The 53,512-nt window shown below is 65.3% G+C and carries 63 protein-coding genes and 1 tRNA gene (2 of these 64 cut by a window edge); 32 read left to right on the top strand and 32 right to left on the bottom strand.

Annotated features, from left to right (window positions below):
- The 3 genes in view from CFP68_RS11620 to CFP68_RS11610 are tightly spaced (at most 3 nt apart) and all read left to right on the top strand, a layout consistent with a single transcriptional unit that may run on beyond the window.
- Window positions 1-690, top strand: partial view of an MFS transporter gene (locus tag CFP68_RS11620; RefSeq protein WP_099827133.1) — the 3' portion only. It extends 495 nt beyond the left edge of the window; 690 of the gene's 1,185 nt are visible here — the last part of the coding sequence; the start codon falls outside the window, past its left edge; it ends in the stop codon at window positions 688-690.
- 3 nt (window positions 691-693) lie between these two features.
- Window positions 694-1,257 (top strand): DUF3833 family protein, encoded by a 564-nt coding sequence (locus tag CFP68_RS11615; RefSeq protein ID WP_099827082.1) that lies wholly within the window; start codon window positions 694-696, stop codon window positions 1,255-1,257.
- Window positions 1,254-1,985, top strand: a complete 732-nt coding sequence (locus CFP68_RS11610) for an SDR family NAD(P)-dependent oxidoreductase (protein ID WP_099827081.1) — start codon at window positions 1,254-1,256, stop codon at window positions 1,983-1,985. Before CFP68_RS11615 ends, CFP68_RS11610 begins: the two co-directional genes overlap by 4 nt.
- 86 nt (window positions 1,986-2,071) lie before the next feature.
- Here CFP68_RS11610 and CFP68_RS11605 read toward each other — a convergent pair whose 3' ends face one another.
- Window positions 2,072-2,716: a histidine phosphatase family protein gene (locus CFP68_RS11605; RefSeq protein ID WP_099827080.1), complete on the bottom strand. Its 645-nt coding sequence runs from the start codon at window positions 2,714-2,716 to the stop codon at window positions 2,072-2,074.
- Between the two features lie 154 nt (window positions 2,717-2,870).
- Between CFP68_RS11605 and fdhF the strand changes: the two genes are divergently transcribed.
- The gene (gene fdhF, locus CFP68_RS11600) at window positions 2,871-5,651 is read left to right on the top strand and encodes a formate dehydrogenase subunit alpha (protein ID WP_099827079.1); all 2,781 of its coding nucleotides are present in this window, start codon (window positions 2,871-2,873) and stop codon (window positions 5,649-5,651) included.
- Between the two features lie 79 nt (window positions 5,652-5,730).
- Here fdhF and CFP68_RS11595 read toward each other — a convergent pair whose 3' ends face one another.
- Window positions 5,731-6,036, bottom strand: coding sequence for an SHOCT domain-containing protein (locus CFP68_RS11595; RefSeq protein WP_099827078.1), 306 nt, complete (start codon window positions 6,034-6,036; stop codon window positions 5,731-5,733).
- Window positions 6,037-6,292: 256 nt separating this feature from the next.
- Between CFP68_RS11595 and CFP68_RS11590 the strand changes: the two genes are divergently transcribed.
- Window positions 6,293-8,008, top strand: a complete 1,716-nt coding sequence (locus CFP68_RS11590; protein ID WP_158234161.1) for a peptidoglycan-binding domain-containing protein — start codon at window positions 6,293-6,295, stop codon at window positions 8,006-8,008.
- A gap of 86 nt (window positions 8,009-8,094) precedes the next feature.
- On the opposite strand, the gene ykgO is transcribed toward CFP68_RS11590, so the two are convergent.
- Window positions 8,095-8,220 carry a type B 50S ribosomal protein L36 gene (gene ykgO, locus CFP68_RS11585; RefSeq protein WP_068338904.1) on the bottom strand — a complete coding sequence of 42 codons (126 nt, stop codon included), beginning with the start codon at window positions 8,218-8,220 and terminating at the stop codon, window positions 8,095-8,097.
- 69 nt (window positions 8,221-8,289) lie between these two features.
- A tRNA-Val gene (locus tag CFP68_RS11580) sits at window positions 8,290-8,364 on the bottom strand.
- Window positions 8,365-8,512: 148 nt separating this feature from the next.
- On the opposite strand from CFP68_RS11580, the gene CFP68_RS11575 reads away from it, so the two are divergent.
- Complete coding sequence (locus CFP68_RS11575; protein WP_099827076.1) at window positions 8,513-9,373, top strand: N-formylglutamate amidohydrolase; 861 nt, start codon at window positions 8,513-8,515, stop codon at window positions 9,371-9,373.
- A gap of 82 nt (window positions 9,374-9,455) precedes the next feature.
- Here CFP68_RS11575 and CFP68_RS11570 read toward each other — a convergent pair whose 3' ends face one another.
- The gene (locus CFP68_RS11570; protein WP_099827075.1) at window positions 9,456-10,706 is read right to left on the bottom strand and encodes a DNA polymerase IV; all 1,251 of its coding nucleotides are present in this window, start codon (window positions 10,704-10,706) and stop codon (window positions 9,456-9,458) included.
- Between the two features lie 92 nt (window positions 10,707-10,798).
- Here CFP68_RS11570 and CFP68_RS11565 point away from each other — a divergent pair, with 92 nt between their 5' ends.
- From CFP68_RS11565 to CFP68_RS11555, 3 genes are read left to right on the top strand one after another with little or no spacing between them, the layout of a single operon-like run.
- Window positions 10,799-11,227 carry an NUDIX hydrolase gene (locus CFP68_RS11565; RefSeq protein ID WP_241524053.1) on the top strand — a complete coding sequence of 143 codons (429 nt, stop codon included), beginning with the start codon at window positions 10,799-10,801 and terminating at the stop codon, window positions 11,225-11,227.
- Window positions 11,228-11,273: 46 nt separating this feature from the next.
- Window positions 11,274-12,164 (top strand): SPFH domain-containing protein, encoded by an 891-nt coding sequence (locus tag CFP68_RS11560; RefSeq protein ID WP_099827073.1) that lies wholly within the window; start codon window positions 11,274-11,276, stop codon window positions 12,162-12,164.
- Window positions 12,161-12,445 carry an NfeD family protein gene (locus tag CFP68_RS11555; RefSeq protein WP_099827072.1) on the top strand — a complete coding sequence of 95 codons (285 nt, stop codon included), beginning with the start codon at window positions 12,161-12,163 and terminating at the stop codon, window positions 12,443-12,445. The genes CFP68_RS11560 and CFP68_RS11555 overlap by 4 nt, the downstream gene beginning before the upstream one ends.
- A 70-nt stretch (window positions 12,446-12,515) precedes the next feature.
- On the opposite strand, the gene pyrF is transcribed toward CFP68_RS11555, so the two are convergent.
- From pyrF to CFP68_RS11540, 3 genes are all read right to left on the bottom strand, one after another.
- A complete protein-coding gene (gene pyrF / locus CFP68_RS11550; protein WP_099827071.1) occupies window positions 12,516-13,229 on the bottom strand; it encodes an orotidine-5'-phosphate decarboxylase in 714 nt (237 codons plus the stop codon).
- 81 nt (window positions 13,230-13,310) lie between these two features.
- Window positions 13,311-13,559 (bottom strand): hypothetical protein, encoded by a 249-nt coding sequence (locus CFP68_RS11545; protein ID WP_099827070.1) that lies wholly within the window; start codon window positions 13,557-13,559, stop codon window positions 13,311-13,313.
- Between the two features lie 93 nt (window positions 13,560-13,652).
- Window positions 13,653-13,958, bottom strand: a complete 306-nt coding sequence (locus CFP68_RS11540; protein ID WP_099827069.1) for a hypothetical protein — start codon at window positions 13,956-13,958, stop codon at window positions 13,653-13,655.
- 151 nt (window positions 13,959-14,109) lie between these two features.
- Between CFP68_RS11540 and clpB the strand changes: the two genes are divergently transcribed.
- Window positions 14,110-16,725 (top strand): ATP-dependent chaperone ClpB, encoded by a 2,616-nt coding sequence (gene clpB / locus CFP68_RS11535; protein ID WP_099827068.1) that lies wholly within the window; start codon window positions 14,110-14,112, stop codon window positions 16,723-16,725.
- Window positions 16,726-16,865: 140 nt separating this feature from the next.
- Here clpB and CFP68_RS11530 read toward each other — a convergent pair whose 3' ends face one another.
- On the bottom strand, window positions 16,866-17,906 hold the full coding sequence (locus CFP68_RS11530; protein ID WP_099827067.1) for an NAD(P)/FAD-dependent oxidoreductase: 1,041 nt from the start codon (window positions 17,904-17,906) through the stop codon (window positions 16,866-16,868).
- Between the two features lie 71 nt (window positions 17,907-17,977).
- Here CFP68_RS11530 and mnmC2 point away from each other — a divergent pair, with 71 nt between their 5' ends.
- Window positions 17,978-18,667, top strand: coding sequence for a tRNA (5-methylaminomethyl-2-thiouridine)(34)-methyltransferase MnmC2 (gene mnmC2 / locus CFP68_RS11525; RefSeq protein WP_241524052.1), 690 nt, complete (start codon window positions 17,978-17,980; stop codon window positions 18,665-18,667).
- The gene (locus CFP68_RS11520) at window positions 18,664-19,536 is read left to right on the top strand and encodes a DMT family transporter (RefSeq protein ID WP_099827065.1); all 873 of its coding nucleotides are present in this window, start codon (window positions 18,664-18,666) and stop codon (window positions 19,534-19,536) included. The genes mnmC2 and CFP68_RS11520 overlap by 4 nt, the downstream gene beginning before the upstream one ends.
- Here CFP68_RS11520 and CFP68_RS11515 read toward each other — a convergent pair.
- Window positions 19,533-19,829: an HNH endonuclease gene (locus tag CFP68_RS11515; protein ID WP_099827064.1), complete on the bottom strand. Its 297-nt coding sequence runs from the start codon at window positions 19,827-19,829 to the stop codon at window positions 19,533-19,535. The two genes, CFP68_RS11520 and CFP68_RS11515, sit on opposite strands and share 4 nt — an antisense overlap.
- A 38-nt stretch (window positions 19,830-19,867) precedes the next feature.
- On the opposite strand from CFP68_RS11515, the gene CFP68_RS11510 reads away from it, so the two are divergent.
- Together CFP68_RS11510 and zapE are read left to right on the top strand one after the other, a co-directional pair.
- A complete protein-coding gene (locus CFP68_RS11510) occupies window positions 19,868-21,073 on the top strand; it encodes a TIGR03862 family flavoprotein (protein ID WP_099827132.1) in 1,206 nt (401 codons plus the stop codon).
- Between the two features lie 141 nt (window positions 21,074-21,214).
- Window positions 21,215-22,297 carry a cell division protein ZapE gene (gene zapE / locus CFP68_RS11505; RefSeq protein ID WP_099827063.1) on the top strand — a complete coding sequence of 361 codons (1,083 nt, stop codon included), beginning with the start codon at window positions 21,215-21,217 and terminating at the stop codon, window positions 22,295-22,297.
- 310 nt (window positions 22,298-22,607) lie between these two features.
- On the opposite strand, the gene rpmE is transcribed toward zapE, so the two are convergent.
- The 11 genes from rpmE to CFP68_RS11450 all read right to left on the bottom strand — a co-directional run bounded on the left by rpmE (window position 22,608) and on the right by CFP68_RS11450 (window position 29,471).
- On the bottom strand, window positions 22,608-22,829 hold the full coding sequence (rpmE, locus tag CFP68_RS11500) for a 50S ribosomal protein L31 (RefSeq protein WP_099827062.1): 222 nt from the start codon (window positions 22,827-22,829) through the stop codon (window positions 22,608-22,610).
- 11 nt (window positions 22,830-22,840) lie between these two features.
- A complete protein-coding gene (gene rplS, locus CFP68_RS11495; RefSeq protein WP_099827061.1) occupies window positions 22,841-23,224 on the bottom strand; it encodes a 50S ribosomal protein L19 in 384 nt (127 codons plus the stop codon).
- A 49-nt stretch (window positions 23,225-23,273) separates the two neighbouring features.
- Window positions 23,274-24,110: a tRNA (guanosine(37)-N1)-methyltransferase TrmD gene (trmD, locus tag CFP68_RS11490; RefSeq protein ID WP_099827060.1), complete on the bottom strand. Its 837-nt coding sequence runs from the start codon at window positions 24,108-24,110 to the stop codon at window positions 23,274-23,276.
- 89 nt (window positions 24,111-24,199) lie between these two features.
- Window positions 24,200-24,358: a DUF1328 family protein gene (locus CFP68_RS11485; RefSeq protein WP_099827059.1), complete on the bottom strand. Its 159-nt coding sequence runs from the start codon at window positions 24,356-24,358 to the stop codon at window positions 24,200-24,202.
- A gap of 86 nt (window positions 24,359-24,444) precedes the next feature.
- Window positions 24,445-24,957, bottom strand: coding sequence for a ribosome maturation factor RimM (gene rimM / locus CFP68_RS11480; protein ID WP_099827058.1), 513 nt, complete (start codon window positions 24,955-24,957; stop codon window positions 24,445-24,447).
- A 79-nt stretch (window positions 24,958-25,036) separates the two neighbouring features.
- Window positions 25,037-25,411: a 30S ribosomal protein S16 gene (gene rpsP, locus CFP68_RS11475; RefSeq protein WP_099827057.1), complete on the bottom strand. Its 375-nt coding sequence runs from the start codon at window positions 25,409-25,411 to the stop codon at window positions 25,037-25,039.
- 48 nt (window positions 25,412-25,459) lie between these two features.
- Window positions 25,460-25,756: a chorismate mutase gene (locus CFP68_RS11470; RefSeq protein ID WP_099827131.1), complete on the bottom strand. Its 297-nt coding sequence runs from the start codon at window positions 25,754-25,756 to the stop codon at window positions 25,460-25,462.
- A 49-nt stretch (window positions 25,757-25,805) separates the two neighbouring features.
- Window positions 25,806-26,321 (bottom strand): GNAT family N-acetyltransferase, encoded by a 516-nt coding sequence (locus CFP68_RS11465; RefSeq protein WP_099827056.1) that lies wholly within the window; start codon window positions 26,319-26,321, stop codon window positions 25,806-25,808.
- Window positions 26,318-26,833 carry a GNAT family N-acetyltransferase gene (locus tag CFP68_RS11460; RefSeq protein ID WP_099827055.1) on the bottom strand — a complete coding sequence of 172 codons (516 nt, stop codon included), beginning with the start codon at window positions 26,831-26,833 and terminating at the stop codon, window positions 26,318-26,320. Before CFP68_RS11460 ends, CFP68_RS11465 begins: the two co-directional genes overlap by 4 nt.
- 154 nt (window positions 26,834-26,987) lie before the next feature.
- Complete coding sequence (ffh, locus tag CFP68_RS11455; protein WP_099827054.1) at window positions 26,988-28,493, bottom strand: signal recognition particle protein; 1,506 nt, start codon at window positions 28,491-28,493, stop codon at window positions 26,988-26,990.
- A 369-nt stretch (window positions 28,494-28,862) separates the two neighbouring features.
- Entirely contained in the window at window positions 28,863-29,471 is a 609-nt protein-coding gene (locus CFP68_RS11450) for an FMN-dependent NADH-azoreductase (protein ID WP_193825224.1), read from the bottom strand.
- A gap of 205 nt (window positions 29,472-29,676) precedes the next feature.
- Here CFP68_RS11450 and CFP68_RS11445 point away from each other — a divergent pair, with 205 nt between their 5' ends.
- Genes CFP68_RS11445 through CFP68_RS11435 form a run of 3 tightly spaced genes read left to right on the top strand, consistent with a single transcriptional unit; the run spans window position 29,677 to window position 31,985 of the window.
- Window positions 29,677-30,576, top strand: coding sequence for a LysR family transcriptional regulator (locus tag CFP68_RS11445; protein WP_099827053.1), 900 nt, complete (start codon window positions 29,677-29,679; stop codon window positions 30,574-30,576).
- Window positions 30,573-31,466 carry a DMT family transporter gene (locus tag CFP68_RS11440; protein ID WP_099827052.1) on the top strand — a complete coding sequence of 298 codons (894 nt, stop codon included), beginning with the start codon at window positions 30,573-30,575 and terminating at the stop codon, window positions 31,464-31,466. Before CFP68_RS11445 ends, CFP68_RS11440 begins: the two co-directional genes overlap by 4 nt.
- A 48-nt stretch (window positions 31,467-31,514) precedes the next feature.
- Window positions 31,515-31,985, top strand: a complete 471-nt coding sequence (locus CFP68_RS11435) for a hypothetical protein (RefSeq protein WP_145953435.1) — start codon at window positions 31,515-31,517, stop codon at window positions 31,983-31,985.
- 378 nt (window positions 31,986-32,363) lie between these two features.
- On the opposite strand, the gene CFP68_RS11430 is transcribed toward CFP68_RS11435, so the two are convergent.
- The gene (locus CFP68_RS11430; protein ID WP_099827050.1) at window positions 32,364-32,702 is read right to left on the bottom strand and encodes an ArsR/SmtB family transcription factor; all 339 of its coding nucleotides are present in this window, start codon (window positions 32,700-32,702) and stop codon (window positions 32,364-32,366) included.
- Between the two features lie 204 nt (window positions 32,703-32,906).
- Here CFP68_RS11430 and CFP68_RS11425 point away from each other — a divergent pair, with 204 nt between their 5' ends.
- The 5 genes from CFP68_RS11425 to CFP68_RS11405 all read left to right on the top strand — a co-directional run bounded on the left by CFP68_RS11425 (window position 32,907) and on the right by CFP68_RS11405 (window position 35,554).
- Window positions 32,907-33,248 (top strand): AtpZ/AtpI family protein, encoded by a 342-nt coding sequence (locus tag CFP68_RS11425; protein WP_099827049.1) that lies wholly within the window; start codon window positions 32,907-32,909, stop codon window positions 33,246-33,248.
- A 3-nt stretch (window positions 33,249-33,251) separates the two neighbouring features.
- The gene (locus CFP68_RS11420) at window positions 33,252-34,010 is read left to right on the top strand and encodes a F0F1 ATP synthase subunit A (protein WP_099827048.1); all 759 of its coding nucleotides are present in this window, start codon (window positions 33,252-33,254) and stop codon (window positions 34,008-34,010) included.
- Between the two features lie 109 nt (window positions 34,011-34,119).
- A complete protein-coding gene (locus CFP68_RS11415; RefSeq protein WP_099827047.1) occupies window positions 34,120-34,356 on the top strand; it encodes a F0F1 ATP synthase subunit C in 237 nt (78 codons plus the stop codon).
- 74 nt (window positions 34,357-34,430) lie between these two features.
- Window positions 34,431-34,985, top strand: a complete 555-nt coding sequence (locus tag CFP68_RS11410) for a F0F1 ATP synthase subunit B' (protein WP_099827046.1) — start codon at window positions 34,431-34,433, stop codon at window positions 34,983-34,985.
- Between the two features lie 5 nt (window positions 34,986-34,990).
- Window positions 34,991-35,554: a F0F1 ATP synthase subunit B gene (locus CFP68_RS11405; protein ID WP_099827129.1), complete on the top strand. Its 564-nt coding sequence runs from the start codon at window positions 34,991-34,993 to the stop codon at window positions 35,552-35,554.
- Window positions 35,555-35,732: 178 nt separating this feature from the next.
- On the opposite strand, the gene CFP68_RS11400 is transcribed toward CFP68_RS11405, so the two are convergent.
- Both CFP68_RS11400 and CFP68_RS11395 read right to left on the bottom strand, forming a co-directional pair.
- On the bottom strand, window positions 35,733-36,386 hold the full coding sequence (locus tag CFP68_RS11400) for a YiaD family glycine zipper/OmpA-like lipoprotein (protein WP_099827045.1): 654 nt from the start codon (window positions 36,384-36,386) through the stop codon (window positions 35,733-35,735).
- A 115-nt stretch (window positions 36,387-36,501) separates the two neighbouring features.
- Window positions 36,502-37,347, bottom strand: a complete 846-nt coding sequence (locus tag CFP68_RS11395; protein ID WP_099827044.1) for a methylated-DNA--[protein]-cysteine S-methyltransferase — start codon at window positions 37,345-37,347, stop codon at window positions 36,502-36,504.
- A gap of 208 nt (window positions 37,348-37,555) precedes the next feature.
- Between CFP68_RS11395 and mscL the strand changes: the two genes are divergently transcribed.
- Window positions 37,556-37,993, top strand: coding sequence for a large conductance mechanosensitive channel protein MscL (gene mscL, locus CFP68_RS11390; protein ID WP_099827043.1), 438 nt, complete (start codon window positions 37,556-37,558; stop codon window positions 37,991-37,993).
- Window positions 37,994-38,011: 18 nt separating this feature from the next.
- On the opposite strand, the gene CFP68_RS11385 is transcribed toward mscL, so the two are convergent.
- Window positions 38,012-38,461 carry a lytic transglycosylase domain-containing protein gene (locus tag CFP68_RS11385; protein ID WP_099827042.1) on the bottom strand — a complete coding sequence of 150 codons (450 nt, stop codon included), beginning with the start codon at window positions 38,459-38,461 and terminating at the stop codon, window positions 38,012-38,014.
- Window positions 38,462-38,603: 142 nt separating this feature from the next.
- Between CFP68_RS11385 and CFP68_RS11380 the strand changes: the two genes are divergently transcribed.
- Complete coding sequence (locus CFP68_RS11380; RefSeq protein WP_099827041.1) at window positions 38,604-38,957, top strand: DUF4112 domain-containing protein; 354 nt, start codon at window positions 38,604-38,606, stop codon at window positions 38,955-38,957.
- Between the two features lie 105 nt (window positions 38,958-39,062).
- Complete coding sequence (locus tag CFP68_RS11375; RefSeq protein WP_099827040.1) at window positions 39,063-39,569, top strand: DUF992 domain-containing protein; 507 nt, start codon at window positions 39,063-39,065, stop codon at window positions 39,567-39,569.
- Between the two features lie 99 nt (window positions 39,570-39,668).
- On the opposite strand, the gene rpsU is transcribed toward CFP68_RS11375, so the two are convergent.
- A complete protein-coding gene (rpsU, locus tag CFP68_RS11370; protein ID WP_007118112.1) occupies window positions 39,669-39,875 on the bottom strand; it encodes a 30S ribosomal protein S21 in 207 nt (68 codons plus the stop codon).
- Window positions 39,876-39,982: 107 nt separating this feature from the next.
- On the opposite strand from rpsU, the gene CFP68_RS11365 reads away from it, so the two are divergent.
- The 3 genes from CFP68_RS11365 to CFP68_RS11355 all read left to right on the top strand — a co-directional run bounded on the left by CFP68_RS11365 (window position 39,983) and on the right by CFP68_RS11355 (window position 42,742).
- The gene (locus CFP68_RS11365; RefSeq protein ID WP_099827039.1) at window positions 39,983-40,669 is read left to right on the top strand and encodes a COQ9 family protein; all 687 of its coding nucleotides are present in this window, start codon (window positions 39,983-39,985) and stop codon (window positions 40,667-40,669) included.
- A 71-nt stretch (window positions 40,670-40,740) separates the two neighbouring features.
- Complete coding sequence (locus tag CFP68_RS11360) at window positions 40,741-41,727, top strand: NAD(P)H-quinone oxidoreductase (protein ID WP_099827038.1); 987 nt, start codon at window positions 40,741-40,743, stop codon at window positions 41,725-41,727.
- Window positions 41,728-41,758: 31 nt separating this feature from the next.
- Entirely contained in the window at window positions 41,759-42,742 is a 984-nt protein-coding gene (locus CFP68_RS11355) for a DUF808 domain-containing protein (protein WP_099827037.1), read from the top strand.
- On the opposite strand, the gene CFP68_RS11350 is transcribed toward CFP68_RS11355, so the two are convergent.
- The gene (locus tag CFP68_RS11350; RefSeq protein WP_099827036.1) at window positions 42,732-43,361 is read right to left on the bottom strand and encodes a ribonuclease T2 family protein; all 630 of its coding nucleotides are present in this window, start codon (window positions 43,359-43,361) and stop codon (window positions 42,732-42,734) included. The two genes, CFP68_RS11355 and CFP68_RS11350, sit on opposite strands and share 11 nt — an antisense overlap.
- A gap of 155 nt (window positions 43,362-43,516) precedes the next feature.
- On the opposite strand from CFP68_RS11350, the gene CFP68_RS11345 reads away from it, so the two are divergent.
- Both CFP68_RS11345 and CFP68_RS11340 read left to right on the top strand, forming a co-directional pair.
- Complete coding sequence (locus CFP68_RS11345; protein ID WP_099827035.1) at window positions 43,517-44,266, top strand: DUF1013 domain-containing protein; 750 nt, start codon at window positions 43,517-43,519, stop codon at window positions 44,264-44,266.
- Between the two features lie 20 nt (window positions 44,267-44,286).
- A complete protein-coding gene (locus tag CFP68_RS11340) occupies window positions 44,287-45,609 on the top strand; it encodes an MBL fold metallo-hydrolase (RefSeq protein WP_099827034.1) in 1,323 nt (440 codons plus the stop codon).
- A 25-nt stretch (window positions 45,610-45,634) separates the two neighbouring features.
- On the opposite strand, the gene recR is transcribed toward CFP68_RS11340, so the two are convergent.
- The 4 genes from recR to rsgA form a co-directional block, all read right to left on the bottom strand.
- A complete protein-coding gene (gene recR, locus CFP68_RS11335) occupies window positions 45,635-46,234 on the bottom strand; it encodes a recombination mediator RecR (protein ID WP_099827033.1) in 600 nt (199 codons plus the stop codon).
- Window positions 46,235-46,378: 144 nt separating this feature from the next.
- Window positions 46,379-46,723, bottom strand: coding sequence for a YbaB/EbfC family nucleoid-associated protein (locus CFP68_RS11330; protein ID WP_099827032.1), 345 nt, complete (start codon window positions 46,721-46,723; stop codon window positions 46,379-46,381).
- Between the two features lie 145 nt (window positions 46,724-46,868).
- Window positions 46,869-48,602 (bottom strand): DNA polymerase III subunit gamma/tau, encoded by a 1,734-nt coding sequence (locus CFP68_RS11325; protein ID WP_099827031.1) that lies wholly within the window; start codon window positions 48,600-48,602, stop codon window positions 46,869-46,871.
- A 78-nt stretch (window positions 48,603-48,680) separates the two neighbouring features.
- Window positions 48,681-49,676 carry a ribosome small subunit-dependent GTPase A gene (gene rsgA / locus CFP68_RS11320; RefSeq protein WP_099827030.1) on the bottom strand — a complete coding sequence of 332 codons (996 nt, stop codon included), beginning with the start codon at window positions 49,674-49,676 and terminating at the stop codon, window positions 48,681-48,683.
- Window positions 49,677-50,261: 585 nt separating this feature from the next.
- On the opposite strand from rsgA, the gene ade reads away from it, so the two are divergent.
- Window positions 50,262-51,968: an adenine deaminase gene (gene ade, locus CFP68_RS11315; RefSeq protein WP_099827029.1), complete on the top strand. Its 1,707-nt coding sequence runs from the start codon at window positions 50,262-50,264 to the stop codon at window positions 51,966-51,968.
- An 84-nt stretch (window positions 51,969-52,052) separates the two neighbouring features.
- Here the strand turns inward: ade and bhcR are convergent, their stop codons facing one another.
- Complete coding sequence (gene bhcR, locus CFP68_RS11310; RefSeq protein WP_099827128.1) at window positions 52,053-52,883, bottom strand: HTH-type transcriptional regulator BhcR; 831 nt, start codon at window positions 52,881-52,883, stop codon at window positions 52,053-52,055.
- A gap of 158 nt (window positions 52,884-53,041) precedes the next feature.
- Here bhcR and bhcA point away from each other — a divergent pair, with 158 nt between their 5' ends.
- Window positions 53,042-53,512 carry the 5' end (the start) of an L-aspartate--glyoxylate aminotransferase BhcA gene (gene bhcA, locus CFP68_RS11305; RefSeq protein ID WP_099827028.1) on the top strand. The gene runs 711 nt beyond the window's last position, so the window shows 471 of its 1,182 coding nt (coding positions 1-471); it begins with the start codon at window positions 53,042-53,044; the stop codon falls past the right edge of the window.

Genomic DNA, 53,512 nt, shown 5'->3' with positions numbered 1-53,512 from the left:
GCCCTGGTGGGCGTTCTGCTGATGGCGCGCGAATGGCGCGACACGGCCTTGGCCGACGGTCAGTCCGGGCTGCGCGTGGTGTTGCGCGATGGTCTGGCGCGGCGCCTTTTGCTGATCGCGCTGCTGAATGCCACGCCGGTTGCCGTCACATCGACCCTGTTCCTGTTTTTCGTGGAAAGCGTCGTGAAAGCGCCGGGGTGGGAAGGGCCGTTCCTGATGCTGTTCTTCGTGTCGGCCGCGGCTTCGGCGCCGCTCTGGGGGCGGATGGCGGCGCGCACCGGACCGAAGCACGCATTGCTTGCGGGCATGGCGCTGGCCGTCGTGGCCTTCAGCTTTGCCGCGTTCATCGGCGCCGGCCAGATGGCCGCCTTTGCCGCGATCTGTATCGTGTCGGGGGCCGCGCTGGGGGCCGATCTGACGCTGCTGCCGGCAATCTTCGCCACCCGCATGGCGCGGATCGCACCGGGGGCCGAACAGGGCTTCGGGTTGTGGTCCTTCGTGACGAAACTCACGCTGACCCTTGCGGCGATCACATTGTTGCCAGTTCTGGACCATTCGGGCTTCGTGTCCGGAACAAACAACACCGCCGATGCGCTGATGACACTGACGCTTCTCTACGCGGTTGTGCCTTGCGGTCTGAAGCTTCTTGCCATCGCGCTGCTTGCCACGACGCAAATCAGGAGGGATTGAACCATCACTACCGTCTTGCTCCTTGCCTTGGGTGCCGCGATTGTCGCGGCCGTTGTCGCCATTCGTGTGTACCTGTTGTCGTTCCGCGCCCAGCGCATCGATGATTATGTCGGTCTGGCGCCCGAGTTCGATCTGCGTCGCCAACTGAACGGCCCCCTGATCTGCGAAGGCGTGATCTTCGGGCCGGGCGGACGGGTGTCGTCGCGGTTCACCGCGCGGATGGTCGGGGACTGGAGCGGCAATTCCGGTGTGCTGCGTCAGGATTTTCTTTACGACAACGGCGAGACCCAGGAACGGGCGTGGCATCTGGAACTCGGCCCCGACGGCAGCATCGATGCGCGTGCCGACGACGTGCCGGGCACGGCCAAGGGTGGCCAAGGCGGCCCGGCGGTGCACCTGAAATACCCGATCCGTTTGCCGAAGGAGGCGGGCGGCCATGTGCTCGGCGCGACGGACTGGATGTATCTGGTCGAAGACGGCAGCATCATCAATCGCAGCCAGTTCCGCAAGTTCGGCTTCAAGGTCGCGGAACTGATTGCCACCATACGACGTGAGGAGACGACATGAGAGACTGGACCGGCAAGCGCTACTGGATCGTCGGGGCATCCGAAGGATTGGGGCGCGCGGTTGCACAACGGCTGAGCGCGCGGGGCGCCGAGGTCATCCTGAGCGCGCGCAGTACCGACCGGCTGGAGGATCTGGCGGCGTCCCTGCCCGGCAAGGCCAGTGTCGTGGCGATCGATGTGGCGAACGCGGCCAGCGTCGCCGACGCCTTCGCCAAGGTTGGCGATTTCGACGGTCTGGTGTTCCTGGCCGGGGTCTATTGGCCGCAGAGCGCGGTTGATTGGAACGCCGAACAGGTAAACAAGATGTTCGATGTCAACCTGACCGGGGCCGCACGGGTGCTGGGCCACGTCGTGCCGGCTATGGTGGCCAAGGGGTCGGGGCATATCGTTCTGACCGGCTCGATCTCGGGCTACCGCGGTTTGCCCGGGGCCATCGGATACGGCGCCAGCAAGGCCGGCATCATGTATCTGGCCCAGCAGATGCACGGCGAACTTGGCCCCAGAGGCATCGATGTGCAGCTGGTCAACCCCGGCTTCATCAAGACGCGCCTGACGGAAAAGAACGATTTCAAGATGCCGTTCATCATGGAGCCGGAAGAAGCCGCCGCCGAGGTCGTGGACCACATGCAGGGCGAACGCTTCGCGGCGAACTTCCCGCTGGGCTTCTCGCTGGTGTTCCGCCTGTCGCGCCTCCTGCCCGCGTGGCTGTATTACCGCCTGTTTTTCTGAGCGTCGGGGGTTGGTGCGGCGGATCGTGCCGCCGCGTGATCGCCGGCGCAGGGCGGTGCGCGGTCAGCGCCTGCGCCGGACGGCGTTCAATACGTCGTTCTTGCCGCCGCCCTGTCGGCGCGGTCCAGATGCGGGGTGGCGTTGAAGCCGGACAGGATCATCGCGTCGTCACGGATCCACAGCCGATGCACCGACGTGTTGCGGATCGGCAACAGGACATGGGCCAGCCGCGTGGGGTCGAGCTGAAGGATGTGGCGCATGACCATGCCGATCACCCCGCCCGATGTGATGCACAGTACGCGGCGCCCTTCGGTGGCGGCTTCGGTCAGGGCGGCGGTGATACGGGATTCGAACGCGGCGAACGTCTCGTTTCCCATGATCTGGGCGTCGTGCCAGGCGTTCATCACCTGCGGCACATGGGCCGCGAATTCGTCGGGGCCGGGGAAGGGCACGCCGTGCGACGCCTCGAGCGCATGACCGAGGTTGAAATAATCCATCTCGTTCAGGCGGGGATCTTCGTGCCGTTCGCCCGCACCCATGGCGTCCGCCGTCTGGTGATGACGGTTGAGCGAGCCGCAGAACGTGTCGTCGAACACCTCGCCCTGGTCGCGGAACCAGTCGCCCAGCCATTCGGCCTGGCGGTGGCCCAGATCGGACAGACGGTCATAGTCGGCTTCGGTCTTGGCGGCCGAATTGGCCTGACCGTGGCGGACAAGAACGATTTCACCCATGGTGACCCCCTGAATTCGGTCGGATCGGGATAGGGCGGCATGGCGCAAGATGCAACGTGGGGATGTGGCGCAAACGTGTGCCATGGTGTCGTGACGAAGGCGCGCCCCTCGGTCTATCCTGCGCTAGAACGGCTGTGACATCGGGAGACAGGCCATGACGGAAACGGTTCGCTTCACACTGGACGGCAACACGGTCGAGGCCGCGCCGGGCGAGACGATCTGGCAGGTGGCCAAGCGTCACGGCACCACGATCCCGCACCTGTGCCACCGCGACGTGAAGGGATACCGTGCCGACGGCAATTGCCGCGCCTGCATGGTTGAAATCGACGGCGAACGGGTTCTGGCGGCGTCGTGCATCCGGGTGCCGACGGATGGCATGGTGGTGTCGTCGCAGGGCGCACGCGAGGTCAAGGCCCGCCGCATGGTGATGGAAATGCTGGTGGCCGATCAGCCCGCGCCGGACGTGGCCCACGACAGATCCGCGCCGTTCTGGGACATGGCTGCGCAGCAAGGTGTCACCGAATCGCGTTTCCCGAAACTGGAACCGGCGCGCGTGCCGTTGCTGGACGATTCGCACATCGCGATGTCGGTGAACCTGGACGCCTGCATCCAGTGCGGGCTGTGCGTGCGTGCGTGTCGCGAGGTTCAGGTGAACGACGTGATCGGCATGGCGGGTCGCGGACACGATGCTTTTCCGGTGTTCGACATGGCCGATCCCATGGGCGAATCGACCTGTGTGGCCTGCGGCGAATGCGTGCAGGCCTGCCCGACGGGCGCGTTGATGCCCGCGTCGGTGGTGAACGACGCGCAGGTCGGGGACCGCGCGGATTTCGACAGCGAAACCAAAAGCATCTGCCCGTTCTGCGGCGTCGGCTGTCAGGTGTCGGTCAAGGTGAAGGACGGCAAGGTAAAGTATGTCGAAGGCATCAACGGCCCTGCCAACGAGGGGCGCTTGTGCGTCAAGGGGCGGTTCGGCTTCGACTACATCCACCATCCGCACCGCCTGACCAAACCCCTGATCCGGCGGGACGATGCGCCGGAAAAGGGGCTGAACGTCGATCCGGGCAATCCGTTCACCCATTTCCGCGAGGCGACCTGGGAAGAGGCATTGGACAAGGCTGCCCACGGTCTGTCGGACCTGCGCAGCTATTACGGCGGGCGCACGGTGGCCGGGTTCGGATCGGCCAAGTGCACCAACGAAGAAGCGTATCTGTTCCAGAAGTTCATCCGCCAGGGGTTTGGCCACAACAACGTCGATCACTGCACCCGCCTGTGCCACGCCTCGTCGGTGGCGGCGCTGATGGAGAACGTCGGATCGGGCGCGGTCACGGCCACGTTCAACGAGATCGAGAACGCCGATTGCGCCATCGTGATCGGCGCCAACCCGACCGAAAACCACCCCGTCGCCGCCACCTATTTCAAACAGTTCGCCAAGCGCGGCGGCACCCTGATGGTGATGGATCCGCGCGGCCAGGCGTTGAAGCGGTATGCGAAACACATGCTGCAATTTCGCCCCGGCACCGATGTCGCGCTGCTGAACGCCATCATGAACGTGATCGTCGAGGAAAAGCTGTATGACCGGCAGTATATCGAGGGGTTCACCGAAGGCTTTTTCGAGTTCCGCGACCATATCCGGGCGTTCACCCCGGAACGCATGTCCGAATTGTGCGGCGTGACGCCCGAGGTGATCCGCGACGTCGCGCGCACCTATGCCGGGGCCAGCCGCGCGATGATCTTCTGGGGCATGGGCGTGTCGCAGCACATCCATGGCACCGACAACGCGCGCTGCCTGATCACGCTGGCGCTGTTGTGCGGTCAGATCGGGCGTCCGGGCACCGGGTTGCACCCGCTGCGCGGCCAGAACAACGTGCAAGGCGCGTCGGATGCCGGCCTGATCCCGCAGTTCCTGCCGGATTACCAGTCTGTGACCGACGGCGAGGTGCGCGAGCTGTTCCGCCACATCTGGAAAGGCACGGCGATCGACGGACAGCCCGGCCTGACCGTGGTCGAGATTATCGACGCCATTTACCGGCGCGAGATCAAGGGGATGTATATCCTTGGTGAAAACCCGGCGATGTCGGATCCTGACGTCGAACATGCCAGAAAGGCGCTGGCGCAACTGGATCACCTGGTGGTGCAGGACATCTTCCTGACCGAAACGGCCAACTTCGCCGATGTGATCCTGCCCGCCGCCGCGTTTCCGGAAAAGAACGGCACGGTGACGAACACGAACCGGCAGGTGCAGATGGGCCGCGCCGCCGTGACCCCTCCGGGCGAGGCGCGCGAGGACTGGCGCGTGATCGTCGATCTGGCGCGGCGCGTGGGTCTGGATTGGGATTACGACGGGCCGCGGTCGATCTTCGACGAGATGAAGATGTCCATGCGCTCGCTGCATCACATCACCTGGAACCGGCTGGAAAAGGAAGGTGCCGTCACTTATCCCGTGCTGGGCCCGGACCAGCCCGGCGAGGCGGTGGTGTTCGGCGACGGTTTCCCGCGCCGTGCAGGCCGCGCCAAGATGACCCCGGCGCGCGTGACCCCCCCGGCCGAGACCCCGAACGAGGATTACCCGATGATCCTGATCACGGGGCGGCAGCTGGAACATTGGCACACGGGCGCGATGACCCGGCGGGCATCGGTCCTGGACGCGATGGAGCCCGAGGCGAATTGTTCGCTGCACCCCAGGACGCTGCGCCGCTTGGGCGTGGTGGCCGGTGACACGGTGCGGCTGACCACGCGGCGCGGCACGCTGGACGTGATGGCGCGGGCGGATCGCGCGGTGGCCGAGGACACGGTGTTCCTGCCCTTCGCCTATGTCGAGGCGGCGGCCAACATCCTGACCAACTCCGCCCTGGACCCGTTCGGCAAGATCCCTGAATTCAAGTATTCCGCGGTGCGGGTGGAAAACCCGGGAACAGGGTCGCGCCCAAGTTAGCGCCCCCAGGCGGCTGTTGCGCTGGGATCGACGTGGGAGCCTCCGGCGGGAGTATTTCAGGCAAGAAAAAACCGGGCGCTCAGTGCCCGTCACGCCGATGATACTGGGCGATGACGATGGCGGCCAAAACGGTCACGGCCAAGGTAAGGGACAGCATCGCCGGAATGCCCAGAGCGAAGACCGCCAGGCCCAGAATGATCGGCGGCAGCAGACATGCGGCAAGCGCCGTCATTGTATGGATCATGGCGGTCACGGCGGGATCCTCGGTCTGGGCATCGGGCACCTCGTTCAGGATGGCGCGCTTGGCGGCGGTATATTCCGCATCGCTGAGGGTGCCATTGCGGTGCAGACGGGTCAGCGTCTCGATTTCCTTGAGCAGGGCCATGGACGGATCCTTCGTTTCATCGCCTCCGAGGATGGGTGCGAATCGCGGCGGAAACCAGGCGGCCTGCTGTCAAAATACTTATTGATTAACAATTGGTTAATTCTATGGCGGCAATTGACACGAACCTGTGGGTGTCATGCGGTTATCGGATAACCTAGGCTGGTTCTTGCATGACCCGACGATCACGACCGATCATCATCCCGGGCGCGATCCGAGACGACCCAGGCGCGCCGGTCAAGGAAAAAGGGGAAAGCCGATGGCATGTGGCAAATGGACGGGGCCGGTCCTGACCGGCGTTCTGGCGGTGTGGACCTCGATCGCGCAGGCCGAAGATGTGGCGATGATCGTGACAAACGCGACCGAGGGTGAGGCGGCGGCGGCCATGCTTGCCGCGTCGGACCGCCTGGACGATGCCGGCGTCGCCGTCGTGTCGGGCACGGGGCGCGACAGCGACCAGATGCGCGCGATGCTGGGACAGGTCGAACAGATGGCGCCCTCGGCCGATGGTCTGGCCATTTTCCTGAGCGGCCGCTTTGTCCATTCGCGGACCGAGACCTTTTTCCTGCCCAAGGGCGCCGAGAGCGCGGGGCTGAGTGCCCTGGGGCGGGACAGCTTGCCGTTGTCGTCGGTTCTTGCACTGCTGGCGCAGGTGCCGGGGCGCGCGGTGCTGGGCCTGGCGCCCGAGCCGCAGGAGCGCACCGACCTGGGCCGGTATCTTGCTGACGGACCGGGCGATCTGGACTTGCCGCAGGGGGTGACGCTGGTCATCGGGACGGCGCCGGACATGGCGCGCCTGATCCGTGGCGCGGTGGCCGTGCGGGGTGCGTCGCTGGTGCAGCGGGCCGAGGATATCGACGGTCTGACGGTCAGCGGCTTTGCGCCGCGCGGGTTGGCGTTTCTTCCGGCAGACGGCGAAACCGCCAGCGGCGCCGACATCGATGCCCTGCGCCGGAGAGCCGACCGCGCCGAAGCGGAAGCCAGCCAGCAGCGTGAGGCGGCCCTTGCCGCGCGCGCCCGCTTGGCCGCCGCCGACGCAAGGCTTTGGCAGGCGGCGCGCGATGACGACGATGCGCCGGGGTATCGGCGATACCTCGACGCCTTCCCCGATGGCGACCACGCGGCGGCCGCCCGTCGTGCCCTGAACCAGATCAGGGACGAACCGTTGCGCGGTGCCCGCCTCACCGAAGAAGCCCTGAAGCTGAGTCGGGATCAACGGCGGCGGATCCAGCGCGACCTGACCGCACTGGATTTCAATACCCGTGGCGTTGACGGGATTTTCGGAAACGGCACCCGGACCGCGATCCGATCCTGGCAGGAGTTGCGCGATCTGCCGGTGACCGGATATCTGGATGCACCGCAAATCCGCCGGCTACGCGCCGAGGCGACCGAGCGGGCCAATGCAGAGGCGGCCAAACAGGAACGCGAGCGTGCGGAACGACTGCGTGAGGAACGCCAATTCTGGAGGCGCAACGGCGCCGGTGGTGGCGAAGCGGGGCTGCGCCGGTATCTGGAGCGTTATCCCGAGGGAGAGTTCGCCCGTGAGGCCCGCCAGGCCCTGGCCGGGATCGAAGCCGAGCGCACATCGCAGGCCGAGCGTTTGGCGTGGCGCGATGCGACCCAGCGCAATACCATCGAGGGATACCGCAGCTTTCTGCGCGACTTTCCCGACAGCAGTTACGGCGACAACGCACGGGCGCGCCTTCGCGGTCTCGAAGGGCAGGGCGGCGACACCAAGAAGGCCGAGGCCGAGGAAAACGCGCTGGGCCTGACGCCGATCCTGCGCCGCACGGTCGAAATGCGCTTGAAGGCAATGGGAATCGATCCGGGGCCGGTGGACGGCGTGTTCGACCGTCAGACCCGGCAGGCGATCCGGTTGTATCAGCAAAACGCCCAACTGGCGCAGACGGGATACATGAACCGCGAAACCGCCGTTCGCCTGCTGGCCGATTCCATGCGCTCGATCCTGCAATGACCGGCAGGACGGGCGCGGATCTCGAGACATGAAAAACCGCCTGTCCCAAGGGAACAGGCGGTTTTCAATCCGTTCGACGGGGCGTTTCAGCCCTGGCGAGCCTTGAACTTGCGCTGGGTCTTGTTGATGACATAGACGCGACCCTTGCGGCGCACCACACGGCAATCCCGGTGGCGGTTCTTCAGCGAGCGGAGCGAGTTGCGGACTTTCATGGTCCTATCCCTCATATCGCGGCGCTGACGCGCCAGTTGCAGTTCCCCGGAGGCCCGGGATCGAAATAATGGTGGGCGATACTGGGATCGAACCAGTGACCCCTTCGATGTCAACGAAGTGCTCTACCGCTGAGCTAATCACCCCTATGGCCCCGTTTCCGGCCCACCACTAAGCGGCAGGGGCGCGGGTCTGACCCACGCCGGTGCGCGGTCTATAAAAGGAACGGCGCCCCTGTTCAAGGGCTTTTGGCATCACTCTTTTTCGCCCTATAACCGATGCAGGAGGATCGCGATGCCGAAATCGCCGTTTCAATTGTTCCTGCCGCGCTGTCCGACGACATCGACGGTCTTTGCATCGCCGCATTCCGGGTGCGATTATCCTGATTCGATGCTGGCGCGTGCGCAGCTGGATGCGGTGCGCATCCGGTCATCGGAAGATGCCTTCGTGGACCGCCTGTTCGATGCCGCACCCGGTGCCGGGGCGCCGTTTCTGGTTGCCCGCGCGCCGCGTGCCTTCGTGGATCTGAACCGCGCACCCGAGGAACTGGATCCCGCGCTGATCGAGGGGGTGCGCCGTGGCGGGCACAATCCGCGTATCGCGTCGGGGTTGGGGGTCGTGCCGCGGGTGGTGGCCGGGGGGCAGGCGATCTATCGCGGCAAGATCTCGCTGGCCGAGGCACAGGCACGCCTGACTAACGTCTGGCATCCGTATCATGCGGCGTTGCGCGGGATCCTTGACGACACGCGCCGCCGATTCGGTGCGGTCACACTGATCGATTGCCATTCCATGCCCCACGAGGCGATCGATGCGGTGGCACCTGCCGGTCAGCGTCGTCCCGACGTGGTGCTTGGCGACCGGTTCGGTGCTTCCGCCAGTGGCGACATCGTCGATGCCGTCGAAGCCGCCTTTGTCGCGGCGGGTCTGCGGGTGGCGCGGAACACGCCGTTCGCGGGCGCCTATATCGCGCAGACCTATGGCCGGCCGGCCCAGAATTGCCACGTGATCCAGGTCGAGATCGATCGCGCGCTTTACATGGACGAGGCGCGGATTGCGCCGCGTGCCGATTTCGCCGCATTCAAGGCCACGATGGACGGAATCGTCGCGGGACTGGCTGCGATCGGGCGTCGGGATGTGCCATTGGCGGCGGAGTAACCGGCGGCGTCGGAGCCTGCGGCGCGAGTATTTCGATCAATGAGAAGCCCTGCGTGGCGCCTGGCGGCGGCGCGCTGGGGTGTCAACGCAGGGCGCGCCCCTTGAGGATCGCGCGATCCCCGAAACGGGCGCGGATCGCGTCGGCGGCGCGTTCGGCGTTCTCGCGTCGGGCGGCGTCGGGATCGAGCAGGTCGGCCGAGGCGGGGCCACCCTGGGGCGCCAGATCGGACAGCCCGACACCCAGCAGCCGGAACGGGCCTTCGCCATGGGTCGTGCCGAACAATTCGCGCGCCGTGCGATAGATGCGGTCGGCGGTCTGGGTCGGATCGTGCAGCGTCACGCGGCGGCTGAGGAGGGTGTGGTTGGCGCGTTTGAGTTTCAGGGTGACGACGCGCCCCTCGATCCCCTTGGCCTTGGCGCGGGCGCTGACCTTTTCGGCCAGGCGCCAGATATGCCCGTCGAGGATGTCGGGATCGTCGGTGTCTTCGTGGAATGTCGTCTCGTTCGAGATGCCCTTGACCGGCGCATGGGCGGAAACGCGACGCCGGTCTTCGCCGCGGGCGAGGTGCCACAACCGCTCTCCCATGGCGCCGAAGCGCGCGATGAGATCACGCCGTTCCCAGCGCAACAGGTCTGCGAAGGTGCGTACGCCCGCGTTCTCCAGCGATTTCTGGGACACGGCGCCGATTCCCCAGATCAGGCCGATCGGTTTGTCACGCAGGAAATCTTGTGTCTCGGCGACGCCGATCACTGAGAAACCGCGCGGTTTGTCCAGGTCGGACGCGACCTTGGCCAGGAACTTGTTGTGCGACAGACCGATCGATCCGGTGATGCCGATCTCGCGCTGCATCCGCCGGACCAGCCCGGCCAGGACCACGGCCGGTGGGGCGCCGTGCAGGCGGGCGGTGCCGGTGAGGTCCATGAACGCCTCGTCCAGCGAGAGGGGTTCGACCACGGGTGTCAGCTCATCCATCAGGGCGCGGATCTGCCGCGACACCTTGGCATAGACGTCCATTCGTCCCTTCACGACCACCGCTTCGGGGCAGAGCTTCAGCGCCTGGAACATCGGCATGGCTGAACGAACGCCCTTGATTCGCGCGATGTAGCACGCGGTCGAGACGACGCCCCGCCGGCCGCCGCCGATGATGACCGGCTTGTCGCGGATCGCCGGGTTGTCGCGCTTTTCGACGCTGGCATAGAAGGCGTCGCAATCCATGTGGGCGATCGAAAGGTCCCATAATTCGGGATGGGACAGCGTGCGCGGCGAGGCGCAGGCAGGGCATCGCCCTTTGGTTTCGAAAGGGGTAAGACAGTCGCGGCAGAGGGCGGGCATGGGCGTGGCCTTCGATGGTATCGATGCGACCGGATCGCATGTCGGAACATGCGGACTGGGTGCCGCACCACTTTATCGCGGGGGGCGGAGCCTTGACCACAGAGAGTTTTGCAGGCGCCAAGCTGGTGTTGCTGTCGCACGGCAAGTTGATCACGATCCTGCGCGACAACAAGCCTGATATCCTGTTTCCGGCTCACTGGGATCTGCCCGGCGGTGGCCGCGAGGGCGACGAGACGCCCGAGGAATGTGCCCTGCGTGAAACCCGCGAGGAGTTGGGCCTGCGTCTTTCGGCTGACGTGATCGGATGGCGGCGCGAATTCCAGACGAATGGGCCCGAGCGCGGGCCGGTCTGGTTCTTCGTGGCCGACCTGCCCGATCTGGATCTGAACCGCATCCGCCTCGGCAACGAGGGCCAGTGCTGGCGGCAGATGCGGGTCGATCAGTTTCTGCGCCTCTCGGACGCCGTGCCGTCGTTGCAGGCCCGGTTGCGAATTTACCTTGATGAAACCGGCGCCGGCTAGTTTATCCTGATGGCCAGCGTGCGTGGCATTGGTCGGAGGATATCGTTTGGAAGAAGTCCTGTTGGGTTTCGTGGGCAGCAACATCTTCGTGATCGTGCTGGCCGTCTTCATCATCGTCTGTGTCCTGTTGGGCGTGCGGATCGTGCCGCAATCGGACAAGTATGTCGTGGAACGGCTGGGCCGGCTGCGGGCGGTTCTGGGGCCGGGGATCAACCTTATCGTGCCGTTTCTGGACCAGGTGGCGCACAAGGTTTCGATCCTGGAGCGTCAGTTGCCGAATGCCGAACAGGACGCGATCACACGCGACAACGTTCTGGTGCGGGTGGAAACATCGGTCTTCTATCGCATCCTGGAACCTGAAAAGACGGTCTATCGGATCCGCGATGTCGATGCCGCGATTGCAACGGTGGTCGCCGGGATCGTGCGGGCCGAGATCGGGATGATGGAGCTGGACGAGGTGCAGAGCAACCGTGCCGAGCTGATCGGCAAGATCCAGACCCAGGTGGAATATGCCGTCGACGACTGGGGCATCGAGGTGACGCGCGCCGAATTGCTGGACGTGAACCTGGACCAATCGACCCGCGAGGCGATGTTGCAGCAGTTGAATGCCGAACGCGCCCGCCGCGCCCATGTGACCGAGGCCGAAGGCAAGAAGCGCGCCGTCGAACTGGCCGCGGATGCCGAGCTTTATGCCGCCGAACAGGTGTCCAAGGCGCGGCGCATCCAGGCTGACGCCGAAGCCTATGCCACGGGCGTGGTTGCCGAGGCGATTCGCGACAACGGGATGGAGGCGGCGCAATACCAGGTGGCGTTGAAACAGGTCGAGGCGCTGGGCCGGATCTCGGAAAAGGACGGCACGCAGACCGTGATCCTGCCGTCGGATGCGGTCGATTCGTTCCGCGATGCGTTCAAGATGATGTTCGGGGCGCGGTCGTGACCTGGTCTGACTGGTGGGTCTGGGCGGTTGCGGCGGTCGTTCTGGGCATCGCCGAGGTTCTGCTGCCCGGTTTTGTGCTTCTGGGGTTTGCCATCGGCGCCGGGATCGTCGCGCTGGTGTTCCTGATCGGCGGACCCATGGCGATGTGGTTGGCGGGGTCGTGGCCCTTGACGCTGCTGTTTTTCGCCGTGCTGTCGCTGGTCGGCTGGATCGCGTTGCGCCGCTTTTTCGGCGTGCGTCACGGTCAGATCAAATACTACGACCACGACATCAACGACTGAACCGCCTCGGCACCTCGAGGCGTTCGACGATATCGGGACATGTCGTCGAACGCCCTTGCACGCGATTGGGTCAGGCGTTGGAGGGTGCGGTCTGCGACATCTCCTCAACCACCATGCGCGCGGCGGCGCGGGGGTCGGCGGCTTGCCAGATGGGCCGCCCGATGACCACGTGATCCGCGCCCGCGCGCAGGGCTTCGGCGGGCGTTGCGACGCGTTTCTGATCGTCGCTTGCGGTTCCGGCGGGGCGGACGCCGGGGGTCACGATCAGCCTGCCTTCCGCCTCGGGCAGGGCGCGGATGGCGGCAGCCTCTTGGGGGGACGCGATCACGCCATCTGCCCCCGCCTCGAGCGCGCGGGCGGCGCGATCGACCACCAGATCAGGCACCGCACCGTCACGCATCAGCGATGCATCGAGGTCGCCACGATCAAGCGAGGTCAGGATCGTTACCGCAAGGATCTTGGTGCGGCTGTTCGCGGCCCCGTTGCGGGCGGCGCGCACGACATGGGGGTCGCCGTGAACGGTCAGGAAATCCAGGTTGAACTGCGACAACCCGCGCACTGCCGCTTCGACGGTGGCGCCGATGTCGAACAGCTTGAGATCCATAAAGATCCGCTTGTCGTGTTCGTCCATCAACTCCATGGCCAGACCCATGCCGCCGCCGGTCAGCATGCCCAGCCCGATCTTGTAGAACCCCACGGAATCCCCCAGTTGGGCGACCAACTCCATGCCGGCAATTGCGTTCGGCACGTCGAGTGCCACGATCAAACGGTCGTCTGAAGTCATTGCCCATCTCCCCCGGGTCTGAACGAAAGCGTCCGCAGGCTTTTACGCCTGCGGACACGCGGTGCAACAGGGAGAGCGGTGTCAGGCCGCGGTTCTTGCCGTGCGACCGTCATATTTCTCGCGCCGCAGGAACGCCGCAAGAAGCGTGGCCTCGGCCACCAGCCTTTGGCGCAACGGTGCATTTCCGCGGGCCGGCACATGGGTGCGGATCCGCACGGGATGCGGCGGCTGACCCTTGTGGGTCTTCGCGAACAGCGTGACGCGCGCTTCGATCATGCCGAAGTCGCGATTGCGGGAAACGTGCGAGATGATGGATTCGAGAACGATCATGTTGTCTTGCCCTTACCTGTGCGCGTGGGACTTTCAGTTGGTTGATGACCGAACGCCGATGCCTGTGGATAAGTTCCGCGTCATGCGGGCCGATCAGGCGGCCGGCGTGCCGTGATCATCCGGCGTCAATGCCATCGATATCCGCGCCCGCCCCAGCCAGATCTCGGGCATCCGGCGCAACTGTCCCAATCCATGCTTCACCAGATCGGCCCGCAGACGTTCCGGCTGGGCGTCGGCGGGCAAGGTGCTGGTGCAGAGGAGGTTGGCTGTCATCGTCCCGGTTGCGCCACTCAGGCCGTATCGGAATCGCACCCGCGCATGGTGGTGCGGCGGGTGGTGCGTGATGGCCAATCCGTCGATCTCGACCTCGGTTATTTTCAGTTCCGGCTGCTTCACCATTGTTCTTTCCGTTGTCGATGCGCAACGCACCTGTTGCTGTCTTGACACAGCCACGGCGGCTTCCCATTTCAGTTCGGCAAGGCCTGCCAGGGCCCGTGTGCCGCACTGCGGGCACGGCAAGGCACAGGCGCTTAACCATGAGGAGACGACCATGAACCTTGAAAAGTTCACTGAGCGGTCGCGCGGTTTCATTCAGGCCGCCCAGACGATCGCGATGCGCGAAAGCCACCAGCGGCTTGCGCCCGAGCATATGCTCAAAGCCTTGATGGACGATGAACAGGGGCTGGCCGCCAACCTGATCACCCGGTCTGGCGGCGATGCCGCACAGGTGCGTCAGGCGGTCGATCTGGCGGTCGACAAGCTGCCGAAGGTGACGGGCGATGCCGGTCAGACCTATCTGGACGCGCAAACCGGCAAGGTTCTGGCCGAAGCCGAAAAGCTGGCCGAAAAGGGCGGCGACAGTTTCGTTCCGGTGGAACGGATCCTGATGGCGCTTTGCATGGTCAAGTCGAAGGCGCAGGAGGCGCTGATCGGCGCCGGCGTGTCGGCGCAGACGCTGAACGGTGCGATCAACGACATCCGCAAGGGGCGGACGGCCGACACGGCTTCTGCCGAAAATGCCTATGACGCGCTGAAGAAATACGCGCGCGACCTGACCGAAGCCGCCCGTGAAGGCAAGATCGACCCGATCATCGGCCGTGACGAGGAAATCCGTCGCGCGATGCAGGTTCTGTCGCGCCGGACCAAGAACAACCCGGTCCTGATCGGTGAACCCGGCACGGGTAAAACCGCCATTGCCGAAGGTCTGGCCCTGCGCATCGTCAACGGCGACGTGCCCGAATCCCTGCGCAACAAGAAGCTGATGGCGCTGGACATGGGGGCGCTGATCGCCGGTGCGAAATACCGTGGCGAATTCGAGGAACGTCTGAAGGGCGTGCTGAACGAGGTGACGGAAGCCGCGGGCGAAATCATCCTGTTCATCGACGAGATGCATACCCTTGTGGGGGCCGGCAAATCCGACGGCGCCATGGACGCCGCCAACCTGATCAAGCCGTCACTGGCGCGCGGTGAGTTGCACTGTGTCGGCGCGACCACGCTGGATGAATACCGCAAGTATGTCGAAAAGGACGCGGCCCTTGCCCGGCGGTTCCAACCCGTGATGGTGGACGAGCCGACGGTCGAGGATACGATTTCGATCCTGCGCGGCATCAAGGAGAAATACGAACTGCACCACGGTGTCCGGATTTCCGACAGCGCATTGGTGGCCGCGGCGACCCTGTCGCACCGCTATATCACCGACCGGTTCCTGCCCGACAAGGCGATCGACCTTATGGACGAAGCCGCCAGCCGTCTGCGGATGGAGGTGGATTCCAAGCCCGAGGCGCTGGATGCGCTGGACCGCGACATCCTGCAAAAGCAGATCGAGGCCGAGGCGCTGAAGAAGGAAGACGACCAGGCGTCCAAGGACCGGCTGGAAGCGTTGGAGAAGGACCTGTCGGCGTTGCAGGAGCGCAGTGCCGAGATGACGGCGCAATGGCAGGCCGACCGTGACAAGCTGGAAGGCGCGCGGGGGATCAAGGAAAAGCTCGACCGGGCCCGTGCCGATCTGGATATCGCGAAGCGTGAAGGCGATCTGGCGAAGGCCGGAGAGCTGTCTTACGGCGTGATTCCCGGTCTGGAACGGCAGTTGAGCGATATCGAGGACTCCGACTCGGACGTGATGGTCGAAGAGGCCGTGCGCCCCGAGCAGATCGCCAGCGTCGTCGAACGCTGGACCGGTATCCCGATGTCCAAGATGCTGGAAGGCGAACGCGACAAGCTGCTTCGCATGGAAGAGGCCATCGGTCAGCGCGTGATCGGCCAGCATACGGCGGTCAAGGCCGTGGCCAACGCCGTACGTCGCGCCCGTGCCGGTCTGAACGACGAGGCGCGCCCGCTGGGCAGCTTCCTGTTCCTCGGGCCGACGGGCGTCGGCAAGACCGAACTGACCAAGGCCCTGGCCGAATACCTGTTCGATGACGACAGCGCCATGGTGCGGATCGACATGTCCGAATTCATGGAAAAGCACGCGGTCGCACGCCTGATCGGCGCCCCTCCGGGCTATGTCGGATATGACGAAGGCGGCGTGCTGACCGAAGCGGTGCGGCGTCGGCCCTATCAGGTCGTGCTGTTCGACGAGGTCGAAAAGGCGCACCCCGATGTCTTCAACGTGCTGTTGCAGGTGCTGGACGACGGTGTGCTGACCGATGGTCAGGGGCATCGCGTCGACTTCAAGCAGACGCTGATCATCCTGACGTCCAACCTCGGGTCGCAGGCGCTCAGCCAACTGCCCGAAGGCGCCGACAGCGCAACGGCCAAGCGCGACGTGATGGATGCGGTGCGGGCCCACTTCCGCCCCGAGTTCCTGAACCGTCTGGACGAAACGGTCATCTTCGACCGGCTGGGACGCGAGGATATGGGCGGCATCGTCGATATCCAGATCGGGCTGCTGCAAAAGCGGCTTGCGGGTCGCAAGATCACGCTGGATCTGGATGCGGGCGCCAAGCAGTGGCTGGCCGACGAAGGCTATGATCCGGTGTTCGGTGCGCGTCCGCTGAAGCGGGTGATCCAGCGTGCGTTGCAGGATCAGCTGGCCGAGATGATTCTGGCCGGCGATGTGCAGGATGGCGCGACCGTGGTGGTCAGTGCGGGGCCCGACGGCCTGATCGTCGGTGACCGGGTGTCATCGTCAAACCGGGTGCCGCCGGAAGACGCGGTCGTGCACTGACCGGCCGCCAAACCGGCAAGGCACGGTCGTTGCCGGGCCTGTGAACATATACCTGCCGATCGAAGGATCGGCAGGTATTTTTTTGCGTCGTCGGTTCATGGCCGGATCAGCCCGCGTGGCGCGCGGCGTCAGCCCGGGTTTCACCGGGGCAGGTTGTCCTCGACGCGAAAGCCGTCGGGGATCCGGTCGATGCCGTCCAGCATCAGGTCGGCCATCACGTCTGCGACCCCCGGCGCGACGCCAAAGCCGATCTTGAAGCCGCCGTTGGCAATGAAATGCCCCGCGCGCCCCGGCCATGGCCCCAGCATCGGCGCCCGGCTGGGCGCGCGGGGGCGCACCCCGGCCCAGCGTTCCAGAACCCGCGCCCCGGCCAGCACCGGAAAGGCGGCGAGCGCACGGGCGATCACATCATCCAGTTGGGCATCCGTGGTTGTTGCTGCGTCATAGGTGCGTTCGCTGGTCGATCCGATGGCGGTGGTGCCGTCGGCGTGGGGCACGATGTGCAACCCGTCGGCGAACAATTGTGCGGCCGTGCGGGCGTCGTGGTCCAGCAGCGCGGCCTGTCCCTTCACGCCGTTGCCCATCGGCCGGTTCAGATCCCGTGTCAGGGCATACAGGCCTTCGACACCGTTGGCCCAGACCACGCGCCCCGCGTCCGATGCATCCGTGGCGATTTCGGCCCCGCCCGCACGCAACGCGGCGGCCAGCGCGCCACTGGCCTTGCGGGGATGGATCCGCGCGCTGAGCGTGTCATGGATCAGCCAGCCCGTGGGCGACACCGGCGCCCAGTCGCCAACGCTGTCGGCGCGCACCACCTGCCATGTCGCATGGCCCTGCCACAGATCGCGGGCGCTGGTGGCGCGGGTCCGTGCCATGGCAAGCGCCCGATCGTCGGGCACCGGTTGCAGCCGTCCCGCCCTGGCATAGCCGGGATCGATGCCCGATGCCTCGTGCACCCCGTCCCAGAACGTTCCCGCCCGCATCAATGCGTCGAACTGGAACGCCTTCTTGGGGTTCCAGTTTTCCGGCGTATGCGGCGCAAGTGCGCCGACAAGACCCCCCGACGCCCCGGCCGCCACGCCATGCGGATCGACCACGCGCACCCGCGCGCCGCGTTGCAGGCAGACCCAGGCGATCGACAGCCCGAAGATGCCCGCGCCGCGCACTGTAACGTCAAACATCGTTCCCGCCCTTGCCCTGATCCGCCGCGCCATGCATGAACGTGGCAGGCATTTTCCAGAGGCTAGAACACTTGACGGATGCAGACCAGCAGCCTGCGGTCGAATGGCGCGCGAACGGGGTTCCGGTATCGCGCCGGTTCGACGATCCGTATTTCTCGCTCGACGATGGCGCGGCCGAGACGGCCCATGTCTTTCTTGCCGGAAACGATCTGCCCGGGCGGTTTTGCGACGGCTTTCACATTGCGGAACTGGGGTTCGGCACCGGACTGAACCTGTTGTGCAGCGTGCAGGCCTGGCGTGCGGCAGGGATTTCGGGCACGCTGCATTTCACCACCTTCGAAGCCTTCCCCCTGTCGCGCAGCGATCTGGCCACCGCCCACGGGCTGTTTCCCGCGCTGGCGGATATCGTCACCGACCTTGCCCCGATCTGGAGCGGCGGTGCCGGCACCCATGACCTGGACGGCCTGCGTTTCACCCTGATTGCGGGCGATGCCCGCACGACGTTGCCGGCGTGGCGCGGATGTGCCGACGCGTGGTTCCTGGATGGCTTCGCGCCGGCCCGTAACCCCGAGTTGTGGTCGCCCGCCCTGATGCAGGCGGTGGCGGACCATACGGCGCCGGGCGGCACCGCGGCCACCTATACGGCGGCCGGTGATGTGCGGCGGGGGTTATCCGCCGCAGGGTTCGACGTTACGCGAACGCCGGGCTATGGACGCAAGCGACACATGACACGGGCAGTTCTTCGAAAGGCGGCACCATGACGGGAAACGACACGCGGCGCGGCATTGCGATCATGGTGGCGAGTTCGTTCATCTTCGCGGTGCAGGACGGAATCTCGCGCCATCTGGCGGCGGAATACAACGTCCTGATGATCGTCACGATCCGCTATTGGTTTTTCGCGGCCTTCTGCATCGCGATCACAAGTCGGCGCGCCGGTGGCCTGCGTGCCGCGGCGTTCACGTCTCAGCCGCTCTGGCAGGGATTGCGCGGCCTGATCCTTGTCACCGAGATCTGCATTCTGGTGGGCGCCTTCGTCTACATGGGGCTGGTCGAGGCGCTGGCGACGTTCTTCGTCTATCCGCTGATCGTTGCGGCGCTGTCGGGTCCGGTACTGGGCGAACGTGTCGGTTGGCGGCGCTGGGCGGCCATCGGGGTGGGATTTTGCGGCATCCTGGTGATGTTGCAGCCGGGAAGCGGCGTGTTCACCCCGGCGGCCCTTCTGCCCTTGCTGGCGGCGGTGATGTTCTCGGTCTACGTGCTGCTGAACCGCTATGTCGCGCGGCGGGATACGGCCGAAACCTCGTTCTTCTGGACGGGTGTGGTGGGGGCGATCTTCATCACGCCGGTCGGTCTGCTGAATTGGCAGCCGATGATCGGCAGCGATTGGGTGTGGATGGCGTTGCTGTGCATCATGGGCGCGCTGGGCCACTTTGGCCTGATCAAGGTCTATGAGGCGGCCGAGGCCAGCGCCGTGCAGCCGTTTTCGTATTTTCACTTGGTGTTCGGCGCCAGCGTCGGCGTTCTGGTGTTCGGCGAAGATATCCGCGTCGCCGTCGTGATCGGCGCGGTGATCGTGGTCAGTGCCGGACTGTTCACGCTGTGGCGTGAAAGCCGCCGCCGGGCGGTCTAGCGGATGCGCCTTTTGCCGGGACTCTTCGACGCGAAACCTGGGGGCCGTTTGGCCACCCATGCCGCAAAACGTGCCAGTTGCGGATGCGTGCGCAGCGCCTCGGCCGTGTTGAAATGCCGCGCAAGGTCGGCCTCGCTCAGCGTCGCGTGGATCTCGCGGTGACAGATATGATGCATCAGAACGACCGGTCCGCCCTTGCCGCCTTTCAGCTTCGGAATCAGGTGATGCAGGCTCTGCGGCACATCCGGCGGAATCGGACGATCGCAGAGCGGGCATATGGGATCGGCGGTCATGGGTATCCCTGTCGTGGCTCGCGCGGTGACCTAGCGTGATCGCGAGGGGCGCAAAGGTCGCGCGTCGGGCGCTGGTCATCGGTGGCGGGCCGGCCGGGCTGATGGCGGCCGAAACCCTGGCGCGGGCGGGCCTGTCGGTGATCGTGGCCGATGCGATGCCCAGCCTCGGGCGCAAGTTCCTGATGGCGGGAAAATCGGGCCTGAACCTGACAACCGACGCGCCCTTGGCGGATTTCATGCACGCCTATACCGGCGCGCCCGAACCGTTCATCGCCGCCCTGCGTGACTTCGGCCCCGATGCCGTGCAGGCTTGGGTGCGCGGTTTGGGCCAGGCGATATTCACCGGCACTTCGGGGCGTGTTTTTCCGGTCGCGATGAAGGCGTCGCCGCTGTTGCGCGCCTGGTTGGCGCGGTTGACGGCGCTGGGCGTGGAGCGGCGGACACGGTGGCGCTGGCAGGGGATGCGCGACGGCGGCTTCCGCTTCGACACCCCCGAAGGCCCGCGCGACGTGGCAGCGGATGTCTGCGTGCTGGCGCTGGGCGGTGCGAGCTGGCGACGCCTCGGCTCGGACGGCGCATGGATCGACACGTTGGCGGGGCTCGGCGTGGACACGGTGCCGTTCGCCGCGTCGAACGCGGGGCTGTCGGTGGATTGGCCGCCGCAGATGGCAAAGCTGTTCGGCACACCGGTGAAGGGCACCGCGCTGCATGCGGGCGGGAAGGTGTTCAGGGGAGAGTTCGTGATTTCCGCGCGGGGGCTGGAGGGCGGTGGCATCTATCCGGTGTCTCCCATGATCCGGGCCGGTGACCACCTGACGCTGGACCTGATGCCGGATTGGCCGCTTGCGAAGGTGGCCGACCGGCTGAGTCGGCCACGGGGCAAGGCCAGCCTGTCGAACCACATTCGGAAAGCGCTTCGGCTGGATCCGGGCCGCCTGGGGCTGTTGATGACGTTCGGGCGCCCCTTGCCCGTGGATGATCGATTGGCCGCGCGGGTGAAGGCCCTGCCGGTGCGCCATGCCGGGTTGCGCCCGCTCGATGAAGCCATTTCCACCGTCGGCGGGGTCGCGCCCGGCGCGGTGGACCGCGGGCTGATGTTGCGCGCTGTTCTGGGAATGTTCGTTGCCGGCGAGATGCTGGATTGGGACGCACCGACCGGCGGATACCTGATCAACGGCTGTCTCGCATCGGGACGCTGGGCCGCCCGCCATGCGGCGGCCTTTGCACAGGGCGGGCAGGTCTGATCCAAAGGAGGCGCTGCGCGCCACGTCATTTGCCCTTCGGGCGGTTTGGCGCCCGGTGCGACCGGTCTGCCAAATGCCCCGGCCGGGGCTTTGATCCCCCGGGCACATCGCCTATTTTGCCACAAAATCGCCGGAGGCCGAATGCGCACGCTGGAACACCTATACGATGATCGGATTGCGTCGGGCGATCTTGCGGACGACCCGGTGCAGCGCGCCGCCTTCCCCGAATTCGAACGCCTGCGTGGATGCCTTGCGACGCCACCTCGCAAGTCCGGGTTTTTCAGCCGTCGCGCGCCCGAACCGATCCGCGGGCTTTATCTGTGGGGCGGCGTCGGGCGCGGCAAGTCCATGCTGATGGATCTGTTCTTCCGTTCGGTCGGGATCGAGGCAAAGCGGCGCACGCATTTCCACGCGTTCATGCAAGAGGTCCACGCCGGCATGAACGCGGCCCGCAAACGCGGCGTCGACGACGCGTTGGCCCCGGTGGGCGAACAGATCGTCACCGACACGCGGCTCTTGTGTCTCGACGAGATGCAGATCACCGACATCACCGACGCGATGATCGTCGGGCGCCTCTTCGAAATGCTGATCGCCGGTGGCGTCGCGGTCGTGACCACGTCGAACCGCCCGCCCGACGATCTGTATAAGGACGGGCTGAACCGTCAGCTGTTCCTGCCTTTCATCGCGTTCCTGAAAGACAACATGGTGGTGCACGAACTGGCCGCCCGCAAGGATTACCGCCAGGACCGTCTTGGCGACACGGCGGTCTATTTCTCGCCGCTCGGACCCGAGGCGCGTCAGGCGATGGATGCGGCGTGGAACAAGCTGCGCGGCGCCGACGTCGAACCCCTGACACTGACGGTGCAGGGGCGGACCATAGAGGTGCCGCAATTCTCGGGCGGGGTTGCGCGGGCGTCGTTCTGGGATCTCTGCGGCCGTCCCTTGGGCGCAGCCGATTATCTTGCGTTGGCCGACGCGGTCCGTGTGCTGCTGCTGGACGAGGTGCCGCGCCTGTCGAGCGAGAACTACAACGAGGCGCGGCGCTTCGTGACGTTGATCGATGCGCTCTACGAGGCGCGCATCAAGCTGATCATGTCCGCGGCGGATGTGCCCGAACGCCTCTATCTCGAAGGCGAGGGATTGTTCGAATTCGAGCGAACAGCGTCGCGATTGCGCGAAATGCAGAGTGTCACGTCGGTGGCGGCAGCGTCCGACCGAGCGTGAGAAAGAGACGCCGGGCAGGCATGATGATCGGCGTGCCCCGTCTTGACGCCAGCACCGAACGCCGCATCGTGATCGGTTTCAGGAAAGCGCTGAAAAGGCTGAGCCAGAACCCGTTTTCGCGTGTGCGAACCACTCTTGGTTCGTAAGCCTATCGCACACCGTCCGACCCCGCTTGACGTCGCACACGACCTTCACACCGCCCTGGCTTTTTCTTGCTGAAAATACTCCCGCGCGGAGCGCGTTTCCCGACCTCGAACGCAAACGGGCCGCCCGGATGGGCGGCCCGTTACGCATCGCGACGTCCCGTGGTTCAGAACCCCAGGCCTTCGTACTTTTTCTTGAACTTCGACACGCGACCACCGGTGTCCATCAGGCGGGTCGAGCCGCCGGTCCAGGCAGGGTGCACCGAGGGATCGACGTCCAGCGCCATCTGATCGCCTTCCTTGCCCCAGGTCGACTTCATCTGAACGACGTCGCCGTTGGTCATCTTCACGTCGATGACGTGATATGCGGGATGGATATCTGCTTTCATCTCGGGGCTCCTCAGGCGGATTTATCGGCAAGGGGCCGATAGTTGGTGACTTCGGCGATCCGTGCCGACTTGCCGCGACGGGCGCGCAGGTAATACAGCTTCGAGCGACGCACCTTGCCGCGACGCACCACCGTGATGCTTTCGATGTTCGTCGAATGCAGGGGGAACACACGCTCCACGCCTTCGCCGAACGAAATCTTGCGAACGGTGAACGATCCGGCAATGCCCTTGCCATGCTTGCGCGAGATGCAGACGCCTTCATAGTTCTGCACCCGGGTCCGCGTGCCTTCAGTCACCTTGTAACCGACGCGGATGGTGTCACCGGCCTTGAAATCGGGGATCTCTTTCCCCAGTGCGGCGACCTGTTCGGCCTCCAGCTGTGCGAGCAGATTCATCTGACGCTCCTTTGTTTGCACGGGTTTTCCCGTAACGTGTGATGCGCCCTCAGAGCTCTTGGTCGTCCTCCGGGTCCATACCGCGCGCCGCGCAATATGCCCGCCAGAGATCAGGGCGGCGTTCCTTGGTCAGCCTTTCGGCCATCGTCCGGCGCCAGCGGGAAATCTTGCCGTGATGCCCGGACAGGAGAATGTCCGGAATTGCGCGGCCTTCCCAAAGGGACGGTTTCGTATACTGCGGATGCTCCAGAAGGCCTTCGGAAAAGGACTCTTCTTCGGTGGAGGCGTGATTCCCGAGCACGCGGGGTATAAGACGGACTGTCGCATCGATCAAGGCCTGCGCGGCGATCTCACCGCCGGTCATCACGAAATCGCCCAGCGACACCTCCTCGATGGCGTGATGGTCCAGAATCCGCTGATCCACGCCCTCGAAACGCCCGCACAACAGGGTGATCCCCGCCGCTTGGGCGAACCGACGGGCCATGGCCTGGTCAAAAGGTTTTCCCCGCGGCGACAGGTAGATGACCGGCCAGCGCGCGCGGTTTGCGGGCGTGCCCGTGGCGGCGTCGTTCAGCGCCCGGTCCAGCACATCCGCCCGCAAGACCATGCCGGCACCGCCACCGGCGGGCGTGTCGTCAACATTTCGATGTTTCCCCTCGCCGTAGCTGCGCAAATCCAGCGTTTCAAGGCGCCACAACCCCTCGGCCAGGGCCTTCCCGGTCAGCGATGCGGCCAGAACGCCGGGAAAGACTTCGGGGAACAATGTGATGATCCGGGCGCACCATGCGTCCTTCAGCCGTGGCGTTTCGCCCATCAGGTCGCTGGGTTGTGCCGTGGGCTGGATCGACAGGCGGCCATGGGATTTCGCGGGGGGATCGCCTGCCATGATGTCGTCCTGCGCCGGATGTGTCCGGCGCCGTGATGTCGTGTCGGCGTTGCCCGGTCAAGGGGCCGCGCCGACACGGGGTTCAGCGGTCAGGCGATGGCAAAGACGCCGAGAAGCAGAAGCAGGAACAGAACCAAGGCGATACCGATCAGGATCTTGGCCCCGGTCAGCGCGACGCCCGAGATGAAGTTGAATCCGAGAAGGCCGGCAATGGCGGCCACGACCAGCAGGATGAGAATGAGTTCCATGGAATGTCCTTTCGTCCCGGCGCCCGGAATGGGCCGCCTTTAGCGAAGAACGCGGGACCGGGGCGACCTGTTCCCGTTGAACCAGACTAGTCCAGCAGGCCGTCGGGCGGATCGGCAACGATGCGCCCCGAGGCAAGATCGACCGTCGGCACGGTTTCGAGCGTGAAGGGCAGCAACAATGTGTCGGACCGCCCGGCGCGGTGAAGTTCCAGCAGGTCGGCGGCACCGTGGTTCAGCACCGACTTGACCTTGCCGATCAGGACACCGCCGGTGTCGAACACCGAAAGCCCGATCAGATCGGCATGATAGAATTCGTCATCGGGCAGGGCCGGCAGGCGATCGCGCGGCGCATAAAGGCGCGTGCCGCGCAGGGCGTCGGCCTGTTCCTTCGACGTGACGCCCGAGAGCCGGGCAGTGAAGCCGCCCTTGGTCTGGCCCTGGAGGGTGAGGGTGAAGCTGGTCTTGCCGTCCTCGGTCGTCAGCGGACCATAGGAGGCAATGGCTTCGGGATCGGCACAGAAGCTTTTCAGACGGACGTCGCCGCGCACCCCGAAGGATCCGGTAATGGCGCCGACGCAGACGGGTTCGGACGTGGTCATGGGCGCACCTGTCAAACCGGAACAGAATGGCCCCATCCCGGTGCGGCACCGGGATGGGGCAAGGCAGTCGTGGGCGAAATCAGTCTTCGGCCGGCGCGTTGGCGGCTTCGGCGGCGGCCGATGCCTTGGCGGCCTTCTGTTCGGCGCGGTCGGTCGCGTTCTTGCCCGGCGTGCCCTTCTTGGGGTTGTTACGCTCGGCCTTCTCGCGCAGGCCCGCGGCTTCCAGCATGCGGGCGATGCGATCGGACGGCTGTGCGCCGTGCGACAGCCAGTATTGCACGCGCTCGGCGTCCATCTTCACGCGGTTCTCGTCGTCCTTGGGCAGAAGCGGGTTATACGTGCCCAGCTTTTCCAGGAAGCGGCCGTCGCGGGGCATCCGCGAATCGGTGGCGACGATGGAATAATGGGGGCGCTTTTTCGAACCGCCGCGGGCGAGTCTGATCTTCATGGCCATTGTGGCATTCTCCTTCGGGTATGAAAGGCTGGGGAGGTAGGTTGCAGCCTAGGATTGGTGTTGTTCGTGGTGCTTGATGACTTCGCGGATGATGAACGCAAGGAACGTCTTGGCGAATTCGGGGTCGAGATCGGCGTCTTTGCTGAGCCATTCCAGCCGCTCGATCTGGCGCGCCTCGCGGGCCGGATCGGACGGCGGAAGATCGTGTTCGGCCTTCAGCCTGCCCACCGCCTGGGTGTGGGCAAACCGTTCGGCCAATGTATAGACCAGAATCGAATCGAGCCGGTCTATGCTGGCGCGGTGGCCCTTCAGCAACTCGGCGGCAAGGGTTGCGGAATCGCTCATGTCGGTCTCCGGGTAAAGGGCCATGGGGCGGGTGTCGTTGCTGTGCGCGTCATGGGCGCTGTCCGGGGTTGGGGTGGCGCAACACCCGGTCATCCGGATGGGGGCGCGGCGCGTCCGCATCCACCGTCGCGCCAAGACGTTCGGCCAGCCTGAGCGAGCGGGTGTTGCCCGGGTCGACATAGCTGACCGCGGTGGTCCATTGCAGGTCTTCGAAGACGTGGCGCAACACCTCTCGCGTGGCCTCGGCCATGGTGCCGGTGCCCTCGGTCTGCGTGCTCCAGGCGTTCCACAGGATCTCGGGTTCGGGGTGGGACGCCGGGAACCAGGGACCGGTCATGCCGACCGGTGACCCGGTTCCGGCGGTTTCGATCACGAAGGGGCCGAAGCCGTGGATCTCCCAATGGCCGATGAACGCGGCAAACATGCGCCAGGCGCGGCCCTCGTCGCTGTCGCGCCCGCCGCCGTTCCAGGCGCCGCGCTCCGACAGGTAGAACCCGGTCCATGGCGTCAGATCCGACGCCTGCGGCCGGCGCAGCGTGAAGTGTTCGGTGACCAGCAACGTCATGGCGTATCCCCGGGGCCCGGATGACGCCAGACGTGGATGGCGCCGCTTCTGGGATGGTCGAAGTGCCCGTCGGGCGTCGCGCCCATCCGGCGCGCCAGTGCGATCGAGCGGCTGTTGGCGGGGTCGATGCAGCTGATCAGCGTGGTCATGCCGAGGCTGTCATAGGCATAGTCGCGGGCGGCGCATGCCGATTCATGGGCAACACCGCGCCCCTCGCCGGCCGCGAAGACCGACCAGGCCAGTTCGGGTTCGGGCCAATGGACGGGAAAGAACAGGCCGACCACGCCGAGCGGTTCATCGGTCGTGCGGTCGGCCACCATCCAGCGGCCGAAGCCGCGGATCTGCCAGTGGCCGGCGATCGCGCAGAGTTGCTTGAACGAATCCGTCTCGTCGAACGGGCCGCCGAGAAACGATGTACGATCCGAGGCCCGGAACGCGGCGAAGGCCGGCAGATCCGATTCCCGCGGCGCGCGCAGGGTCAGCCGATCGGTGGTCACAGTCGGAATCAGCATGATGCGCCCCGCGACGACGAGGTGTCCCGAAGGACGCGCTGCCGCGCGACGCCATGACCGGCGGCTGCGCCGCGGCGTGCCCCTGCGGGGAGCGGCGCTTGCACATGCCGGGGATGCCTGCGGCGCGAGTATTTCGGGCAAGAAAAAACCACGGTCATTTCTTCTTGCCGAAGCCGGAGAGGCCGGGAGGCAGGGCGCTGCCGCCACCGAGGCCGGGGAAGCCTGGGGGAAGCTGTCCGGCACCACCCTTGCCGCCGCCCATCTGGGCCTGGGCGGCCTGCATTTCAGCTTCGGACGGCATGCCGCCCTTGCCGAACATGCCGCGCATGGCCTGTTTCAGGGCGCCGCCCTTGCCCATCTTGCCCATCTTCTTCATCATGTCGCCCATCTGGCGTTGCATCTTGAGAAGTTTGTTCAGTTCGCTGACTTCCAGTCCCGCCCCCCTGGCGATGCGTTTCTTGCGCGAAGCCTGGAGCAACGCGGGGTTGGCGCGTTCCTTTTTGGTCATCGACTGGATCAGGGCGATCTGGCGGCGCAGCACCGAATCATCGAAGCCCGCGTCGGCGACCTGTTTCTGCATCTTGGCCATGCCGGGCATCATGCCCATCACGCCTTCCATGCCGCCCATCTTGAGCATCTGTTCAAGCTGCATCTTCAGGTCGTTCATGTTGAACTGACCCTTCTGGAAGCGCTTCATCATCCGCTCGGCCTGTTCGGCCTCGATGGTTTCCTGGGCCTTTTCGACCAGCGCGACGATGTCGCCCATGCCGAGGATCCGGCCGGCGACGCGTTCGGGGTGGAATTCCTCGATCTGGTCGAGCTTTTCGCCAAGGCCGACGAACTTGATCGGCTTGCCGGTGACCGCGCGCATGGACAGGGCCGCGCCGCCGCGTCCGTCGCCGTCCATCCGGGTCAGGATCACGCCCGTGATGCCGATGCGGCCGTCGAAATTCTCGGCGGTGTGCACGGCGTCCTGACCGGTGAGGCCATCGACCACCAGCAGGGTTTCGCGCGGGTTGGCCACGTCGCGCACGGCCGCGACCTGGTCCATCAGCTCGTCGTCGATGGACAGCCGGCCGGCGGTGTCGAGCATGTAGACGTCGTAACCGCCCAGGCTGGCCTGCTGTTTCGCCCGTCTGGCGATATCGACCGGTGTCTGGCCCGCCACGATGGGCAGGGTATCGACACCGATCTGGGTGCCGAGAATGGCCAGCTGCTCCATCGCGGCGGGGCGGTTCACGTCGAGCGATGCCATCAGCACACGCTTGCCGTCGCGGCCCGACAGCCGGCGGGCCAGCTTGGCTGTCGTCGTCGTCTTGCCGCCACCCTGGAGGCCCACCATCAGGATCGCCGCCGGCGGGTTGTCGATGCGCAATGCGCCGGGATTGTCGGTGTCGCCCTTGAGGACATGCACCAGTTCGTCGTGGACGATCTTGACGACCTGCTGGCCGGGGGTGACCGATTTCGTCACCGCCTGGCCGGTCGCCTTGTCCTGCACCGCCTTGACGAAATCGCGCGCCACCGAAAGGGACACGTCCGCCTCGAGCAATGCAACGCGGACCTCGCGCAGGGCGGTTTTGACATCGTCTTCCGACAGGGCGCCCTGTTTGGTGAGCCGGTCGAAGACGCCGGAAAGGCGTTCGGACAGATTTTCAAACATGGACGCGGCCTTTCGGAGCGAATTCGGAAGATCCGCCCGGGGTGGCGGACCGGCTGTTCAGAGTCGGCGGACGGCAGGGCCGGACGTCGATTGCCCCACGGGGGGCAGGCAAAGCATGAACGCCCCCACGGGCGCAACGCGCTGGTGGGGGGCGATCCCCGGTATGAGCGGGGACCGGAAGACATGGAGACTCCCGGGGTTTGCGGAGCGTTAGCGGGACGGCGCGGCAAAGTCAAGCCGGCGCATGCACTGTGGGGGGTGCCGGCCGGCGGCCGGCACCATGCGCATGTTGTCAGGCGAGCCCGGGGTGCGGAGGCGCGCCCCGCAGGCCCGGCGTCCTGCGGTGCGCCCGGGTGTGCAGGGTTCGGATCAGGCCGGCTCGTGGCGGGGGATGGCCACGGGCAGCGCATCGATGGCGGCTTCGGCGCGGGCGATTGCGCCTTCTGCGTCCCGTGCCAGTGCGTCTGCGGCGACGATCGTGACATCGGTAATGCCCAGGAACCCGAGAATGTAGCGCAGGTAACGGGTGTTGAAGTCGTTTTCGGCACCCGCGGATGTGCCGCCCGATGCCATGGCGATGATGGCGCGCTTGCCCGTCAACAGGCCTTGGGCACCGGCCGAAGTATAGCGGAATGTCTCGCCGGCGCGCGCCACGAGATCGATCCAGGCCTTCAGAGATGCGGGGATCGAGAAGTTGTAGACCGGCGCGCCGATGACGATGACGTCCGCGGCGCGCAGCTCGGCGATCAGCGCGTCGGACAGCTTCAGCGCCGCTTGCTGTTCCGTCGTGCGTTCGGCGCGCGGGATCGCCCGTGCGACGGCGAAGCTGCTATCGACCTGGGGCAGCGGGTGGCGCGCGACGTCGCGGACGGTCACGGTGGCGTCGTCAAAGCGGGCGATGACGGCGGCGCTGAGCCGGCGGCTGACCGATGACTCGAGGTTCACCGAAGAGTCGATGTGCAGGATACGGGTCAAGATCAAGCTCCGTTGTCAGGAATTTCACAAGGGTTGGATGGCATGTGGCGTCACCTAGCGGGCGGTTGATCGTTTTGACACCCGCAGCAGCGATCAGAGGTCTGTGCGTGGATGCGCAGGTTCCGCACCTCTTGCGCTGTCGGGTGGAATGTTGCCTTTTGCCCGGGCGCCGGTTTCCGGCAGTCTGCAACGTCATGGTGCGCCCGAGATGACCCTTTCCGCCTGGGACGAGATCCGCACCGCCTATCATGTGGCGCGCGTCGGCACGGTCAGCGGCGCGGCCGAGGTTCTGGGCGTGCACCATGCCACGGTGATCCGCCATATCGATTCGCTCGAGGCGCAGCTGGGCGTGAAGCTGTTTCAGAGGCACGGGCGCGGCTATACGGCGACCGAGGCCGGTGCCGACCTTCTGGACGTGGCGAAGGTGGCGGATGAGAAGTTCACGCAACTGGCCGGTCGGATCCGGGGGCAGGGGGCCCATGTCTCGGGCGATCTGGTCGTCACGGCGCTGGGCCATGTGGCCCGCACCCTGACACCCGCCCTGGTGCGGTTTCAACAGGCCCATCCCGACGTGGTCGTGCGATTGCTGACCGGCGACCGGGTGTTCCGCCTGGAATACGGCGAGGCCCATGTGGCCGTTCGTGCCGGCCCGGCGCCCAAGGATCCCGACAACGTGGTTCAGCCGTTTCTGGACGAGCCTGTCGCGATCTATGCCAGCCAGGGTTATCTTGCGGCGATGGGGCGGCCGGACGGTGACACAGATCTGGCCCGTCACCGATTCTGCGCGTCCGATGACAACGACAGCCGCGCGCCGTTCAATCGCTGGCTGCGCCGGACGGTGCCGGCGGACCGGATCACGTTCCGCAGCACCGACAGCGACATCGTGACCGCGGCCGTGCGCGCGGGCGCGGGAATGGGGTTTCTGTCGGTGTTCGAGGCGGCCGAGATGCCCGACCTGGTGCAGATGGTGGCACCGCGCGGCGAATGGGCGTCGCCCTTGTGGCTGGTGACCCATGTCGATCTGCACCGAACGGTCAAGGTGCAGGCGGCGCTGGCGTTCCTGAAGGCCGAGGCGAAACGCTGGACCGCCGGAGCGACCGGCGAATGACCCCTGAAATCAAGGGCCACATGGCCATGCTGGGGTTTTCGGCGCTGGTGGCGGGATCATTCGCGCTGGGTTCACTGGCGGCGAACGACATCGCGCCGAGCGCCCTGAACGCGGCGCGGTTCATCATCGCGACGACCCTGGTGGGGGCGGCAGCGTGGGCATCCGGCGGCGTGTCGCGATCGACCTGGGTGGCGCCGTGGCGCTATCTGGTGCTGGGCGGATTGCTGGCCTGCTATTTCGTGCTGATGTTCGAGGGGCTGAAGACAGCGCCGCCCGTATCCGCCGCGGCGGTGTTCACCCTGACCCCGGCTCTGGCCGCCGGCTTCGGCTGGCTGTTCCTGCGCCAGGCCGTCACCGGCGCGATCGCCCTGGCGCTTGTCATGGGGGCGATCGGCGCATTGTGGGTGATTTTCCGCGGCGATCCCGCACAGCTTCTGGGGATGGAGGTCGGCCGTGGCGAGATGATCTATTTCTGGGGCTGCATGGCCCATGCGGCCTATACGCCCCTGGTGCGCCGCCTGAACCGTGGCGAAACTGCAACGGTGTTTTCCTTCGGGGTATCGCTGGCCGGATGCGTTGTGCTGATCGTGTTCGCCTGGGGGTCGATCAGGGCCACTGACTGGACTGCGCTGCCCCTGATGGTCTGGATCACGATCCTTTACACGGCCGTGTTTGCCAGTGCCATCACCTTTGTTTTGCTACAGTTTTCGTCGCTGCGCCTGCCTTCGTCCAAGGTCATGGCCTATACGTATCTGGTGCCCGTCTGGGTGCTTTTGTGGCAGCGTGCGCTGGGTCAGCCATTTCCCGACTTCTCGTTTCTGGGCGGACTTTTCTTGACCTTGTGCGCGCTTGGTGTTCTCTTTGCAGAGCGCAGTGCAAAAAAGTCATGACGGCGTTCAGGCGCAGCGGAGATTTTCCGCCGATCCTCTGTTTGGGGTTTGCCGCTGCGCAGCATTGTGTTTAAAGGTGGCATTGGATTTCAACTGGTGAGGACCACTATGACCTTCAAGAACATTGCACAGGCCGTGGCGATTTCCGCCATCGCTGCATTTGGCACGACAGTCGGCGCGCAGGCCGCGACCTGCAACATCTCCATGCCCGCTTCCGGCGACAACGCGAACGTCGCGGCCGTGAACGCGAACATCGTCAACGTGCTTCAGTCGAAGTACCCCGGCGTTGCATTCGACGCGCCCAGCGCGCGCGAATCGTCTTCGGTCATCGTTCCCGGCTGCAACGCCGCTGACTTCGCGCCGACCGGCGCCAACATGTCCAGCGTTGCCGGCGATCTGCCCGCAGGCGCAGGCATGGCGAACAGCGGTGCAGTCATCGGCGGTGCCGCGGCTCTGCTGGCGCTGGTCGTTGTCCTGAACGACGGCAGCTCGTCCACCACGACGACGCCGGACACCTGATCGCAGCGCGCAAGCAGCTGACCTCGTATCGCAGGATGGGCAGGCCGAATGGCCTGCCCATTTTTGTTTCGCCAACGCGGATTTCTGCAGGCCATGGAACCGTTCGCACCCTGCGGTGTTGTCGGTAAAATGAATGAAGGGACATATTGTGCGGAATATCATCTATCTTGTCGGACTGGTCGTCATCGTCGTGGCAATCGTGAGCTTCGTTCTCTGATCGCAGCCGACGTGACCACAGCTTTCTACCGCGCTTGGTGAGTAACTCCGCAAGGGGTCGAGAGGCGCGTGTTTAAGGACGTGCAAGGCCGTGACGTGATTTTCCGTCACGGCTTTTGCTGTTTTGGCTGTCCGGTGTTCCATGTATGGGACGCTGATTGCTCAGGGGGCCGGATCGTCGGACAGCCGTTCGGCCTTCAGGAACCGCTCCAGCGCATCCAGGTTCGTGACGTCGAATTGCCCGAACCCCTGCATCCAGACCGATGCATCGCGCAGGGCGTCGGGGTCGAGTTTGCACCAGTTCACGCGACCACGACGCTCCTGCGTGATCAGACCCGCCTGCGCCAGGACGCCGAGATGTTTCGAGATCGCCGCGAGCGAGATTGAAAACGGCGCGGCAACATCGGTGACGGCCATGTCGTCTTCCAACAGCATCGACAGGATCGCGCGGCGGGTGGGATCCGCGAGGGCCGAGAAAACGATGTCGAGAGGATGCGCCATGGCGATCCTGTGGCACCCGGATCCTCCATGGTCAACCGTGCGGTTGAATATCATTTTCGCCTGTGCCCTCTGTTCCGGGCGAACTGGCCGGGTGGCTGCGCGAGGAATAAGCATTTAAGAACATATACTTATGGCTTTCCTGCGCCGTCTTGACTCTGGCCCGTCGTGTTTCTAGTGTCCGCCCAACCTGACCGGGGGTATCCCATGTCCGAACCGCCATCCGACGCGCGACTTAAGGCGCTGGAAGATCGGATTTCGGCCGCCAAGGCGGAACATGGGCCCAGGCCCCGGTCGGATGAACACTATTCCCAGGCCAACATCGCCTGGCGGATGGTGATCGAACTTGTGGCCGGTCTCGGGATCGGCTTTGGCATGGGGTACGGGCTGGATCTGCTGTTTGGCACACTGCCCGTCTTCATGCTGATCTTTGTGGGCCTCGGGCTTGCGGCGGGTGTCAAGACGATGATGCGCACCGCGAAAGAGCTTGAGGTCAAGGCGATGCAGGCGGACGGGCAAGATCCCGAAGCGCCGGACGGAAAGGGTTGAACGATGGCGGGCGAAAACGGCGCGGAAGGCGGAAGCGGCCTGAGCATTCATCCGATGGACCAATTCATCGTGAAGCCGCTTTTTGGCGACGGTCCGGTGGGCATGTTCACGGTTACCAATGTCACGCTGTGGCTGGCCCTGGCGGTTGGCTGTGTCGCGCTGCTGATGGTGATCGCCACGCGTGGCCGCAACATCGTGCCGTCGCGCGGCCAATCCGTGGCCGAGCTTGCCTATGGCTTCATCTACAAGATGGTCGAGGACGTCTCGGGTCGTGACGGTCTGAAATACTTTCCGTACATCATGACGCTGTTCCTGTTCATCGTCTTCGCCAACTTCCTGGGTCTGATCCCCATGTCCTTCACCACCACATCGCATATCGCGGTGACGGCGGTTCTGGCCCTGGCCGTGTTCCTGACCGTGATGGTTCTGGGCTTCGTAAAGAACGGCGCGGCGTTCCTGGGCCTGTTCTGGGTCAGCTCGGCACCCCTGGCCCTGCGCCCGGTGCTGGCGATCATCGAACTGATCTCCTTCTTCGTGCGCCCGGTCAGCCACTCCATCCGTCTTGCGGGCAACATCATGGCCGGTCACGCCGTGCTGAAGGTGTTCGCGGGCTTCGCCGCCGTGACCGCCGTCGCGCCGCTGGCGATCATCGGGATGGTCGGCGTCTATGCGCTTGAGGTGCTGGTCGCGTTCATCCAGGCCTATGTTTTCACCATCCTGACCTGCGTGTACCTTAAGGACGCGCTGCATCCGGGACACTGACACGACGGTGGGGCCGGGCGGGTGATCCGCCGCAACCCCATCCCCGCTACGCCGGGCCTTAGGGCCTGTCATACGATCAAAACCTAATTCCATCGTAAGGAGAGAAGACATGGAAGGCGATATCGCAAACATGGGTCAATTCATCGGCGCCGGCCTGGCTGCCATCGGTTCGGGTGCCGCCGCCATCGGTGTTGGCCACGTTGCCGGCAACTTCCTGTCGGGTGCCCTGCGCAACCCGTCGGCTGCCGCTGCCCAGACCGCGACCCTTTTCATCGGCATCGCATTCGCGGAAGCGCTGGGGATCTTCTCGTTCCTCGTCGCGCTGCTGCTGATGTTTGCCGTCTGATCGACGCTTGATCCTTACGGTCGGGTGGGCTCCTGTGGCCCGCCCGATGCATTTCAAGGTTTCAGGGGGACGACATGGCCACAGAGACACCAGTGATCGTGGACGGTCACGCCGGCGAAACGGTCGCGCAAGAGATCGAGGCGGGCATGCCCCAACTTGATTTCTCGACCTTTCCGAACCAGATTTTCTGGCTGCTGATCGCGCTGTTCGCGATCTATTTCATCCTGACGCGGATCGGTCTGCCCCGTGTCGGTGGCGTGCTGGCCGAACGCCAGGGGACGATCACCAACCACATCGCTGCCGCCGAAGAACTGAAGCTGCGCGCGCAACACGCCGAGAAAGCCTATGACAAGGCGCTGGCGGATGCGCGGATCGAAGCCGGCAAGATCGTCGCGGCGGCAAAGGCCGACATCCAGGGCGACTTGGACCAGGCGATTGCAAAGGCCGACGAGGAAATCGCCGCGAAGTCCGCTGAAAGCGAGGCGTCGATCAACGAGATCCGCAAGGGTGCCGTTGCGGCCATCGAAGAGGTTGCCAAGGAAACCGCCGGCGCGCTGGTCGGTGCACTGGGCGGCACCTCGGACCAGGCGGCGATCGACGCTGCCGTGCAGGCGCGGTTGAAAGGATGATCGACATGAAGAAAATCCTTGCAACCACCGCCGTCGGCGCCATGTCGTCCGGTCCTGCCCTGGCGGCGTCCGGGCCGTTCCTGTCGTTGCGGAACACCGACTTCGTCGTCCTGATCGCGTTCATCCTGTTCATCGCGGTGCTGGTCTATTTCAAGGTGCCGCGCATCCTGTTGGGCATGCTCGACAAGCGTGCGACCGGCATTCGTGCCGATCTGGACGATGCGCGCGCCCTGCGCGAAGAAGCTCAGGCGCTTCTCGCCTCGTACGAACGCAAGCAGCAGGAAGTGCAGGAGCAGGCCGACCGCATCGTGGCATCGGCGCGCGCCGAAGCGCAGGCGGCATCGGAGAAGGCCAAGTCCGATCTCGACATCTCGATCCAGCGTCGCCTGAAGGCGGCCGAGGACCAGATCGAATCGGCGCAGTCCGACGCCATCCGCGACGTGCGCAACCGTGCGATCCAGGTGGCGATCGCCGCCGCCGCTGACGTTCTGGCAAAAGACATGAACGCCGCGCGGGCCAATGCGCTGATCGACGAGTCGATCAAGACCGTGGAAGCCAAGCTTCACTGACACCGCGGCCATGACAAGAGCAAAGCCCGGTCACTGGCAAGTGGCCGGGCTTTTGCGTTCGTATCGGCGGCGATGATCAGGCGCGCAGACTTTTCACGGGCCGTGTGATCCCGACAAAAAGGCCGCAGCGTCACGATGCGCTGCGGCCTTTCCGTGTCTCTGACGACAGGAGATTCCGTCAGTTGGTCGGACGGATCACGATGTCGACGCGACGGTTCTGTGCGCGTCCCGCGGCGCTGAGGTTTTCGGCGACCGGACGATCCTCACCGAAGCCGACGGCGCGCAGGCGGCCGGACGATACGCCGTTCGCGGCCAGGATGGACGTGACGGCGGCCGCGCGCCGCTGTGACAGGTCCTGGTTATAGGCGGACGAGCCGGTGTTGTCGGTGTGGCCCTGCACTTCGACGATCGAGTTGGGATAGCGGTTCAGGTTCGCGGCCAGAACGCCCAGGTCCGAACGCAGGGTGCCCGCGACGATGGCGCTGTCGGTGGCGAACAGGATGTCCTGCGGCATCCGCACGATCAGTTCGTTGCCGGTGTTCACAACGTCGATGGCGCCGTTGCTGAAGTCACCGCGCAGTTCGGCGGCCTGCTTGTCCAGGATGTTGCCGACGACGGCACCGCCTGCGGCCCCGATCGCGGCGCCCAGTGCGGCGTTCTTGAACCGTGACGGCCCGCTTTCACGGGTGCCGCCCAGAACGGCGCCGATGGCGGCGCCGGTCAGCGCGCCGGTGCCGGTGCGGTTGGGCTGACCTGTCTGCTGGTTGACGCAGCCGGTCAGGGCGAGTGTGCCGGCAAGCACGCCGGCAGTGGCGAATTTCGATATAATCATGTGATCCTCAAACGGTTAACGTCACATCTCCAACGCAGGTCATAGGACGTTCGGGTCCCGGACGCATGGCATATATGGAGGATCGGCGGATCGTTGCCACATATATTCGTGATCCTCACAATCCCGTCATTGCCGCCTCGTCAGCCAGCATGACGCGTTTCACCGGCAGGCCCCAGTGATATCCGCCCAGCCCGCCGGTCTTGCGGATGGCGCGATGGCACGGGATCAGCCAGCTGATCGGATTGCGCCCGACCGCGGTGCCCACGGCCCGCACGGCGCGGGGGGAACCGATATGTTCGGCAATGTCGCCATAGGTGGTAACGTGGCCCGTGGGCACGCGCAAAAGCGCCTCCCACACCTTGATCTGGAACGGGGCACCGATCAGGAACAGGGGCGTGGGGTCAGTGGCGGTGTCCGCGCCGAACGCCGACAACACCCACGTGCGCAACCGCATGGGGTTTTCGACAAAGGATGCATTGGGCCAGCGGCCGGTCAGATCGGCCATCGCCGCGTCCGGGCCGGTTTCGGCGGACAGCGCGATGCCGCAGATGCCCTTGTCGGTGCCCATGACCAGCGCCGGGCCGAAGGGGCTGTCGAACCAGCCCCAGAACACGGTCAGGCCGTCCCCCCTGCGCGCATAATCGCCGGGCGACATCGCTTCCCACCGCACGAACAGATCGTGCAGCCGTCCACCCCCCGACAGCCCAGTTTCCGCCGCCGCCTCCAGCGTTGTCACGCGCCGCTCCAGCAGGGTCTTGGCATGGCCCAGCCGCAGATACTGCTGGAACCGTTTGGGCGAGATCCCGGCCCAACGCGAGAAGATCCGCTGAAAATGCGCCGGTGACAGGTTCATCTCGGACGCGATATCCTCAAGCGTCATGGACCGGCCGTCATCCGTGTCCAGCCGGTCGATGGCGCGGCGCATGAGTTGCCAGTGATAGCTGTGTTCGGTGTCGCGCATGGCGTTACTCTCGCTTGGGGCTGGTCCGAGGATAGGCGGGATCAATGCGGCCCGCGATCCGAAAGCTGCGGGTTGCGCCGGCAGGGGCGCGTCCGGCGTTCCGCCCCATTCAACCTGGGGCATAGGCGGCTGATGCGGAATCATCTTTTCAGATCGTCCGGGGTGCGCTAGCAGATCTGCAAGGATATTTGGACAGCGGGGGCCGCAAATGATCAACGAATTCAAGGATTTTATCGCCAAGGGCAACGTCATGGACCTGGCCGTGGGCATCATCATCGGCGCGGCCTTCACCGCCATCGTGACGTCCCTTGTGGGGGATCTGATCAACCCGGTTATCGGTCTCATCCTCGGCGGGGTGGATTTCACCAGCATGTATGTCGTGCTGTCGGGTGACGTGCCGCCCGGCGTCGGGTTGGACGCCGCGCGTGATTCCGGGGCGGCGATCTTTGCCTATGGTGCCTTCATCACGGCCTGCATCAACTTTTTCATCATCGCCTTTGTGGTCTTCATGCTGGTCAAGGCGGTCAACCGGCTGAAATCGGCAGCGGAAAAGCCGGACGACATTGCGCCCGAGGTGCAGACCGGCCCATCGGAGCTGGACGTCCTGATTGCCATCCGCGACGAACTGGCCAAGGGCCGCGCCTGATCCGCGACGCCGGCCTGCCTAGCGCAGGCCGGTTTCCTTCAGCAATCCGCGTTTCTTGGCCTCGTAGTAATAGCCGCGGGAATACCAGGACACGGCACGGTCCGGGCTGCCGTCGGCAACCATCCAGGCACCGCGCAGGTATTTGACCGCGTAATTCAGGTTCGTGTCGGCATCCAGCAATGCGTCGGGCGCGCCCTTGTGGCCCATGGTGCGCGCCGTTGTCGGATGGATCTGCATCAGGCCGTAATAGGGGCCGTTGCGCGCCGCCGGATCATAACCGCTTTCGCGTTGCACGACCCGATGCACCAGCGATTCGGGCACGTTCCACTTCTGCGCATAGAACGCGATCTTGGGCGACAGCGCCCGTGCGCCCCGGCTGGCCTCGGGCGGGGGCGGGGGGGGCTGGCGGCCGCAGGCACCCAAAGCGAAGGCGACACCATTGCAAAGCGCGAAACGACGGGTGATCATGTCAGGACTCGTGTGTGGTTTCGCACAGAATATCGCCCCGCCGACGGTGTGCAATGGCCGATCCTAGGTCGGGCGCACCACCCGGCGCCGTTTTGCCCAAGGAGGCCGCTTGCGACCGGACCCGAAAGCCCAGCAAACCGCAATGTCGCGACACGCCGCCGAATTGCGCCGGATCGACCGCCTGGCGCGCCTGCTGGACGCGCGGTTCAGCGTGCTGGGCATCCGTTTCGGTTACGATTCGCTGATCGGGCTGATTCCCGGTGTCGGCGATGCGGTCGTGGCCGTGCCGGCGGCATGGCTGATCTGGCGGGCGCATCGTCTGGGGGTGCCGCGGACTGTTCTGGTGCGGATGATGGTGAACTGGGGAATCGACCTTGGCGTCGGCGCGGTGCCCGTGGTCGGCGACCTCTTTGACGTGGCGTTCAAGGGCAACCTGCGCAACGCGCGCCTGTTGCAGGAGGTGCTGAAAAAGCAGGCCGCCGAAACTGCCGGCTGACGCGCGGTAAGGTGGCCCCCGTGGAACATCGCCCGGCCTTGGCCCGTTCTGGTGACAATGTGAACCGGCAGCGTGCCGGCGTCGCCAAACCAACGGAGTTGTTCCATGACCCACCACAACCGATCCACATTTGCGGCCATCGCAATCGCCGCCGCGCTGCCCCTGTCCGCCGGGGCGCAGACCGCCGTCGAGACCCGGACCGTCGAGACGGGCACCACGCTGGGATACCTGGAATGCAACATCGAAGGCGGCTTCGGCCTTCTGATCGGGTCCAGCCGCGATGCGATGTGTGTGTTCGAACAGAACGACGGATCCGAACAGATCTATCGCGGCAAGATGGACAAGCTGGGTGTCGATATCGGCATTTCGGGCGAAAGCTATATGAAATGGGTGGTCGTGCAGGCGCTGGACCGTGCGCCCGAAGACATGACGCTGGACGGCACCTATGCGGGTGTTTCGGCTGATGCGTCTGTCGGTGTCGGCCTTGGCGCCAATGCCCTGATCGGCGGTAGCAACGATTCCATCGGCCTTCAGCCGTTCAGCGTCGAAGGCAAGACCGGGCTGAACATCGCCGTCGGGCTCAGCCGCCTGACCCTTGCCTCGATGGAGTGACGGCATCATCGCTGTCGATCCCCCTGAAACACCAAACCCCCGGCGCTTTCGCCCGGGGGTTTTCGTGTGGCCGCCGAAACGGCCCAGAGTCGAAAACTCTTACATCATGCCTTCGCGCTGTGCCTTTTTACGGGCAAGCTTGCGGGCGCGACGGATGGCCTCGGCCTTCTCGCGCGCTTTCTTCTCGGACGGTTTTTCGAAATGCTGCTTGAGCTTCATTTCACGAAAAACGCCCTCACGCTGGAGCTTTTTCTTCAGAGCGCGGAGCGCCTGATCGACGTTGTTGTCACGAACACTGACCTGCATGTGGTTTTCACCACCTTTCTAGGTTGAAGTTGCATAAAGTGCAGGAAGTGGGCGTATAGCAACCTTGTGCTAACTTGTCCAGTGAGACGAAATTGAAGAGGTGAATCATGACCGATGATGCGAAAAGCCGGATCCTGGACGCGGCGATGATGCACGTGCCCTTCGACGGCTGGAGCGCGGCGACCCTTGCCGCCGCCGCCCGCGATGCGGATGTCGACCCGGCCCGGGCCAAGGCGCTGTTCCCGCGCGGCGCGCTGGACCTGGCGCTGGCGTTTCACCGGGCGGGCGATGCGGCAATGCTGGAACGGCTGCGCGAGACCGACATGAGCCACCTCAAGTTCCGCGAAAAGGTCGCACGCGCCGTGCGCTTCAGGCTCGAGGCCGTGGACGACAAGGAGGTCGTGCGCCGTGGCACCACGTTCTTTTCCCTGCCGCAACATGCGGCCGAGGGGGCGCGGGCGATCTGGGAAACGGCCGATCATATTTGGACCGCCCTGGGCGATACCTCGGACGATATCAACTGGTATTCCAAGCGCGCGACCCTGTCGGGAGTCTATGCGTCGACGGTGCTGTACTGGCTTGGCGATGACAGCATCGACGACAAGGCGACCTGGGCGTTCCTGGACCGTCGCATCGAAAACGTGATGCAGTTCGAAAAGGCCAAGGCAGCGATCAACGACAACCCGCTGTTGCGCGGTCTGATGATCGGGCCGAACTGGCTGGCGTCGAAGGTGCGCGCGCCGTCGCGAGCGCCGCGTGCGGACATGCCGGGAAGCTGGCGGGGTCGGGGATAGGCACCGCCGGTGTGGTGAAGCGCCCGCGCCGCTGATATGGAACGAAAAACCGGCAAAGGACCTTGAACGACATGAGCAAGTCAATGCGCGCCGTCGAAATCAGCGAACCCGGGGGCCCCGAGGTTCTGAAGCCCGCCGAGCGCATGCGCCCGGTGCCGGGCCACGGCCAGATCCTGATCGAACTGGCCTATGCCGGGGTGAATCGTCCCGATGCGCTGCAACGGGCGGGCAATTACGCTCCGCCGCCCGGCGCCAGCGATCTGCCGGGGCTGGAAGGGGCCGGAACCGTGGCCGAAATCGGCCCCGGCGTGACCCGTTGGGCGGTGGGCGATCAGGTCTGCGCGTTGTTGCCCGGTGGCGGTTATGCCGAATATGCCGTCTGTCACGCCGACCACGCCCTGCCGGTGCCCGCGGGCATGGACATGAAGCGCGCCGCCTGTTTGCCCGAGACGTTCTTCACCGTCTATTCCAACGTCGTGATGCGCGGTGGCCTGTCGGCGGGTGAACGGTTTCTGGTGCATGGCGGGTCGTCCGGCATCGGCACCACCGCGATCCAGATCGCGCGCGCGTTGGGCGCGCGGGTCTTTGCCACGGCCGGATCCGACGAAAAATGCGCCGCCTGCATTGATCTCGGGGCCGAGCGGGCGATCAATTACAAGACCGAAGATTTCGCCGAGATCATGAAGGCCGAGGGCGGCGCGAACCTGATCCTCGACATGGTCGGCGGCTCGTACATTGCCCGCAACATCAAGGCGCTGGCCGACGACGGGCGATTGGTCCAGATCGCATTTCTGGAAAGCCCGAAGGCCGATCTGAACTTCGCCCAGATCATGGTGCGCCGCCTGACCGTGACCGGATCCACCCTGCGACCGCAAAGCGATCTGACCAAGGCGCGCATCGCCGAGGCGCTGCGCCGCGAAATCTGGCCGATGCTCGCGTCGGGCCGGATCCATCCCGTCATGGACGAGGAATTCGCGCTCGAGGACGCGGCCCGCGCCCATGCGCGGATGGAAAGCTCGACCCATATCGGCAAGATCGTGCTGCGGATCGCCGGATGAGACTGACCCTGACCCCAAGGAAAGATGACGCATGAGCGGATTGCTTGCCCTTCTCGACGACGTGGCGGCCATCGCCAAGGTTGCCGCCACATCGGTGGATGATGCCGTGGGGCAGGCGGTCAAGGCATCGTCCAAGGCCGCCGGCGCCCTGATCGACGATGCGGCCGTGACGCCGAAGTATGTCCAGGGATTTGCCGCCGCGCGCGAGCTGCCCATCGTCTGGGGCATCACCAAGGGGTCGCTGTTCAACAAGCTGGTGATCCTGTTGCCCGGCGCGCTGTTGTTGTCGGCCTTCGCGCCTTGGCTGATTGCGCCCTTGCTGATGCTGGGTGGCGCGTATCTGTGTTTCGAGGGCGCCGAAAAGGTCTGGCACGTCGTCAACCCCGCCGACCATTCGGCCAAGGATCTGGTCGAGCAGAAGAAGATCGACGCCACGCTGGAAAAACGCAAGATCAAGGGTGCGATCAAGACCGATTTCATCCTGTCGGCCGAGATCATGACCATCACGCTCGAGGCGCTTCCCGATGATCTGGGCCTGCCGATGACAGCGCTCAGCCTTGCGGTGGCGGGTCTGATGATCACCGCGCTGGTCTATGGCGCGGTGGCGGTAATCGTGAAGGCCGACGATGTGGGGCTTGCCATGGCCACGGATGGGCATCTGGGCGTGACCCGCGCCACGGGACGCGCCATCGTCAAGGGGATGCCGGGGTTTCTGAAGCTGCTGCTGATCATCGGAACCGCGGCGATGATCTGGGTCGGCGGGTCGATCATCCTGCATGGGCTGGACGTGATGGGCTTCTCGGCGCCCTATGACTGGATCCACGATGTCGCGGTCGCTGCCTCCGGCCACGTGTCACCGACCTTCGGCGGTGCGGCGCAGTGGTTCGTCACGGCGTTCCTGGACGGGGTCGTGGGGCTGATCATCGGGGCGATCCTGATCCCGGTGGTGCATTACGCGATCGAACCCCTGGTCGGCCTGTTTTCACGCGACAAGGCCGGGGACGTCAGTCGATAGGGGCGAAAAGGGCGTCGTCCATCGTGCAATCGCGCACCACGTCGCGCCCACAGGGCACCGGCGAAAGGTCTTTCGACAGGCACAGGCGCGCCTCGGCGATGCGCCCGGCCTTGCACGTGATCGTGATCATGTCGGGTGCAAGATCGGGGTTGGCGGCGATGAACGCCTCCTCGATCACCGACGCGGGCAGTTTCACCGCGCGGTCCAGCTTGCGCAGCACCGCCGGCCGTTCAACCGACGCAAACGCCCGGCGCGCCGTGTCGTAATACCGCGCCGCACTCAGCCCCGAACAGCGGCCGTGTTTCTTCCACTGATACCAGGCGGCGCCGCCATCGCCCATGATATCGGCCATTTCGCCCGATTGCCGGCGCGTGGGGTCGCGTTCGGACGTGTGGCAGTAGCTGGGATAGCCGCGGTGAAACTGCGGCCACAACCCATGCAGAACCCACCCCGAATTGCGCGCATCGTCGCATTGGGGTGCATTGCGGGCATCGCCCTCAAGCGCGCACCATGTCGGAGACCACGACAGCGCCAGCACGTAATAGTCAAAGTCGCCCGCACGCTCGCCTTCGGCCCACGACAGGCAGGGCCACAGGATCAGAATCAGTGCAAATCGCATTTTCTCTTTTCTCCGATGCCGCGAACCCCTATATCCATGCCAACTTCCCCGAAAACGAACAAGGGGTCCACCCGGACCAGCCGTTTTCCCCGGCCGGGGAAGTCATGGTCAGGGCGGGGATCAAGGATTGCAGTCAGACAAAGGAGTGTCTCGCGATGCAGAAACCGATCATGGCAAAGGCTACCGCCGTCTGGCTTGTCGACAACACCACGCTGACGTTCAAACAGGTGGCCGACTTCTGCGGTCTGCACGAGCTTGAGGTGCAGGGCATCGCCGACGGCGATGTTGCCGCCGGGGTCAAGGGATTCGATCCCGTTGCCAACAACCAGCTGGACCAGTCGGAAATCGAGGCTGGCGAAAAAGACCCGATGCACAAGCTGAAGCTCAAGTTCTATTCCGCCGCCGTGGGCGAGGAAAAGCGCCGCGGCCCGCGCTATACGCCGCTGTCGAAACGCCAGGACCGCCCGGCGTCGATCCTGTGGCTGGTCAAGTTCCATCCCGAACTGACCGACGGCCAGATCGGCAAGCTGGTCGGCACCACCAAGCCGACGATTCAGGCGATCCGCGACCGGACCCATTGGAACATCAACAACATCGACCCGATCGATCCCGTCGCGCTGGGCCTGTGCAAGCAGTCCGAGCTGGACCAGATGGTGCAGAAGGCCGCGGCCAAGCGGGACCAGGGGGTCATGACCGACGATGAACGCCGCAAGCTGGTGTCGACCGAACAATCCCTGGGGATGAATCCGTCCGAGACGCGGATGCCCACGGCGATCGCGGGACTCGAGACGTTTTCACTGTCCGAGACCGAGGATGAGGACGAGGACAAGCACGACGCCAGCAAGGACGCCGACAGCTATTTCAACCTGCCCGGCGACGCGGACAAGGACGCCGACGACGACTGAACCGATCCGGGGGCGCGACCATGAAGATCACCCACCTGCAATCGTCAAGTGAGCTGATCGAGGTGGCGGGGGTCCGTATCCTGACGGATCCCTGGCTGGTTCAGGGCGAATATTACGGCAGCTGGTATCATTACCCGCCGCTGCCGATGGCGCCCGAATCGCTGGAATTCGATTACATCTACATCAGCCACATCCACCCCGACCACCTGAGCCGCAAGACCCTGGCCCGGCTGGACAAGACGAAACCGGTCCTGATCCACCGCTTCGACGAGAAGTTCCTGCGCCGCAGCATCGAGGCGCTGGGCTTTCAGGTGATCGAACTGGCCCATGGCGCGCCTTTCGATCTGGGCAACGGCGCGACGATCGAGATCTTCGGCGCCGACGATTGCAACCCCGAGCTTTGCGCGAAATTCATTGGCTGCGCACCGGTCGAGACCGAGTTCCGGTTCACCCAGATCGACAGTCTGTCGGTGATCACCGACGGCACCCACACGATCCTGAACACCAACGACTGCCCGTTCGACCTGTCACGCACGGTGCTTGAGCGGATCGCGAAACGCCATCCGGTGATCGACCTGTTGCTGGTCGGCTATGCGGGCGCCGGGCCCTATCCGCAGTGCTTCACCTTTGCCGACGATGCCCAGCGACGCGCGGCGGCCGCCCGGAAAGAGGCGCAGTTCATCGCGCAGGCCGTGCGCTATGTCGATGCGGTCGCGCCACGCCGCTTCATGCCCTTCGCGGGCACCTATGTGCTGGGCGGGCGGCTTGGGCCGCTGAACGGATCGCGCGGCGTGCCGTCTTTGGCGGATGCGTTGGCACGGATCGAGGCGGGGATATCTGTAGCGTCACAAGGGCTCCTTCTGCCGGCGGGCGCGAGCTGTGACCTGTCGACCGGCGAGCGCACGGCGGATTACCACGAACCCGCGCCCGAAGATGTGGCGCGTTTCGTCCAGGCGACCTTTGATGCGCCCTATGATTACGACTGCGAAGTGGAGCCCACCGACGATGCGCTGTTCGCCGCCCTGACGGCTGCCCATCCGCGCTTTGCGGCCAAGGCGCGCGACATCGGTTTCAACAGCCCGACCCGCATCTTGGTGCGTGACGGCAACGGGTTTGCTGCGGCTTTCGATGCGGTGAACGGACCCGAACGGATCGAGGGCGCGCCGGACGCCGACGCCTTCGTGGAAATCACGGTCGACCGTCGCCTGCTGGGCCAACTTCTGAAAGGGCCGCGATACGCCCATTGGAACAACGCCGAAATCGGATCGCACCTGCGCTATCGCCGGGTGCCCGATACCTTCGAGCGCGGTCTTTATTATTGCCTGTCGGCGTTTCACGCCTGACTGAGGACGGGCGCGCAGCGCCGCTTCAGAACGCCTTGCGAGCGCGCAGCGCCGCGCCGATGGTGCCGTCGTCGAGGTAATCCAGCTCTCCCCCGATCGGCACGCCCTGGGCCAGCGAGGTGACGGCGATGCCCAGATCATGCATCTGTTCGGCGATGTAATGGGCCGTGGTCTGACCGTCGACCGTGGCGTTCAGGGCGAGGATGACCTCGGTAACGCCCTCGGGCTCCAGCCGGTCGATCAGACGCGGGATGCGCAATTCATCGGGGCCCACGGCATCAAGCGCCGACAGCGTGCCGCCCAGAACGTGATAGCGCCCCTTGAACGCGCGCCCCCGCTCCATGGCCCAGAGGTCGGCCACGTCCTCGACCACGCAGATCTCGCCGGTGGCGCGTTTTTCGCTGGCGCAGATCTCGCAGAGGTCGGCGGCGCCGATGTTGCCGCAGCGCAGACATTCACGGGCGGTTTCCCCGACCTTCACCATCGCCTCGGCAAGCGGGATCAAAAGCTGGCCGCGCTTCTTGATCAGCTGAAGGACGGCGCGGCGGGCCGATCGGGGGCCGAGACCGGGCAACCGCGCCATCAGCGCGATCAGCGCCTCGATGTCCGACGGTGCGTCATTCATGCCGGCCGCTTTGGGGCGGGTGCTGTGCAGTGAGTATTTTCAGCAAGAAAAAGCAGGGATATGCTCCGGTTCGAGACAGGCGGAGGGCGAAACCGAAAGAGGCGGTTTCGCTGGATCCGGTGTCGGTTCGTGGGGTGGCAGCCCTCAGAAGGGCATCTTGAAGCCGGGCGGCAGGCCGAGACCTTCGGTCAGCTTGCCCAGTTCTTCCTGGCTCTTTTCGGCGGCCTTGGACTGGGCGTCCTTGATCGCCGCAAGGATCAGGTCTTCCACCACTTCCTTTTCATCCGGGTTGAAGATCGAGGGGTCGATGTCCAGCCCGGTCAGAACGCCCTTGGCCGTGGCGGTTGCCTTGACCAGGCCGGCGCCGGACTGCCCCTCGACCGTCATGGTTTCGAGCTGTTCCTGAAGCTCGGTCATCTTGCCCTGCATGTCCTGGGCCGCCTTCATCATCTTGCCCATGTCGCCGAGCCCGCCTAGTCCCTTGAGCATGTCCGCTCCTCCGTTCCGGTTTGTCGGAACAGAGATACGGGCAGGGGGCGGCCGGAACAAGGGTCGGGTGCAAAAGACGGTTGCACCGGACGGCTGCGGCCGCGTTTCCGGCGCAGCGGAACCCCGGCGATCCGGCAAACAGCGGCTATTGGTCTTCGAACGGATCCCATTCATCCTCGACCTCGGGAAGGGCGGATGCCGCCGCTTCCTGTGCGATCGCTTCGGGGGTGCGGATGTCGACGATGCGTGCGTCGGGAAACGCCTGAAGCACCGCCTGCATCAGCGGGTGTTCGATGGCCCGGGCGCGCAGGTCGTCGGCTTCGGCGTCGCGCAGGGCGGCGATGGTGGGGGCGCCGCCGTCGTTCACCACGCTGACGGCCCAGCGCGCACCGGTCCACAGTTGCAGCCGTTGCGCGAGGCGCGCGGGCAGGTCACGGGGCGCGGCCTGGGTCGGGACGAATTCGATGCGACCCGGCGAATAGCTGACCAGCTGCACGCCGGTTTCGACGTCGATCAGCAGCTTTGCGTCCCGGTTCGCGCGGATCAGGTCGACCACCTGGGGGAAGGTGGCAAACCGGGCCAGCGCGCCGGTGTCGGGTTGAACGGCAAGGGCCGCTGCGCCGCCGCCCGGACCGCTGGCGGGCTGCGACCGGCGCGCCTGTGGTCCGCCTTTGCCCCCCGTGGCGCCATCCCGTGTCGGTGCGGGGCCGGCGGGGCGCGGCGTGTCCTGGAGTTTCTTGACCAGATCGCCGGGAACCGGCAGGTCGGCGACATGGGTCAGACGGATCACCGCCATTTCGGCAGCCATCATCGGGTTGGGGGCTTGCGCCACCTCTTCCAGGGCCTTCAGCAGCATCTGCCAGGTCCGCGTCAGCACCCGCATGGGCAATGTTTCGGCCATCGCCATGCCGCGCGCCCGCTCGTCGGGGCCGATGGTGGGATCTTCGGCCGCGTCGGGCGTGACCTTGATCACCGACAGCCAATGGGTGATCTCGGCCAGGTCGCGCAGCACCGCCATGGGATCGGCACCATCGGAATATTGCGCCGACAGTTCCGACAGCGCGCCGGCCGCGTTGCCCTTCATCACCATGTCGAACAGGTCGAGCACGCGACCCCGGTCAGCCAGCCCAAGCATGGCGCGCACCTGGTCGGCGGTGGTTTCGCCCGCGCCATGGGCGATGGCCTGATCCATCAGCGACATGGCGTCGCGCACCGATCCTTCGGCGGCCCGGGTGATCAGCGCCAGCGCGTCGTCGGCGATCTCGGCGCCTTCCAGCCCGGCGATGCGCGACAGATGGGCGATCATCACCTCGGGTTCGATGCGGCGCAAATCGAACCGCTGACAACGCGACAGAACCGTCACCGGCACCTTGCGGATTTCGGTCGTCGCCATGATGAATTTCGTGTGCGGCGGCGGTTCTTCCAGCGTCTTCAGCAGCGCGTTGAACGCCGCCGTGGAAAGCATGTGGACCTCGTCGATGATGAAGATCTTGAACCGGCCTTCGGCAGGGCGGGTGTTGGCCATGGCGTTCAGCTCGCGGACGTTTTCAACGCCCGTCGACGACGCGGCGTCGATTTCCAGCACGTCGAAGAACCGCCCTTCGGCGATGCCCTTGCAGGGGCCGCAGACACCGCAGGGCGTGGTCGTCGGGCCGCCGTTCCCGTCGGGGCCGATGCAGTTCATGCCCTTGGCGATGATCCGCGCGGTCGTCGTCTTTCCCGTGCCGCGGATGCCGGTCAGGATGAATGCCTGGGCGATGCGATCGGCCTGGAAGGCGTTCTTGAGCGTGCGCACCATCGCGTCTTGGCCGATCAGGTCGGCAAAGGTCGCGGGGCGGTATTTGCGGGCAAGCACCAGATAGGGGGCGGCATCTGACATGGGGACTCGGGGGTTGGGAACGGGCCGAGGTCAATCTAGGCGCAACCGGGGGGTGGCGTAAACCGTTGGCCGCGGGTTTCAGCGGCGCCGGCGCCCGGTTCGGCGGGCCCGTTGCAAAAGCGTGGTGTTGTCGGCCTCTTCCAGCTTCAGCTTGCGCCAGCGATCAAGGCGCGCCGCCGGCAGCGTGCCATCGGCCAGTGCCGCCTGAACGGCGCATCCCGGTTCGCCCTGGTGCGCGCAGTCCGAAAACCGGCAGGCGGCGGCCAGATCCGAGATGTCCGAGAACACCGCGTCGATGCCATCGCCCACATCGGCCAGGCGGATCGCGCGCATGCCCGGCGTATCGACCAGCCATGCACCGCCGCGCGCCGCGAACAGGCCGCGCGCCGTGGTCGTGTGGCGGCCTCTGGCATCATCCTCGCGGATTTCGCCGGTTGCAGCATCGCCGCCGGTCATGGCGTTCAGCAGCGTCGTCTTGCCCACCCCGGACGAACCCAGCAGCGCGCCGGTGCGCCCGCGGCCCAGCCAGCCCGCCATCAGGTCGGCCGTGGCCGGGTTCTTGGCATTGACGGCGGCCACGGGCAGGTCTGCGGCCAAGGCGCGGGCGGCGTTCACGAAGTTCGCGGGATCGTCGGTGCGGTCGGCCTTGGTCAGCAGGATCACCGGGTCGATGCCGGATTCCGCGGCCAGCACCAGATAGCGTTCCAGCCGGGCGGGATTGAAATCGTCGTTGCACGAGCTGACGATGAACAACGTGTCGATGTTGGCGGCGATCAGTTGCACGGCGCGCCCGGTGCCCGCGGCGCGACGGCGCAGCACGGACGTGCGCGCAAGCCGGCGCAGGATGCGTCCGGTGTCGGCATGGAGAATGACCCAGTCGCCGACGGCGTAATCGGCGGCGCTCTGCGTGCCGGGCAGGACCAGGGGGCGGGGGCCCGATGGTGTCAGGCCGATGGCATCGTCGCGGCTGACGGCGGACAGGCGCGCGGCGGAGGACGATTCGGACGCCTCGCACTGATCGGCGAAATGGTCTGTCCAGCCCAACTTGGCAAGCGTCACGGCGTCGGGGTTCATGCCGGGCCCCCGCGACCGTTCAGGCGCACGGCGCGGCGGGCCACATCGGTGCCGATCCGGCGCCGGTCAGATCGAGATGTCCCGCTGGGAGCCGGGTGGCGCAATACCTGTCATCCTGTGTCGTTCGATCCGGTTTCAGTGCGCGGCGTCCATAAGCCCGAGACATGTCGCGACCCCATCGCGCCGCGGGGGGCTCAACAGCGGCCTTCTGCCCCGGCCCGGACGACTATTGCCAGAACGCGGCGCAAGTCAATCATGCGCGGAGGCATGATGGTGCGCGCCGGACTTCGGGGCGGAAAAAAAGGCCGCACCGAAGTGCGGCCTGTCCAGTCAGGGAGGAAACGAGGTTGCGCCGCTTGGGGGCGAAACCGTAAATCTAACGTGTGATCGAACGGGCAGGTCGGTGAATGCTTGTCACCCAACCGGGAAATACCCGGGAAGTTCCACGTTCAACTCGATTATTCATAACATTCGGCCGGTCGCAAAACCAGCACAACCACACGATGAGTTGGGCGGGCTGGACCTTGGTGAAGAATTGATGCCAATCTGCCACAGCTGATATTCCTGCCCCGAGGAGTCCATGGAATGACCCACCCGTCCCTGTCGCGAGTCATCGAAACGGCGCGTGGAGAATCGCCCGCCGACCTGGTGTTGCGGGGTGGACGGGTCTTCGATGTCATCACCGGTGATCTGATCGACGGCGACGTGGCGATCACGGGCGATACCATCGTCGGCATCGGCGACCGGTATGACGGGCGCGAGGTTGTGGATGTCGGCGGCGCCATCCTTGTGCCCGGGTTCATCGACACGCATCTGCATATCGAAAGTTCGCTGGTCACTCCGTTCGAGTTCGAACGTTGCGTGGCGCCGTTGGGCGTGACCACGGCGATCTGCGATCCCCATGAGATCGCCAATGTCCTGGGGGTCGACGGGATCCGGTATTTCCTGGACGCGGCGCTGGAAACGGTGATGTCGATCCGGGTCAACCTGTCGTCCTGCGTGCCGTCGTCGCATATGGAAACGGCAGGGGCCGAGATCGGCGCGTCCGACCTTGTGGCGCTGCGCGATCATCCGGCCGTTCTGGGCCTGGCGGAATTCATGAACTATCCCGGCGTCGTGCATCGCGATCCGGCCTGCATGGAGAAGCTTCAGGCGTTCCGGGGTGGCCATATCGATGGCCATGCGCCGATGCTGTCGGGGCGCGACCTGAACGCCTATGTCGCCGCCGGGATCCGGACGGAGCACGAGGCGACGACCGCCGAAGAGGCGTTGGAGAAGTTGCGCAAGGGAATGCGGATCCTGATCCGCGAGGGATCTGTGTCAAAGGATCTGGCGGCGCTGCTGCCGCTGCTGAGCGAGCGCAATTCGCCCTACCTGTGTTTCTGCACCGATGACCGCAATCCGCTGGACATCGGCGAGGAGGGGCATCTGGATCATATGATCCGCACGGCCATCGCCGGGGGTGCGACACCTCTGGCGGCGTACCGCGCGGCGTCGCTGTCGGCGGCCGAGGCGTTCGGGCTGAAGGATCGCGGCCAGATCGCGCCGGGCAAGCGGGCCGATATCGTCGCGGTGCGGTCGCTGGAGGCGTGCGACGCGGAACGGGTGATCTGTGGCGGCACGGTGGTGGGGGACGCGGCGTTCGCGGCCCGCCGTATCGTGGCGCCCATCGGGCGGGCCTCGGTCAAGGCGCCGGCGGTGACGGCAGGGTCGTTCCGCGCGACATCGAACCGGGCGCAGACGGATGTGATCGGGATCCTGCCCGGCAAGATCATCACCGAACATCTGACGGAAGATGTTGCGGTGACGGACGGCGACAAGCGCCCCGATGCGGCGCGCGACCTGGCGCGCATCACGGTGATCGAGCGGCACGGAAAGAACGGCAACATCGCCAACGGTTTCGTGCGCGGCTTCGGGATGCAGGCGGGGGCCATCGCATCGACCGTGTGTCACGACCACCACAACATCGCCGTCGTCGGTGTGGATTACGCGGACATGGCGATGGCCGCGAACCGGCTGGGCGAGATCGAGGGTGGCTTCGTCGTGGTGAAGGATGGCGAGGTTTTGGCCGAGCTGGCCCTGCCTGTGGCGGGACTGATGAGCCTTGAGCCGTTCGAGCGCGTGCGCGCCGACCTGATGGATTTGCGGGCGGCGGCGAAATCGTTGGGTGTGGTTCTGGATGAGCCGTTCCTGCAACTGGCGTTTCTGGCCCTGCCGGTGATCCCGATGCTGAAGATCACGGATCGCGGCATGGTCGACGTCACGCGGTTCGAAATCATCGGCAGGGGGTGATCCGAAGGCCGCGCCCGCGGCGCGATTCCGTATCCCCACCCGCGCCTTCGGCGCAGGCGGGTCCGTGGGTGCGCGCTGGTCCGCTCAGGCATCCGCATCGGGCGAAGCGCCCATGGCACGTGACAGCGCATGGGCCGCGCGCAGGGTTTCCCCCGCCAACGCGGGACTCGCTTCGGTGTCGATCCGGCTGGTGGGACCGGAGACCGAGAGGCCGGCGACGATGTCGCCCATGGCGTTGGTGACCGGCGCGGCGATGCAGCGCATCCCGATGTTCTTTTCCTCGGCGTCGACCGCATAGCCGCGATCGCGGGTCAGGCGCAGGTCGGCGCGCAGGGCATCGGGATCGGTCAATGTGTGGGGAGTGAAGCGTTCCAGCGGCGTTTTTGCGAAATAGCGGTCGAGCCGCGCATCGCCCCAGCGCGAAAGAAGCGCCTTGCCGATGCCGGAAGCGTGCAGGGGCGACAGGCTGCCCGGTGGGAAGAAGGCGCGGATCGTGGCGTGGGTTTCGGCCTGGGACACGAACAGCACCTGATCGCCCCGTTCGACACCGAGGTTCGCCGTTTCGCCCGTGGTCTCCATCAAGGTGCGCAGGATCGGGCGGGCGACGTCGACCAGCGCCGTGCGGCGCAGGAACGCGGCACCGATCAGGAAGGCACCGGCGCCGACGGCCCAGGTTTGATCCGTCTCGTCCAGATCGGCGAGGCCGCGGATCTGGAGCGTCGTGAGGATGCGGTACAGCGTCGCCGGCGATTCGCCCATGTCCTGGGCCAGCGCGGACAGGGTCGCCTTGTCGCGTCCGGCGAGGGTTTCCAGCACCTGGATCGCGCGATCCAGGGATTTGATGACGTTCTGCGGGGTCTTGTCGTCGAAGGCCCTGGGGCGGCCGCGGCGTGCGGGTTGGATGCTCTGGGTCACGGTGCGCGCTTTCTGAAAAAGGAAGCCGGAATATGAAAAACTCAACCACCTGATAACAGGCCGCTTTAGAGATTGTCCAGTTTTTGAAAAAAATTTTCAAAAAAATTGCGAGCCTTTGACGTCTGAGGTATGAAGGGGCCAGTCCAGAGGAGATTGCCATGCGCTTCCAGAACCCCGTCTTCATTCCCGGCCCGACGAACATCCCCGAAGTGCTGCGGGCGGCCTGCAACATTCCGACCGTCGATCACCGGTCGGCCGCGTTCGGCAAGATCCTGCACCCGATGCTGGCCAATGTGCGCACGATCCTGAAAAGCGACAGCGCGTCGATCTTCGTGTTTCCGTCCACCGGCACCGGCGGCTGGGAAACGGCGATCAGCAACACCCTGTCGGCGGGTGACAAGGTTCTGATGGCGCGCAACGGCATGTTCTCGCACAAGTGGATCGACATGTGCCGTCGGTTCGGCCTGGAGGTGCATGTGGTGGAAACGCCCTGGGGGCAGGGCGTGCCGGCCGATGCGTTCGAGACGATCCTGTCGGAAGACAAGGGTCACGAAATCAAGGCGGTGCTGGCCACCCACAACGAAACCGCCACCGGCGTTGTCTCCGACATCGCCGCCGTGCGCCGCGCG

Origin of the sequence: Oceaniglobus indicus, assembly GCF_002751875.1 — a bacterium.
Taxonomy (GTDB): Bacteria; Pseudomonadota; Alphaproteobacteria; order Rhodobacterales; family Rhodobacteraceae; genus Oceaniglobus; species Oceaniglobus indicus.
Note: the sequence above shows the minus strand (reverse complement) of the source record. Positions and strands in the feature narration are given on the sequence as shown.

Bases quoted from the DNA above. Each gene is read 5' to 3' on its own strand.
- CFP68_RS11605 (WP_099827080.1), bottom strand. From the start codon at position 2,716: ATGGGTGAAATCGTTCTTGTCCGCCACGGTCAGGCCAATTCGGCCGCC.
- CFP68_RS11360 (WP_099827038.1), top strand. From the start codon at position 40,741: ATGAGCAAGTCAATGCGCGCCGTCGAAATCAGCGAACCCGGGGGCCCC.
- CFP68_RS11425 (WP_099827049.1), top strand. From the start codon at position 32,907: ATGTCCGAACCGCCATCCGACGCGCGACTTAAGGCGCTGGAAGATCGG.
- CFP68_RS11375 (WP_099827040.1), top strand. From the start codon at position 39,063: ATGACCCACCACAACCGATCCACATTTGCGGCCATCGCAATCGCCGCC.
- mscL (WP_099827043.1), top strand. From the start codon at position 37,556: ATGATCAACGAATTCAAGGATTTTATCGCCAAGGGCAACGTCATGGAC.
- CFP68_RS11440 (WP_099827052.1), top strand. From the start codon at position 30,573: ATGACCCCTGAAATCAAGGGCCACATGGCCATGCTGGGGTTTTCGGCG.
- rpsP (WP_099827057.1), bottom strand. From the start codon at position 25,411: ATGGCCATGAAGATCAGACTCGCCCGCGGCGGTTCGAAAAAGCGCCCC.
- rsgA (WP_099827030.1), bottom strand. From the start codon at position 49,676: ATGAACCCCGACGCCGTGACGCTTGCCAAGTTGGGCTGGACAGACCAT.
- CFP68_RS11400 (WP_099827045.1), bottom strand. From the start codon at position 36,386: ATGATTATATCGAAATTCGCCACTGCCGGCGTGCTTGCCGGCACACTC.
- CFP68_RS11405 (WP_099827129.1), top strand. From the start codon at position 34,991: ATGAAGAAAATCCTTGCAACCACCGCCGTCGGCGCCATGTCGTCCGGT.
- CFP68_RS11520 (WP_099827065.1), top strand. From the start codon at position 18,664: ATGACGGGAAACGACACGCGGCGCGGCATTGCGATCATGGTGGCGAGT.
- CFP68_RS11460 (WP_099827055.1), bottom strand. From the start codon at position 26,833: ATGCTGATTCCGACTGTGACCACCGATCGGCTGACCCTGCGCGCGCCG.
- CFP68_RS11340 (WP_099827034.1), top strand. From the start codon at position 44,287: ATGAAGATCACCCACCTGCAATCGTCAAGTGAGCTGATCGAGGTGGCG.
- rpsU (WP_007118112.1), bottom strand. From the start codon at position 39,875: ATGCAGGTCAGTGTTCGTGACAACAACGTCGATCAGGCGCTCCGCGCT.
- ade (WP_099827029.1), top strand. From the start codon at position 50,262: ATGACCCACCCGTCCCTGTCGCGAGTCATCGAAACGGCGCGTGGAGAA.
- zapE (WP_099827063.1), top strand. From the start codon at position 21,215: ATGCGCACGCTGGAACACCTATACGATGATCGGATTGCGTCGGGCGAT.
- CFP68_RS11355 (WP_099827037.1), top strand. From the start codon at position 41,759: ATGAGCGGATTGCTTGCCCTTCTCGACGACGTGGCGGCCATCGCCAAG.
- CFP68_RS11415 (WP_099827047.1), top strand. From the start codon at position 34,120: ATGGAAGGCGATATCGCAAACATGGGTCAATTCATCGGCGCCGGCCTG.
- CFP68_RS11515 (WP_099827064.1), bottom strand. From the start codon at position 19,829: ATGACCGCCGATCCCATATGCCCGCTCTGCGATCGTCCGATTCCGCCG.
- CFP68_RS11325 (WP_099827031.1), bottom strand. From the start codon at position 48,602: ATGTCAGATGCCGCCCCCTATCTGGTGCTTGCCCGCAAATACCGCCCC.
- recR (WP_099827033.1), bottom strand. From the start codon at position 46,234: ATGAATGACGCACCGTCGGACATCGAGGCGCTGATCGCGCTGATGGCG.
- CFP68_RS11350 (WP_099827036.1), bottom strand. From the start codon at position 43,361: ATGCGATTTGCACTGATTCTGATCCTGTGGCCCTGCCTGTCGTGGGCC.
- CFP68_RS11485 (WP_099827059.1), bottom strand. From the start codon at position 24,358: ATGGAACTCATTCTCATCCTGCTGGTCGTGGCCGCCATTGCCGGCCTT.
- CFP68_RS11595 (WP_099827078.1), bottom strand. From the start codon at position 6,036: ATGGCCCTGCTCAAGGAAATCGAGACGCTGACCCGTCTGCACCGCAAT.
- CFP68_RS11385 (WP_099827042.1), bottom strand. From the start codon at position 38,461: ATGATCACCCGTCGTTTCGCGCTTTGCAATGGTGTCGCCTTCGCTTTG.
- CFP68_RS11410 (WP_099827046.1), top strand. From the start codon at position 34,431: ATGGCCACAGAGACACCAGTGATCGTGGACGGTCACGCCGGCGAAACG.
- rpmE (WP_099827062.1), bottom strand. From the start codon at position 22,829: ATGAAAGCAGATATCCATCCCGCATATCACGTCATCGACGTGAAGATG.
- CFP68_RS11430 (WP_099827050.1), bottom strand. From the start codon at position 32,702: ATGGCGCATCCTCTCGACATCGTTTTCTCGGCCCTCGCGGATCCCACC.
- CFP68_RS11570 (WP_099827075.1), bottom strand. From the start codon at position 10,706: ATGCCCGCCCTCTGCCGCGACTGTCTTACCCCTTTCGAAACCAAAGGG.
- CFP68_RS11610 (WP_099827081.1), top strand. From the start codon at position 1,254: ATGAGAGACTGGACCGGCAAGCGCTACTGGATCGTCGGGGCATCCGAA.
- rplS (WP_099827061.1), bottom strand. From the start codon at position 23,224: ATGAATCTGCTCGCACAGCTGGAGGCCGAACAGGTCGCCGCACTGGGG.
- CFP68_RS11395 (WP_099827044.1), bottom strand. From the start codon at position 37,347: ATGCGCGACACCGAACACAGCTATCACTGGCAACTCATGCGCCGCGCC.
- CFP68_RS11445 (WP_099827053.1), top strand. From the start codon at position 29,677: ATGACCCTTTCCGCCTGGGACGAGATCCGCACCGCCTATCATGTGGCG.
- rimM (WP_099827058.1), bottom strand. From the start codon at position 24,957: ATGACCACGTCCGAACCCGTCTGCGTCGGCGCCATTACCGGATCCTTC.
- CFP68_RS11365 (WP_099827039.1), top strand. From the start codon at position 39,983: ATGACCGATGATGCGAAAAGCCGGATCCTGGACGCGGCGATGATGCAC.
- CFP68_RS11530 (WP_099827067.1), bottom strand. From the start codon at position 17,906: ATGTTTGACGTTACAGTGCGCGGCGCGGGCATCTTCGGGCTGTCGATC.
- CFP68_RS11545 (WP_099827070.1), bottom strand. From the start codon at position 13,559: ATGATCGTTCTCGAATCCATCATCTCGCACGTTTCCCGCAATCGCGAC.
- CFP68_RS11540 (WP_099827069.1), bottom strand. From the start codon at position 13,958: ATGGTGAAGCAGCCGGAACTGAAAATAACCGAGGTCGAGATCGACGGA.
- clpB (WP_099827068.1), top strand. From the start codon at position 14,110: ATGAACCTTGAAAAGTTCACTGAGCGGTCGCGCGGTTTCATTCAGGCC.
- CFP68_RS11575 (WP_099827076.1), top strand. From the start codon at position 8,513: ATGCCGAAATCGCCGTTTCAATTGTTCCTGCCGCGCTGTCCGACGACA.
- CFP68_RS11470 (WP_099827131.1), bottom strand. From the start codon at position 25,756: ATGAGCGATTCCGCAACCCTTGCCGCCGAGTTGCTGAAGGGCCACCGC.
- CFP68_RS11465 (WP_099827056.1), bottom strand. From the start codon at position 26,321: ATGACGTTGCTGGTCACCGAACACTTCACGCTGCGCCGGCCGCAGGCG.
- pyrF (WP_099827071.1), bottom strand. From the start codon at position 13,229: ATGACTTCAGACGACCGTTTGATCGTGGCACTCGACGTGCCGAACGCA.
- ffh (WP_099827054.1), bottom strand. From the start codon at position 28,493: ATGTTTGAAAATCTGTCCGAACGCCTTTCCGGCGTCTTCGACCGGCTC.
- CFP68_RS11380 (WP_099827041.1), top strand. From the start codon at position 38,604: ATGTCGCGACACGCCGCCGAATTGCGCCGGATCGACCGCCTGGCGCGC.
- ykgO (WP_068338904.1), bottom strand. From the start codon at position 8,220: ATGAAAGTCCGCAACTCGCTCCGCTCGCTGAAGAACCGCCACCGGGAT.
- fdhF (WP_099827079.1), top strand. From the start codon at position 2,871: ATGACGGAAACGGTTCGCTTCACACTGGACGGCAACACGGTCGAGGCC.
- CFP68_RS11420 (WP_099827048.1), top strand. From the start codon at position 33,252: ATGGCGGGCGAAAACGGCGCGGAAGGCGGAAGCGGCCTGAGCATTCAT.
- trmD (WP_099827060.1), bottom strand. From the start codon at position 24,110: ATGGCAGGCGATCCCCCCGCGAAATCCCATGGCCGCCTGTCGATCCAG.
- CFP68_RS11330 (WP_099827032.1), bottom strand. From the start codon at position 46,723: ATGCTCAAGGGACTAGGCGGGCTCGGCGACATGGGCAAGATGATGAAG.
- CFP68_RS11345 (WP_099827035.1), top strand. From the start codon at position 43,517: ATGCAGAAACCGATCATGGCAAAGGCTACCGCCGTCTGGCTTGTCGAC.
- CFP68_RS11590 (WP_158234161.1), top strand. From the start codon at position 6,293: ATGGCATGTGGCAAATGGACGGGGCCGGTCCTGACCGGCGTTCTGGCG.